Source organism: Neoalteromonas arenosi (assembly GCF_030362855.1).
Lineage (GTDB): Bacteria > Pseudomonadota > Gammaproteobacteria > Enterobacterales > Alteromonadaceae > Alteromonas_E > Alteromonas_E arenosi.
Map to the genome: position 1 here is coordinate 1 of NZ_JAUCBP010000001.1, position 57,671 is coordinate 57,671.

General features: G+C 46.8%; 54 protein-coding genes and 1 tRNA gene (1 of these 55 running past the window's edge). 19 read left to right on the forward strand and 36 right to left on the reverse strand.

Annotation, left to right across the window (positions count from 1 at the left end):
- From QTP81_RS00005 to QTP81_RS00055, 11 genes are all read right to left on the reverse strand, one after another.
- Positions 1 to 182, reverse strand: a 182-nt coding sequence (locus QTP81_RS00005) for a GTP-binding protein (protein ID WP_289362864.1), incomplete at its 3' end; no start/stop codon positions are given.
- A gap of 52 nt (positions 183 to 234) precedes the next feature.
- Complete coding sequence (gene fusA / locus QTP81_RS00010; protein ID WP_289362865.1) at positions 235 to 2,337, reverse strand: elongation factor G; 2,103 nt, start codon at positions 2,335 to 2,337, stop codon at positions 235 to 237.
- Positions 2,338 to 2,361: 24 nt separating this feature from the next.
- A complete protein-coding gene (gene rpsG / locus QTP81_RS00015) occupies positions 2,362 to 2,832 on the reverse strand; it encodes a 30S ribosomal protein S7 (RefSeq protein WP_100643689.1) in 471 nt (156 codons plus the stop codon).
- Positions 2,833 to 2,904: 72 nt separating this feature from the next.
- On the reverse strand, positions 2,905 to 3,279 hold the full coding sequence (gene rpsL / locus QTP81_RS00020; RefSeq protein WP_289362866.1) for a 30S ribosomal protein S12: 375 nt from the start codon (positions 3,277 to 3,279) through the stop codon (positions 2,905 to 2,907).
- A 166-nt stretch (positions 3,280 to 3,445) separates the two neighbouring features.
- Positions 3,446 to 7,627 (reverse strand): DNA-directed RNA polymerase subunit beta', encoded by a 4,182-nt coding sequence (rpoC, locus tag QTP81_RS00025; protein ID WP_289362867.1) that lies wholly within the window; start codon positions 7,625 to 7,627, stop codon positions 3,446 to 3,448.
- Between the two features lie 99 nt (positions 7,628 to 7,726).
- Positions 7,727 to 11,752, reverse strand: coding sequence for a DNA-directed RNA polymerase subunit beta (gene rpoB, locus QTP81_RS00030; protein ID WP_289363361.1), 4,026 nt, complete (start codon positions 11,750 to 11,752; stop codon positions 7,727 to 7,729).
- Between the two features lie 285 nt (positions 11,753 to 12,037).
- Entirely contained in the window at positions 12,038 to 12,412 is a 375-nt protein-coding gene (gene rplL / locus QTP81_RS00035) for a 50S ribosomal protein L7/L12 (protein WP_289362869.1), read from the reverse strand.
- 54 nt (positions 12,413 to 12,466) lie between these two features.
- Complete coding sequence (gene rplJ, locus QTP81_RS00040; protein WP_289362870.1) at positions 12,467 to 12,985, reverse strand: 50S ribosomal protein L10; 519 nt, start codon at positions 12,983 to 12,985, stop codon at positions 12,467 to 12,469.
- 271 nt (positions 12,986 to 13,256) lie between these two features.
- Positions 13,257 to 13,949, reverse strand: a complete 693-nt coding sequence (gene rplA, locus QTP81_RS00045) for a 50S ribosomal protein L1 (RefSeq protein WP_289362872.1) — start codon at positions 13,947 to 13,949, stop codon at positions 13,257 to 13,259.
- Positions 13,950 to 13,953: 4 nt separating this feature from the next.
- Complete coding sequence (gene rplK, locus QTP81_RS00050) at positions 13,954 to 14,382, reverse strand: 50S ribosomal protein L11 (protein ID WP_289362873.1); 429 nt, start codon at positions 14,380 to 14,382, stop codon at positions 13,954 to 13,956.
- Between the two features lie 162 nt (positions 14,383 to 14,544).
- Positions 14,545 to 15,807, reverse strand: coding sequence for an MFS transporter (locus QTP81_RS00055; RefSeq protein WP_289362875.1), 1,263 nt, complete (start codon positions 15,805 to 15,807; stop codon positions 14,545 to 14,547).
- Between the two features lie 139 nt (positions 15,808 to 15,946).
- Between QTP81_RS00055 and QTP81_RS00060 the strand changes: the two genes are divergently transcribed.
- The gene (locus QTP81_RS00060; protein ID WP_289362877.1) at positions 15,947 to 16,576 is read left to right on the forward strand and encodes a glutathione S-transferase family protein; all 630 of its coding nucleotides are present in this window, start codon (positions 15,947 to 15,949) and stop codon (positions 16,574 to 16,576) included.
- Here the strand turns inward: QTP81_RS00060 and upp are convergent.
- From upp to pyrC, 11 genes are all read right to left on the reverse strand, one after another.
- Positions 16,573 to 17,202, reverse strand: a complete 630-nt coding sequence (gene upp / locus QTP81_RS00065; RefSeq protein WP_289362879.1) for a uracil phosphoribosyltransferase — start codon at positions 17,200 to 17,202, stop codon at positions 16,573 to 16,575. The two genes, QTP81_RS00060 and upp, sit on opposite strands and share 4 nt — an antisense overlap.
- Positions 17,203 to 17,266: 64 nt before the next feature.
- On the reverse strand, positions 17,267 to 17,527 hold the full coding sequence (locus QTP81_RS00070) for a hypothetical protein (protein WP_289362881.1): 261 nt from the start codon (positions 17,525 to 17,527) through the stop codon (positions 17,267 to 17,269).
- A gap of 136 nt (positions 17,528 to 17,663) precedes the next feature.
- Positions 17,664 to 18,200, reverse strand: a complete 537-nt coding sequence (nusG, locus tag QTP81_RS00075) for a transcription termination/antitermination protein NusG (protein ID WP_289362882.1) — start codon at positions 18,198 to 18,200, stop codon at positions 17,664 to 17,666.
- A gap of 2 nt (positions 18,201 to 18,202) precedes the next feature.
- On the reverse strand, positions 18,203 to 18,583 hold the full coding sequence (secE, locus tag QTP81_RS00080) for a preprotein translocase subunit SecE (RefSeq protein WP_289362883.1): 381 nt from the start codon (positions 18,581 to 18,583) through the stop codon (positions 18,203 to 18,205).
- 60 nt (positions 18,584 to 18,643) lie between these two features.
- Positions 18,644 to 18,720 (reverse strand) — tRNA-Trp (locus tag QTP81_RS00085).
- Positions 18,721 to 18,867: 147 nt separating this feature from the next.
- Positions 18,868 to 20,718 carry an ABC transporter ATP-binding protein gene (locus tag QTP81_RS00090; protein WP_289362884.1) on the reverse strand — a complete coding sequence of 617 codons (1,851 nt, stop codon included), beginning with the start codon at positions 20,716 to 20,718 and terminating at the stop codon, positions 18,868 to 18,870.
- A 76-nt stretch (positions 20,719 to 20,794) separates the two neighbouring features.
- The gene (locus tag QTP81_RS00095) at positions 20,795 to 21,412 is read right to left on the reverse strand and encodes an RraA family protein (RefSeq protein WP_289362885.1); all 618 of its coding nucleotides are present in this window, start codon (positions 21,410 to 21,412) and stop codon (positions 20,795 to 20,797) included.
- Between the two features lie 12 nt (positions 21,413 to 21,424).
- The gene (locus tag QTP81_RS00100) at positions 21,425 to 21,835 is read right to left on the reverse strand and encodes an MAPEG family protein (RefSeq protein ID WP_289362886.1); all 411 of its coding nucleotides are present in this window, start codon (positions 21,833 to 21,835) and stop codon (positions 21,425 to 21,427) included.
- 21 nt (positions 21,836 to 21,856) lie between these two features.
- On the reverse strand, positions 21,857 to 23,248 hold the full coding sequence (dbpA, locus tag QTP81_RS00105; RefSeq protein WP_289362887.1) for an ATP-dependent RNA helicase DbpA: 1,392 nt from the start codon (positions 23,246 to 23,248) through the stop codon (positions 21,857 to 21,859).
- Entirely contained in the window at positions 23,245 to 24,825 is a 1,581-nt protein-coding gene (locus QTP81_RS00110) for a substrate-binding periplasmic protein (protein WP_289362888.1), read from the reverse strand. Before QTP81_RS00110 ends, dbpA begins: the two co-directional genes overlap by 4 nt.
- 12 nt (positions 24,826 to 24,837) lie before the next feature.
- Positions 24,838 to 25,875, reverse strand: a complete 1,038-nt coding sequence (gene pyrC, locus QTP81_RS00115) for a dihydroorotase (RefSeq protein WP_289362889.1) — start codon at positions 25,873 to 25,875, stop codon at positions 24,838 to 24,840.
- A 161-nt stretch (positions 25,876 to 26,036) separates the two neighbouring features.
- Here pyrC and QTP81_RS00120 point away from each other — a divergent pair, with 161 nt between their 5' ends.
- The gene (locus tag QTP81_RS00120; protein WP_289362891.1) at positions 26,037 to 27,770 is read left to right on the forward strand and encodes a bifunctional lysophospholipid acyltransferase family protein/GNAT family N-acetyltransferase; all 1,734 of its coding nucleotides are present in this window, start codon (positions 26,037 to 26,039) and stop codon (positions 27,768 to 27,770) included.
- Here QTP81_RS00120 and QTP81_RS00125 read toward each other — a convergent pair.
- Both QTP81_RS00125 and QTP81_RS00130 read right to left on the reverse strand, forming a co-directional pair.
- Positions 27,746 to 28,252 (reverse strand): DinB family protein, encoded by a 507-nt coding sequence (locus tag QTP81_RS00125; RefSeq protein WP_289362892.1) that lies wholly within the window; start codon positions 28,250 to 28,252, stop codon positions 27,746 to 27,748. The two genes, QTP81_RS00120 and QTP81_RS00125, sit on opposite strands and share 25 nt — an antisense overlap.
- Positions 28,253 to 28,373: 121 nt before the next feature.
- Positions 28,374 to 28,925 (reverse strand): lipocalin family protein, encoded by a 552-nt coding sequence (locus QTP81_RS00130; RefSeq protein ID WP_289362893.1) that lies wholly within the window; start codon positions 28,923 to 28,925, stop codon positions 28,374 to 28,376.
- A gap of 94 nt (positions 28,926 to 29,019) precedes the next feature.
- Between QTP81_RS00130 and QTP81_RS00135 the strand changes: the two genes are divergently transcribed.
- The 4 genes from QTP81_RS00135 to QTP81_RS00150 all read left to right on the forward strand — a co-directional run bounded on the left by QTP81_RS00135 (position 29,020) and on the right by QTP81_RS00150 (position 32,889).
- On the forward strand, positions 29,020 to 29,994 hold the full coding sequence (locus QTP81_RS00135; RefSeq protein WP_289362895.1) for an aldo/keto reductase: 975 nt from the start codon (positions 29,020 to 29,022) through the stop codon (positions 29,992 to 29,994).
- A gap of 21 nt (positions 29,995 to 30,015) precedes the next feature.
- On the forward strand, positions 30,016 to 32,136 hold the full coding sequence (locus tag QTP81_RS00140) for an alpha-amylase family glycosyl hydrolase (RefSeq protein WP_289362896.1): 2,121 nt from the start codon (positions 30,016 to 30,018) through the stop codon (positions 32,134 to 32,136).
- A gap of 5 nt (positions 32,137 to 32,141) precedes the next feature.
- Positions 32,142 to 32,546, forward strand: coding sequence for an SMU1112c/YaeR family gloxylase I-like metalloprotein (gene gloA2, locus QTP81_RS00145; RefSeq protein WP_289362897.1), 405 nt, complete (start codon positions 32,142 to 32,144; stop codon positions 32,544 to 32,546).
- Positions 32,547 to 32,670: 124 nt separating this feature from the next.
- A complete protein-coding gene (locus QTP81_RS00150; protein ID WP_289362898.1) occupies positions 32,671 to 32,889 on the forward strand; it encodes a hypothetical protein in 219 nt (72 codons plus the stop codon).
- An 11-nt stretch (positions 32,890 to 32,900) separates the two neighbouring features.
- Here the strand turns inward: QTP81_RS00150 and QTP81_RS00155 are convergent, their stop codons facing one another.
- Positions 32,901 to 34,073: a hypothetical protein gene (locus QTP81_RS00155; RefSeq protein ID WP_289362900.1), complete on the reverse strand. Its 1,173-nt coding sequence runs from the start codon at positions 34,071 to 34,073 to the stop codon at positions 32,901 to 32,903.
- Positions 34,074 to 34,150: 77 nt separating this feature from the next.
- Complete coding sequence (gene folE, locus QTP81_RS00160; protein WP_289362901.1) at positions 34,151 to 34,834, reverse strand: GTP cyclohydrolase I FolE; 684 nt, start codon at positions 34,832 to 34,834, stop codon at positions 34,151 to 34,153.
- 155 nt (positions 34,835 to 34,989) lie between these two features.
- Between folE and folM the strand changes: the two genes are divergently transcribed.
- From folM to QTP81_RS00175, 3 genes are read left to right on the forward strand one after another with little or no spacing between them, the layout of a single operon-like run.
- Positions 34,990 to 35,697, forward strand: a complete 708-nt coding sequence (gene folM, locus QTP81_RS00165) for a dihydromonapterin reductase (RefSeq protein ID WP_289362902.1) — start codon at positions 34,990 to 34,992, stop codon at positions 35,695 to 35,697.
- Between the two features lie 42 nt (positions 35,698 to 35,739).
- Entirely contained in the window at positions 35,740 to 36,792 is a 1,053-nt protein-coding gene (locus tag QTP81_RS00170; RefSeq protein ID WP_289362903.1) for an agmatine deiminase family protein, read from the forward strand.
- On the forward strand, positions 36,782 to 37,693 hold the full coding sequence (locus QTP81_RS00175; protein ID WP_289362904.1) for a carbon-nitrogen hydrolase: 912 nt from the start codon (positions 36,782 to 36,784) through the stop codon (positions 37,691 to 37,693). The genes QTP81_RS00170 and QTP81_RS00175 overlap by 11 nt, the downstream gene beginning before the upstream one ends.
- On the opposite strand, the gene QTP81_RS00180 is transcribed toward QTP81_RS00175, so the two are convergent.
- Complete coding sequence (locus QTP81_RS00180) at positions 37,674 to 38,192, reverse strand: GNAT family N-acetyltransferase (RefSeq protein ID WP_289362905.1); 519 nt, start codon at positions 38,190 to 38,192, stop codon at positions 37,674 to 37,676. The two genes, QTP81_RS00175 and QTP81_RS00180, sit on opposite strands and share 20 nt — an antisense overlap.
- A 295-nt stretch (positions 38,193 to 38,487) precedes the next feature.
- Between QTP81_RS00180 and QTP81_RS00185 the strand changes: the two genes are divergently transcribed.
- Positions 38,488 to 39,165 carry a type 2 periplasmic-binding domain-containing protein gene (locus QTP81_RS00185; RefSeq protein ID WP_289362908.1) on the forward strand — a complete coding sequence of 226 codons (678 nt, stop codon included), beginning with the start codon at positions 38,488 to 38,490 and terminating at the stop codon, positions 39,163 to 39,165.
- An 84-nt stretch (positions 39,166 to 39,249) separates the two neighbouring features.
- On the forward strand, positions 39,250 to 39,972 hold the full coding sequence (locus QTP81_RS00190; protein ID WP_289362909.1) for a nitroreductase: 723 nt from the start codon (positions 39,250 to 39,252) through the stop codon (positions 39,970 to 39,972).
- Positions 39,973 to 39,978: 6 nt separating this feature from the next.
- Here the strand turns inward: QTP81_RS00190 and pdeM are convergent, their stop codons facing one another.
- Genes pdeM through QTP81_RS00205 form a run of 3 tightly spaced genes read right to left on the reverse strand, consistent with a single transcriptional unit; the run spans position 39,979 to position 43,688 of the window.
- Complete coding sequence (gene pdeM, locus QTP81_RS00195) at positions 39,979 to 40,683, reverse strand: ligase-associated DNA damage response endonuclease PdeM (RefSeq protein ID WP_289362910.1); 705 nt, start codon at positions 40,681 to 40,683, stop codon at positions 39,979 to 39,981.
- A 9-nt stretch (positions 40,684 to 40,692) separates the two neighbouring features.
- Positions 40,693 to 43,152 carry a ligase-associated DNA damage response DEXH box helicase gene (locus tag QTP81_RS00200; protein WP_289362911.1) on the reverse strand — a complete coding sequence of 820 codons (2,460 nt, stop codon included), beginning with the start codon at positions 43,150 to 43,152 and terminating at the stop codon, positions 40,693 to 40,695.
- 35 nt (positions 43,153 to 43,187) lie between these two features.
- Complete coding sequence (locus QTP81_RS00205) at positions 43,188 to 43,688, reverse strand: GNAT family N-acetyltransferase (RefSeq protein ID WP_289362912.1); 501 nt, start codon at positions 43,686 to 43,688, stop codon at positions 43,188 to 43,190.
- A 114-nt stretch (positions 43,689 to 43,802) separates the two neighbouring features.
- On the opposite strand from QTP81_RS00205, the gene QTP81_RS00210 reads away from it, so the two are divergent.
- Positions 43,803 to 44,861 (forward strand): ligase-associated DNA damage response exonuclease, encoded by a 1,059-nt coding sequence (locus tag QTP81_RS00210; protein WP_434532956.1) that lies wholly within the window; start codon positions 43,803 to 43,805, stop codon positions 44,859 to 44,861.
- Complete coding sequence (locus tag QTP81_RS00215) at positions 44,861 to 46,465, forward strand: cisplatin damage response ATP-dependent DNA ligase (protein ID WP_289362913.1); 1,605 nt, start codon at positions 44,861 to 44,863, stop codon at positions 46,463 to 46,465. Before QTP81_RS00210 ends, QTP81_RS00215 begins: the two co-directional genes overlap by 1 nt.
- Here QTP81_RS00215 and QTP81_RS00220 read toward each other — a convergent pair.
- The gene (locus QTP81_RS00220) at positions 46,456 to 47,064 is read right to left on the reverse strand and encodes a glutathione S-transferase family protein (protein WP_289362914.1); all 609 of its coding nucleotides are present in this window, start codon (positions 47,062 to 47,064) and stop codon (positions 46,456 to 46,458) included. The two genes, QTP81_RS00215 and QTP81_RS00220, sit on opposite strands and share 10 nt — an antisense overlap.
- A gap of 165 nt (positions 47,065 to 47,229) precedes the next feature.
- On the opposite strand from QTP81_RS00220, the gene QTP81_RS00225 reads away from it, so the two are divergent.
- Positions 47,230 to 48,021 (forward strand): hypothetical protein, encoded by a 792-nt coding sequence (locus QTP81_RS00225; protein ID WP_289362915.1) that lies wholly within the window; start codon positions 47,230 to 47,232, stop codon positions 48,019 to 48,021.
- Between the two features lie 62 nt (positions 48,022 to 48,083).
- Here the strand turns inward: QTP81_RS00225 and QTP81_RS00230 are convergent, their stop codons facing one another.
- Positions 48,084 to 49,913 carry a S8 family serine peptidase gene (locus QTP81_RS00230; RefSeq protein ID WP_289362916.1) on the reverse strand — a complete coding sequence of 610 codons (1,830 nt, stop codon included), beginning with the start codon at positions 49,911 to 49,913 and terminating at the stop codon, positions 48,084 to 48,086.
- A gap of 352 nt (positions 49,914 to 50,265) precedes the next feature.
- On the opposite strand from QTP81_RS00230, the gene QTP81_RS00235 reads away from it, so the two are divergent.
- A complete protein-coding gene (locus QTP81_RS00235) occupies positions 50,266 to 51,714 on the forward strand; it encodes a YfcC family protein (protein WP_289362917.1) in 1,449 nt (482 codons plus the stop codon).
- Here QTP81_RS00235 and QTP81_RS00240 read toward each other — a convergent pair.
- Positions 51,711 to 52,649: a LytR/AlgR family response regulator transcription factor gene (locus tag QTP81_RS00240; RefSeq protein WP_289362919.1), complete on the reverse strand. Its 939-nt coding sequence runs from the start codon at positions 52,647 to 52,649 to the stop codon at positions 51,711 to 51,713. The two genes, QTP81_RS00235 and QTP81_RS00240, sit on opposite strands and share 4 nt — an antisense overlap.
- A gap of 52 nt (positions 52,650 to 52,701) precedes the next feature.
- On the opposite strand from QTP81_RS00240, the gene QTP81_RS00245 reads away from it, so the two are divergent.
- The gene (locus tag QTP81_RS00245) at positions 52,702 to 53,850 is read left to right on the forward strand and encodes an acyltransferase family protein (protein WP_289362920.1); all 1,149 of its coding nucleotides are present in this window, start codon (positions 52,702 to 52,704) and stop codon (positions 53,848 to 53,850) included.
- A 41-nt stretch (positions 53,851 to 53,891) separates the two neighbouring features.
- Here the strand turns inward: QTP81_RS00245 and ubiG are convergent, their stop codons facing one another.
- Entirely contained in the window at positions 53,892 to 54,656 is a 765-nt protein-coding gene (ubiG, locus tag QTP81_RS00250) for a bifunctional 2-polyprenyl-6-hydroxyphenol methylase/3-demethylubiquinol 3-O-methyltransferase UbiG (protein WP_289362922.1), read from the reverse strand.
- Positions 54,657 to 54,726: 70 nt separating this feature from the next.
- Between ubiG and QTP81_RS00255 the strand changes: the two genes are divergently transcribed.
- From QTP81_RS00255 to QTP81_RS00265, 3 genes are all read left to right on the forward strand, one after another.
- Complete coding sequence (locus tag QTP81_RS00255; protein WP_289362923.1) at positions 54,727 to 55,086, forward strand: DUF2237 family protein; 360 nt, start codon at positions 54,727 to 54,729, stop codon at positions 55,084 to 55,086.
- A gap of 106 nt (positions 55,087 to 55,192) precedes the next feature.
- Positions 55,193 to 55,576 carry a VOC family protein gene (locus QTP81_RS00260; protein ID WP_289362924.1) on the forward strand — a complete coding sequence of 128 codons (384 nt, stop codon included), beginning with the start codon at positions 55,193 to 55,195 and terminating at the stop codon, positions 55,574 to 55,576.
- Positions 55,577 to 55,623: 47 nt separating this feature from the next.
- Positions 55,624 to 56,031, forward strand: a complete 408-nt coding sequence (locus QTP81_RS00265) for a YqaA family protein (RefSeq protein ID WP_289362926.1) — start codon at positions 55,624 to 55,626, stop codon at positions 56,029 to 56,031.
- 45 nt (positions 56,032 to 56,076) lie between these two features.
- Here the strand turns inward: QTP81_RS00265 and QTP81_RS00270 are convergent, their stop codons facing one another.
- A complete protein-coding gene (locus QTP81_RS00270; protein ID WP_289362928.1) occupies positions 56,077 to 57,069 on the reverse strand; it encodes a toll/interleukin-1 receptor domain-containing protein in 993 nt (330 codons plus the stop codon).
- A gap of 15 nt (positions 57,070 to 57,084) precedes the next feature.
- Positions 57,085 to 57,671, reverse strand: partial view of a hypothetical protein gene (locus tag QTP81_RS00275; protein ID WP_289362930.1) — the 3' portion only. Its footprint extends 61 nt past the window's final position; only the last 587 of its 648 coding nucleotides appear in the window; its start codon lies beyond the right edge, outside the window; it ends in the stop codon at positions 57,085 to 57,087.

Consider the following 57,671-nt stretch of genomic DNA (forward strand, 5'->3'; position numbering starts at 1 on the left):
ATACCACGCTCACGCTCTTCTGGTGCGTTATCGATTTGATCGAATGCTTGTGCGCTACCGCCGTAAGTCTTTGCTAGAACAGTAGTGATCGCTGCTGTTAGAGTAGTCTTACCGTGGTCAACGTGGCCGATTGTACCAACGTTAACGTGCGGTTTCGTACGTTCAAACTTTTCTTTTGCCATTTTTCTCGTTTCCTAAATTAAAGTCCGACCCAACATAGACCGGACCGAACTTTTACAGTCTCGCCTCAATAATCGCTTTGGCCACGTTATTTGGCGCCTCTGCGTAATTGAAAAACTCCATTGAATACGACGCTCGCCCTTGCGTAGCAGAACGTAAATCTGTCGCATAACCAAACATTTCCGACAGTGGTACTTTCGCGCGAACGATCTTAACGCCCGCGACACCGTCCTCCATGCCTTCGATAATGCCGCGACGACGGTTTAAGTCACCTACAACATCACCCATCCAGTCTTCCGGTGTAGTTACCTCAACCTTCATTACAGGTTCAAGTAAGACCGGATCTGCTTGTTCAGCTCCATTCTTGAAGCCCATTGAACCCGCAATCTTAAACGCCATTTCTGAAGAGTCAACATCATGGTAGGAACCATCGAATAATGTGACCTTCACATCTAGCACCGGATAGCCTGCAACCACACCGTTGCGCATCTGTTCTTCGATGCCTTTATCAACAGCAGGTATAAATTCTTTTGGTACAACACCACCTACAATTTCGTTTACGAATTCGTAGCCTGAGCCCTCTTCTTGCGGCTCAATACGCAACCATACGTGACCAAACTGACCACGACCGCCTGACTGGCGCACAAACTTACCTTCGACTTCCACTGACTTACGCAGCGTTTCACGGTAAGACACTTGTGGGTTACCCACGCTACATGCAACACCGAATTCACGCTTCATGCGATCAACGATGATGTCTAAGTGTAGCTCGCCCATACCAGAAATGATCGTTTGACCCGTTTCTTCATCGGTATGTACGCGGAACGATGGGTCTTCTGCGGCGAGTTTGCTCAAGGCAATACCCATTTTCTCTTGGTCAGCGGTAGATTTTGGCTCTACTGCGATTGAGATAACCGGCTCAGGGAACTCCATGCGCTCCAGCGTAATCACATGACCCGGGTCACATAAGGTGTCACCCGTGGTTACGTCTTTCATGCCAATTGCAGCGGCAATATCACCGGCACGAACTTCTTTTAATTCTTCTCGATCTTTTGAGTGCATTTGCACAATACGGCCAAAGCGCTCACGCTTGCCTTTAACCGGGTTAAACACAGTATCGCCGGTTTTTATTACACCTGAATAACAACGGAAGAACGTTAGCGTACCCACAAACGGGTCAGTGGCAATTTTAAATGCCAACGCAGAAAATGGTTCGTTGTCATCAGCATGACGCTCAGCCGGTGTTTCATTACCGTCTTCGAGTACGCCATTAATTGCTGGGATATCGATAGGTGCTGGGAGGAATTCAATTACAGCGTCGAGTACTGCTTGAACACCTTTGTTTTTGAATGCAGAGCCACAGGTCGCCAGTACAATCTCATTGTTGAGAGTGCGAATGCGCAGACCTTGTTTGATCTCTTGCTCGGTAAGCTCCTCACCTTCGAGGTACTTATCCATTAATTCTTCAGACGCTTCCGCAGCTGCTTCAATCATCTCTGTGCGCAGTAGCTCTGCTTGCTCGAGACAATCAGCGGGGATATCGCCATACGAAAACGTCATACCTAAGTCAGATTCATTCCAATTAATGGCTTTCATCTTGAATAGGTCAATCACGCCTTCAAAATTCTCTTCGGCACCGATGTTCATTTGAATCGGTACACAATTTGCGCCGAGGCGGTTGCGAATTTGCTCCACCACGCGCATAAAGTCTGCACCGGCACGGTCCATCTTATTGACGAAGACCATACGCGGTACAGAATATTTATTGGCTTGACGCCAAACGGTTTCAGACTGAGGCTCTACGCCTGACGAACCGCAAAACACTACGACTGCACCATCGAGTACCCGCAACGAACGTTCAACTTCAATAGTGAAGTCAACGTGCCCAGGAGTGTCGATGATATTGATTCGATGTTGATCAAATTGCTGTTGCATACCTGACCAGAAACAAGTCGTCGCAGCAGAGGTGATTGTAATCCCTCGCTCCTGCTCTTGTTCCATCCAATCCATTGTTGCTGCACCGTCGTGCACCTCACCAATTTTGTGAGACAGACCGGTGTAGAACAATACGCGCTCAGTCGTCGTGGTTTTACCCGCGTCGACGTGAGCGACGATACCAATATTGCGATACCGCTCAATAGGTGTTTTACGCGCCATGAATCGCTCTCAGTTAGACCGTGATTACCAGCGGTAGTGAGCGAATGCTTTGTTCGCTTCAGCCATGCGGTGAACATCTTCACGTTTCTTCACTGCAGAGCCTTTATTCTCTGATGCATCAAGCATTTCAGCTGCTAGACGCGCCGCCATCGATTTCTCACCACGCTTACGTGCAGCTTCTACCATCCAACGCATGCCTAGTGCATTGCGACGAACTGGACGAACTTCTACCGGTACCTGGTAAGTTGAACCACCAACACGGCGTGATTTAACTTCCACAGTAGGGCGAATGTTATCTAGTGCATCTTCAAATACATCTAAGTGTGCTTTGCCGGTTTTTTCAGCAACAATATCAAGTGCACCGTAAACGATTTTTTCAGCGGTTGATTTCTTGCCGTCGAGCATAACGACATTCATGAACTTAGCTAGTAATTGTGATCCGAACTTAGGATCAGGTAGGATTTTACGTTGACCTACGACTCTTCTTCTTGGCATCTTAATTCTCCGTGGAATTCAGGGATTACCCAAAACTCAAATTTACAGTTTGGCCTTACTAACGGAGTACCGTTAAGACTTAGGCTTCTTCGCGCCGTATTTAGAACGGGCTTGTTTACGATCGTTTACACCTGCGCAGTCCAAAGTACCGCGAACAGTGTGATAACGAACACCTGGTAGATCTTTAACACGACCACCGCGAATCAAAACAACGCTGTGCTCTTGTAGATTGTGACCTTCACCACCGATGTATGAAGAAACTTCAAAACCGTTGGTTAAACGAACACGGCATACTTTACGCAATGCAGAGTTCGGCTTCTTAGGCGTAGTTGTATATACGCGAGTACATACACCACGACGTTGTGGGCAAGCTTGCAAAGCCGCTACGTTGCTCTTGGCAGCGGGCTTTTGACGTGGCTTACGCACTAACTGGTTAACTGTTGCCATTAACTAGCTCCTGATTAAAAAACAAAAAACCTTGAACCACTGTTTAAGGTAGCTCGCGGTCATACAAAAAAACCGCGCCCAATTTTTGGGACGCGGAATAATAAAGATCAATTATTGAACTGTCAAGCCAACGAAGCGTATTCGTTGGCTTGCAGACTACTGAGAATTACTCTTCAGCAGAACCTTGATCTGTAGTCTCAGCATTTAGTGCTTCGCTCAATGCCGCTTCAGCTTCAGACGCTGAAACCGATGGCTCTTCAACTACGCCAGCCATTTTGCTTGCTGCGCGTTTTTGATGGTATGCGAAACCAGTACCTGCTGGGATTAGGCGACCAACGATAACGTTCTCTTTCAAGCCACGTAAATCGTCTTCTTTACCTTGAACCGCCGCTTCAGTCAGTACGCGAGTTGTTTCCTGGAACGATGCCGCAGAAATGAATGACTCGGTAGATAGTGAAGCTTTAGTAATACCTAGTAATTGCGTCTCGAATAGAGCTGGCAATTTACCCTGGCGCTCAAGTTCACGGTTAGCAATCTTCACTTGTGATACTTCTAGCTGTTCACCTTCTAGGAACTGGCTATCACCTGGTGCTGTAATGATACATTTACGTAGCATTTGGCGGATCACAACTTCGATGTGCTTATCGTTAATTTTTACACCCTGGAGGCGGTAAACTTCTTGCACTTCGTTAACGATGTAGTTAGCTACAGCGCTGATACCACGTAGACGTAAAATATCATGTGGAGACTCAGGACCGTCAGCAATAACTTCACCTTTCTCAACTGACTCACCTTCGAACACGTTAAGCTGACGCCATTTTGGAATCATCTCTTCGTAGTGCTCGCCTTGTGGGCCAGTGATAACTAGGCGCTTCTTACCTTTAGTTTCTTTACCGAAACCAATGGTACCGCTTGTTTCTGCAAGGATTGCTGGCTCTTTCGGCTTACGCGCTTCGAACAAGTCAGCAACACGCGGCAGACCACCGGTGATGTCACGAGTTTTCGAAGACTCTTGCGGGATACGTGCTAGCACGTCACCGGCATTAGCCACTTTACCTTCCGATGCTTCGATCGTGGTAAAGCTTGGCAAGCGAATCTCTTGTAGGCCAGTCTCGTCTGACTCAAGGATTAGCTTAGGCTCTTTGGCGTTAACCTTAGCAAGGTCTTTAACTACGATACGCGTTAGACCAGTAAGCTCATCCTGTTGCATTTCAGTGTTTGAGTCATCGATGTCAGCAAATGTGATTTTCGACGCACGCTCAACGATAATTGGGTGACTATGCGGATCCCAGTTAGCAACGATATCGCCAGCATTAACGCTCGCACCATCATCAACTGACAAGATTGCACCGTAAGGCACTTTATAGCGCTCTTTCTCACGACCTTGGTCATCGATCATAGTGATTTCAGTTGAGCGCGATACGATAACCACTTTGTCATCTGTATTGCGAACATACTTCGCGTTGTGTAGCTTCAAGCTACCGCTAGTCTTAACTTGTACGCTGTTTTCAGCAGACGCTCGAGATGCTGCACCACCGATGTGGAAGGTACGCATCGTTAACTGTGTACCTGGCTCACCGATTGATTGTGCTGCAATAACACCAACAGCTTCACCGTGACCAACCATGTGACCACGTGCAAGGTCACGACCGTAACACTTAGCACAAACACCGAAGTCGTTGTCACACGTGATTACTGAACGAACCATAACTTGGTCAACACTGTTAGCTTCTAACATGTCTACCAATTGCTCATCGAGCATTACGTTACGCTCAACCAATACTTCGTCAGTACCTGGCTTGTATACATCTTCCGCAACAACACGACCCAATACGCGCTCGCGCAATGGTTCAACAACGTCACCACCTTCGATAAGTGGTGTCATCATAACACCCTCGAAAGTGCCACAATCGTCGTTGGTAATTACCAAGTCTTGCGCTACGTCAACCAAACGACGGGTTAGATAACCCGAGTTAGCCGTCTTCAATGCGGTATCGGCTAGACCTTTACGCGCACCGTGCGTCGAGATGAAGTACTGAAGTACGTTCAGACCTTCGCGGAAGTTAGCGGTAATTGGCGTCTCGATGATTGAGCCATCTGGCTTAGCCATCAGACCACGCATACCCGCTAGCTGACGAATCTGTGCAGCACTACCACGAGCACCTGAGTCGGCCATCATGTAAACAGAGTTAAATGATTGCTGCTCTTCGTCTTCGCCATCGCGATTTTTAACGGTTTCAGTTTTCAAGTTATCCATCATCGCCTTAGCCACTTTTTCGTTGGCGTTTGACCAGATATCGATAACTTTGTTGTAACGCTCACCAGCGGTTACAAGACCCGATTGGAACTGCTCCTGGATCTCAATAACTTCCGCTTCAGCCGCGTCGATAATGTCTTTCTTAGCATCTGGGATAACCATGTCATCAATACCTACTGACGCACCCGCAATCATTGCGTAGTGGAAACCGGTATACATGATTTGGTCAGCAGCGATAACTGTATCTTTCAAACCCAGTGAACGGTAACACGCGTTCAGTAGTTTTGAGATCTGCTTTTTGCCCATAGGCTGGTTGATTAGATCGAACGGCAATCCCTTAGGCAAAATGCCAGAGAACAAAGCACGACCAACAGTGGTATCTGTTAGGGTAACTTTTTCAACTTTAGAGCCGTCTTCAGCAACATCGTATTCAGTAATACGTACTTTTACGCGAGCGTGTAGCTCAGCGTTACCTGTACGGTACGCTTTTTCTGCTTCAGCTGGTGATTTAAACACCATGCCTTCGCCCAAGCCGTTTACTTTGTCGCGCGTTAGGTAGTACAAGCCCAATACAACGTCCTGTGAAGGTACGATAATTGGCTCACCATTCGCAGGTGACAAGATGTTGTTAGTTGACATCATTAGCGCACGCGCTTCTAGCTGTGCTTCGATAGTCAAAGGTACGTGAACCGCCATTTGGTCACCGTCGAAGTCAGCGTTGTACGCCGCACACACCAATGGGTGCAACTGAATCGCTTTACCTTCGATTAGGGTAGGTTCAAACGCTTGAATACCCAAACGGTGAAGTGTTGGTGCACGGTTAAGCAACACTGGGTGTTCGCGGATTACGTCATCAAGAACGTCCCAAACTTCAGGTGCTTCGCGCTCAACTAATTTCTTAGCCGCTTTGATCGTAGTTGCAAGACCACGACCTTCTAATTTGCCGTAAATGAATGGCTTGAACAATTCCAATGCCATTTTCTTCGGAAGACCACACTGGTGTAGACGCAATGTAGGACCAACCGTGATTACAGAACGGCCAGAATAGTCAACACGCTTACCAAGGAGGTTCTGACGGAAACGACCTTGCTTACCTTTGATCATATCTGCCAAAGACTTCAGAGGACGCTTGTTAGAGCCGGTAATCGCACGACCGCGACGGCCGTTATCAAGTAGCGCATCAACCGCTTCTTGTAACATACGTTTTTCGTTGCGCACGATGATATCGGGTGCAGCGAGGTCCAAAAGACGCTTCAAACGGTTGTTACGGTTGATAACACGACGGTATAAGTCGTTCAAATCAGACGTTGCGAAACGACCGCCATCTAGCGGTACTAGAGGACGCAAATCAGGTGGCAATACAGGTAGTACTGTCATGATCATCCACTCAGGCTTGTTGCCTGATTGCTGGAATGATTCAAGTAGTTTCAAACGCTTAGTAATTTTCTTACGCTTGGTTTCCGAGTTAATGCTCGGCAACTCTTCACGCATTGCCGTAACGTCAGCATCAACATCTAGGTGCTTGAGCAATTCAAAAACTGCTTCTGCGCCCATCTTCGCTTCGAACTCGTCACCGTGCTCTTCCAAAGAGTCTAAGTACTCTTCTTCACCTAGCAGCTGTCCGCGCTCAAGCGTAGTCATGCCTGGCTCAGTAACTACATAGCTTTCGAAGTAAAGTACGCGCTCGATGTCACGCAATGTCATGTCTAGCATCAAGCCGATACGTGACGGCAATGACTTCAAGAACCAGATGTGTGCAACTGGGCTAGCTAGTTCAATGTGACCCATGCGCTCACGACGCACTTTAGTCAAAGTAACTTCAACACCACACTTCTCACAGATAACACCACGGTGCTTAAGGCGCTTGTACTTACCACACAAGCACTCGTAGTCTTTTACTGGACCAAAGATACGGGCACAGAAAAGGCCGTCGCGCTCTGGTTTAAAAGTACGGTAATTAATGGTTTCTGGCTTTTTCACCTCACCAAATGACCAGCTGCGGATCATATCAGGTGACGCAAGACCGATACGAATGTTATCGAATTCTTCTGTCTTATTCTGTTGCTTCAGAAACTTAAGTAAATCTTTCACATTTTTCTCCCGACGGAGTCAGTCCTAACAGACCCGGCTCGAAAACCGGGCCTCACTCAAACAATTGCCTGTCAGAAACAGGCCAGGTCGTGACCTGTTTTAGTTCTCTTCTAGCTCGATATTGATACCGAGTGAACGGATTTCCTTCAACAGTACGTTGAACGACTCAGGCATACCTGGCTCCATTCTGTGATCACCATCAACGATGTTCTTATACATCTTCGTACGACCATTAACGTCATCCGATTTGACAGTAAGCATTTCTTGCAAGGTGTAAGCAGCACCATAAGCTTCAAGTGCCCACACTTCCATCTCACCGAAACGCTGACCACCGAACTGTGCTTTACCACCCAACGGCTGCTGAGTAACCAAGCTGTAAGAACCGGTTGAACGAGCGTGCATCTTGTCATCAACCAAGTGGTTGAGTTTCAACATGTACATGTAACCAACAGTAACTGGACGCTCAAATGCGCGACCGGTACGACCGTCAAACAAGGTAATCTGACCGCTCTCAGGAATATCTGCCAACTTCAGCAAGTCTTTGATCTCGTCTTCACGAGCACCATCGAATACTGGCGTAGCTACAGGTAAACCTTTGCGTAAGTTGTCAGCTAGGCGCTTAATTTCGTCATCAGTAAAGCTGTCAATATCAACTTCCTGGTGCGAATCACCGAGCTCGTACACTTCTTTGATGAAGGCACGTAACTTAGCCATTTCTTCATGCTCTTTGAGCATGCGATCAATCTTCGCACCGATGCCGTGTGCAGCCATACCCAAGTGAGTTTCAAGGATCTGACCGATGTTCATACGCGATGGTACACCTAGCGGGTTAAGCACGATATCTACCGGCGTACCCTGCTCGTCATACGGCATGTCTTCTACTGGTTGGATAGTCGAGATAACACCTTTGTTACCGTGACGACCGGCCATCTTGTCACCCGGTTGGATGTGACGTTTAACCGCAAGATAAACTTTAACGATCTTCAATACACCTGGTGCTAGGTCATCGCCTTGAGTGATCTTGCGACGCTTAGCTTCAAATTTCTTATCGAAATCTTCTTTAGTGTTAGTGTACTGTTCAGCTGTTTGGTCTAGCTCGTTTTGCGCATCTTCGTCTTTCAGTGGTAAATCAAACCACTTCTCACGCGGAACGCTGTCTAGCTTAGCTTGGTCGATACCATTCTTAAGCAATAGGTTTTGTGCACGAGCAAAAATACCGTCAGCAAGGATGTTAAATTCGTCAGACAAGTCTTTCTTCACCTGACGCAACTGCATGTCTTCGATTTCAAGCGCACGCTTGTCTTTCTCAACACCGTCGCGGGTGAATACTTGTACGTCGATTACGGTACCGTGAACACTGTTAGGTACGCGTAGTGACGTGTCTTTAACGTCTGACGCTTTCTCACCGAAGATAGCTCTCAAGAGCTTTTCTTCTGGCGTTAATTGTGTTTCGCCTTTCGGTGTTACTTTACCGACTAGGATATCGCCGCCTTTAACTTCAGCACCGATGTAAACAACACCTGACTCATCCAATTTACCTAGCGCTGATTCACCGACGTTCGGGATATCAGAACTGATTTCTTCAGGCCCTAGCTTAGTATCACGAGCGATACAGCTAAGTTCTTGAATGTGGATAGTCGTGAAACGGTCTTCTTGCGCTACGCGCTCAGAGATAAGGATTGAATCCTCAAAGTTGTAGCCGTTCCAAGGCATGAATGCGATACGCATATTCTGACCAAGTGCCAATTCACCAAGGTCTGTTGAAGGACCATCGGCAAGCACATCACCAGCTACAATTGGGTCACCGACGTTACACGTTGGCTTCTGGTTGATACAGGTGTTTTGGTTAGAACGCGTGTATTTAGTCAAGTTGTAGATATCAATACCTGCTTCACCAGCAACCATCTCTTCTTCGTTAACTTTAACTACGATACGACTCGCATCGACGTAATCGATAGTACCACCACGCTTAGCAACAACAGTTACACCAGAGTCAACGGCTACCGTTTTCTCCATACCCGTTCCAACTAGCGGCTTATCAGCACGCAAAGTAGGAACTGCTTGACGTTGCATGTTCGATCCCATCAATGCACGGTTGGCGTCATCGTGCTCTAGGAATGGGATGATGCTAGCTGCGATTGAAACGATCTGCTGTGGAGAAACGTCCATGTACTTGATGTCTTCTTTCGACATCAACGTCGTTTCACCACGGTGACGACAAGGGATCAAATCATCCGCTAGCTTACCGTCTTTCAATTCAACGTTTGCCTGTGCAATCGCGAACTGGCCTTCTTCAATCGCTGATAAGTAATCAATCTCGTCAGTCACAACACCGTCAACAATGCGGCGATACGGGGTTTCTAGGAAACCAAAATCGTTAGTGCGCGCAAAGCTCGACAATGAGTTGATCAAACCGATATTTGGACCTTCCGGCGTTTCGATAGGACATACACGACCGTAGTGAGTAGGGTGTACGTCACGTACTTCGAAGCCTGCACGCTCACGCGTTAGACCGCCTGGACCAAGGGCAGAAATACGACGCTTGTGCGTAACTTCTGACAATGGGTTGTTTTGATCCATGAACTGTGACAACTGGCTTGAACCAAAGAACTCTTTAACCGCTGCCGAGATAGGCTTAGCGTTGATCAAGTCTTGTGGCATAACCGCATCAAGGTCGCCCAAGCTCAAACGTTCTTTAACAGCACGCTCAACACGAACAAGACCTACGCGGAATTGGTTTTCTGCCATTTCACCCACAGAACGGATACGACGGTTACCTAAGTGATCGATATCATCCACATCATCTTTACCATCACGGATAGTGATAAGCTGCTTCATTACAGCGATGATGTCTTCGTTTTGTAGTGTGCCAGAACCGGTTAGCTCTTCACGACCCAAACGACGGTTGAACTTCATTCGACCGACAGAAGAAAGGTCATAACGGTCGTCTGAGAAGAACAAGTTCTCAAATAAGGTTTCTGCAGCGTCTTTTGTTGGCGGCTCACCAGGACGCATCATGCGGTAGATTTCAACTAACGCGTCTAAACGCGATTCGGCTGAGTCAATACGCAAGGTATCTGAGATATAAGAACCGTGGTCAAGTTCATTGATGTACAAGGTTTGTACTTCAGTAATACCAGCTTCTTTAAGCGCCGTCATGTTTTCCAACGTCGCCTCGTCATTGGCATTAACAATGACTTCACCGGTTGACTCGTCAACATAGGTCTTTGCGAACACTTTACCGACCAAGTACTCCATAGGTACTTCAAGTTCAGTGATCTTGGCTTTCTCAAGAGCGCGAGTGTGACGCGCTGAGATACGACGGCCAGTTTCAACTAAAACATTGCCATCGTTGTCGATAATATCAAACTGAGCAGTTTCACCACGCAAGCGGTCTGGCACAACTTCCATCATCGTACGCTCGTCTTCAAAGCGAACTTGTGCTGACTCGAAGAATTCTTCAAGGATCTGCTCGGTGCTCATATCTAGTGCACGCAGAATGATAGACGCTGGTAACTTACGACGACGGTCAATACGCACGAACAAGTTATCTTTCGGATCGAATTCGAAGTCTAACCACGAACCGCGATATGGGATAACGCGTGCGTTGTATAATACTTTACCTGAGCTGTGTGTTTTGCCTTTATCGTGGTCGAAGAACACACCCGGAGAACGGTGTAATTGCGATACGATTACACGCTCGGTACCGTTGATAACGAAAGTACCATTCTCAGTCATCAACGGGATTTCACCCATGTAGACTTCTTGTTCTTTGATATCTTTTACCGTGCCCGGAGCTGCTTCTTTATCGAACAACACTAACCGTAGCTTAACTCTTAGCGGTGCAGAAAAGGTTACGCCGCGAATTTGACATTCTTTAACATCAAATACGGGTTCACCTAAACGGTAACTCACATACTGTAGTTCTGAGTTACCCGAATAACTTTTTATTGGGAATACGGAACGAAATGCTGCTTCCAAGCCATATTGACCATCTGGATCGATATCAATAAACTTTTTAAAGGAATCAAGCTGGATTGAAAGAAGGTATGGAATTTCCAATACCTGTGGGCGTTTGCCAAAATCCTTACGGATACGTTTCTTTTCGCTATAAGAGTAAACCATTGGTCCCTCAGCCTGCTGATTTTTGACCCGACCTGCTACATCAGTGCGCACTGTTGTAACAAACTTCCAGTACCCTAATTCAGGGCAATCCTACAAGCTTACACCAAAAACTGTGCCAAATGACAGTTAACATCTTGGTTTTTTTAAACTATTTTTAGGATCCCATGGCGCTTAAACAGTAGAGACATTAGGGTAATAAAACTGCAATCTCTACAGCGCAAAAAGGCTGGTGATCAAATAATCACCAGCCCAAGCCTTTCAGCCAAGTAAAATGGTTAGACCAAATTACTTGATTTCAACTTCTGCACCAGCTTCTTCAAGCTCTTTCTTCAGTGCTTCAGCTTCTTCTTTCGAAACGCCTTCTTTGATAGCTTTAGGAGCAGACTCAACTACTTCTTTAGCTTCTTTAAGGCCTAGGCCTGTAGCGCCACGAACAGCTTTGATTACTGCAACCTTGTTGCCACCGAATGAAGTCATAACAACGTCGAATTCAGTCTTTTCTTCTACAGCTTCAGCAGCTGCAGCAGGACCAGCAGCTACTGCAACAGCAGCAGATGCGTCAACGCCGAATTTTTCTTCAGCTGCTTCGATTAGCTCAACCAGTTCCATAACTGGCATTTCAGCAATCGCGTTTAAGATATCTTCTTTGGTTAGAGCCATGTCTCTAAACTCCTGGGTTTAATGTTAAAAAAATTACTATGCCAAAAACGGGAATTACTTCTCGTCTTTGATCGCCGCCAATACGCGCACAAATTTGGATGGTACTTCGTTGATAGTGCGAACGAATTTGCCAACCGGTGCTTTGAAGGTTGCAAGAAGTTTTGCAAGCGCTTCGTCGCGAGTAGGTAGTGAAGCCACAGAATCCAATTTTTCAGGACCCAATAGACCGCTACCTAAAGAAAGAGCTGTGACCTTTAACTTGTCATTCGACTTCGCGTAGTCTTTAAACAAACGCGCTGCACCACCTGGTGCCTCGATTGAGAAGCCATAGATTAGCGGGCCTGTTAAGGCGCTATCTAGGTCTGCAAACTTACTGTCTGCTAGAGCACGCTTTGCAAGAGTGTTACGTACAACACGCAAGTACACACCTTGTTCACGAGCTTTAACACGCAGGTCAGTCAGTTCAGCAACTTCCATCCCACGGTATTCAGCGACGGCAACGGATAGAGCTCGAGATGCAACGTCATTAATTTCCGCTACGATCTCTTTTTTTGCTGCTAAGCCTAGTGCCACTGAGTTCACCTCTTTGTATCTGATAAACGCACTTACGTTTGTTTATCAGGGTTCACAGATTGATACCTAGATAATTGCTTATCGTCGGTACCGCTCTACGGTGTTCGTTACCCCAGAGAGTCTGAGTCGAAACCACCGTCTGCGCAGGCAATTAATTAAGTGGGCGTTAATGTAGAAGTTCTCTTACCTCTTCTACCGCACCGCACCTGCGGTCTTGGACGGGAGCCACAATTTTAGCTGCGGCTCCAACCCATATTTTTTACAGAGAAATTTAGCTTAGTGTTGACTGGTCAAGCTGAACGCCTGCACCCATTGTCGTGCTTAAGCTAACTTTTTTGATGTATGTACCTTTAGCTGAAGAAGGCTTAGCTTTCTTCAATGCTTCAAGCAATGCTTCAAGGTTTTCTTTGATCTGGTTTTCTTCAAACGCAATCTTACCGATTGACGCGTGAATGATACCGTTCTTATCGTTACGGTAACGAACCTGACCAGCCTTGGCATTTTTAACAGCCGTTGCAACATCTGGTGTTACTGTGCCAGTTTTAGGGTTGGGCATTAGGCCGCGTGGACCTAAGATTTGACCTAATTGACCAACAACGCGCATCGCGTCTGGGCTAGCAACTACAACGTCAAAGTTCATTTCGCCTTTTTTAACTTGCTCTGCCAAGTCGTCCATACCAACGATGTCTGCACCTGCTTCTTTAGCAGCTTCAGCGTTAGCGCCTTGAGTGAACACTGCAACGCGTACATCTTTACCAGTACCGTTAGGTAGTACAGTTGCACCACGTACGTTTTGGTCAGATTTCTTTGCGTCGATACCAAGGTTAACAGCAACGTCAACACTTTCAGCGAACTTAGCAGTCGCTAGTTCTTTTAACAAAGCAACAGCTTCAGTAATTGGGTATTCTTTAGTTGCGTCTACTTTTTCTGCGATTAGACGAGCGCGCTTAGATAACTTTGCCATTCTCTTAGCCCTCTACGTTCAAACCCATGCTGCGAGCAGAACCCGCAATGGTGTTTACTGCTGCGTCTAAGTCAGCCGCTGTTAAGTCAGGCTCTTTAGTTTTCGCAATTTCTTCTAGCTGTGCACGTGTAACAGTACCCACTTTTTCAGTGTTAGGACGGCCAGAACCGCTCTTGATACCTGCCGCTTTCTTCAATAGGAAAGACGCTGGTGGAGTACGTGTTTCGAACGTGAATGAACGATCTTCGTAAACAGTGATAACGACTGGAACTGGAGCGCCTTTTTCGATGCTCTCTGTCTTCGCGTTAAACGCTTTACAGAATTCCATGATGTTTACGCCGTGTTGACCCAACGCAGGACCAACTGGAGGACTTGGGTTTGCAGCACCTGCACCCACTTGTAGCTTGATATAGCCAGTTACTTTTTTAGCCATTTGTATTTACTCTCAGTTTGGGTAAAACGCCTCGCAAGTATTGAGATTACCTGCTCAATCGGCTCCCCGATAAAATTTAGGGTCGCGAAGTATAGGTGATGATTACTAATTGTGCAAGATTAAATGTAGGGTAAATGTTCAAAAAACTGACTTTTTACTTCGTCACTTCTTCTTTTTCTGTGCTTCCACTGTTTGGCGCTCAGCAATCGTTTCATCAATACGCGGATCAAGTGAGGCGACCATCGGTGATTGTGTGATGTCTGAACCCGCTAGTGCGTAGTCAGTCGATTCGATTTTTTCGGCTTTTTGTTTCGAGTTTATTACGGATAGCAAAACAAACATGAGTGCCGTTAATGCGCTAATAGTTGCGTATAACGCGGTATGTCCGAACCATGCCATCAACATAGCAAGTGACGCAGTGCCAATACTCGCGCCAGCGCCAAACGCAAATAAAAGCGCTGCAGATAAACCCACACGCATTTCGTCAGTAACGCGGGAATTAGCCAATGCTGAGCAAAGTGGATAGAGAGTAAAAGCAAAAAGCCCGAAAATAAACGTTAACCCCAAGGTTATGTCATATCGATTCGGAAGCATCGCCATCAAGAGGCTAGTAACGCCAATAATCAGCGCGCTAATGCGGATGAGCAAACTCCGTCTTACCCGATCGGATGCAATCCCCATTGGCCATTGAGCCAGGAGACCAGCGATAATAGTTACAGCCATAAAGGTCGCAATTTCCTTTTTAACAAAACCGACTTCACTTGCATATAGCGGTGCTAAACCGTAAAAACTACCGCTGATAATGCCAGCAAAGAAAATTGCCGTGAGTGATTGTGGCGCTGTTCTTAAAAAATTAGTAAAGCTAATCGAAATGAGTTTCAGCGGCTTAGGGTGAATTCGGCGCGTTGTGCTAATCGGAATAATGCCAATGGCTACCGCAATACAAACAAGAAACATCGGTGCGTAGTCCAGTGTTGTAAAAAGCCCCAACGCAAACTGCCCTGCGATCATACCGATGTATGAAGTGATCATATAAAAGGAAAAAATACGGCCTCTATTCTCTGGTGCCGCTTGCTCATTTAACCAGCTTTCAAGCACCATATAATTTGACATCATTGCCATACCAACAATGAAACGCAGGACTAACCACAAATGTAAGTTGTCACTTAAACCGTGAAACGCGACACACACGAGCACTAAGGCTGTGCTTGCCGCAAATGTGCGTATGTGACCAACAGACTTGATCCAGAAATAGCCTAATCTCGATCCCATCAGCAGGCCAAAATAATAGCAGGAGGTGAGGAAACCGACCCAAAAAGTAGACTCGCCTCTTTGCCCCATATATAAGGCAACATACGTCGTTAACAAGCCTGTTCCCGCCACGAGGAAGAGATTGGTTGTGTATAACGATAGAAACGCATTCATACAATCACTTTACCACTCGGTTGAAGAGGCTCTTGAACAATGCAGCAAGATACACATTGGCGATACTAATCGCAATTGAAAAGCCGGTAGTTTTGTGTCACAACTGGGCTGATTGAGTTAAACATAGGCCAATATATCGATGATCTCCATATACAGTTTCCCGGGCACTCGAGGCGTTCGAGTTACATGGGCCGCAGAGGAATTGGGCACAGCTTACGAATACAAAATTATCAATTTGTATCAAGGCGAACATAAGCAACCGGAATATTTAGCCATATCGCCGACGGCAAAAGTCCCTGTGATTAAAGACGGTAACACGGTAATAGCCGAGTCGGGAGCGATTTTGACCTACTTGGCTGATTGTGCTGGCAAATTGATCCCACCAACAGCGACTCCGGAGCGCGCATGTTACGAACAAATGATGTATTTCGTAATGACAGAGTTAGAGCAACCGCTATGGACCATGGGTAAGCACAAGTTTGCGCTTCCCGAAGTTAAGCGCATTGCTGCCAACCTCGAATTGGGTGCTTGGGAATTCCAACAAGCGCTTGCGATCTTTGCCCAGCTACTTGGTGATCGTCAATATGTGTTAGGCGACGAGTTTTCTGTTGCCGATATCGCCGCAGGGCACACTTTATCTTGGGCGCAGGGTTTTAAACAGCCACTGACTCATGACAATGTAATTGCCTATGCTGATCGAGTACTGGCACGGCCAGCTTTGGCCAAAGCCCGCGAAGTTGAAGCACAAGCCAAGGCGTCGTTGGCTTAGCGAGTACCGAAAATTTTATCGCCTGCGTCACCCAAGCCTGGCAAAATATAGCCCTTGTCGTTGAGACAACGGTCGACGCCGGCGACATAGATATCTATCTCAGGATGTTTAGCAGCTACCGCGGCTATGCCCTCGGGTGCCGCAACTAAACACAACGCCATGATGTGTTTGCAGCCTTTTTGCTTGAGCAAATCAATGGTAGCAACCAAGGTGCCGCCAGTCGCAAGCATCGGGTCGATGATAAGAGCTGTGCGTTTATCAACATCTTTAACCACTTTGTCAAAATATGCGACAGGCTGTAAAGTCTCTTCATCGCGATACAAACCTACCACACTGATTTTAGCGTTAGGGATCAAGTTCATGACACCATCGAGCATCCCAAGGCCGGCACGCAGAATGGGCACAACCGTCATTTTTTTGCCTTTGATGCGTTGAACTTCAATCGGCTCTCCGGCCCACCCCTCAATCATGGTTGACTCTGTGGCCATAGCCCGGGTCGCTTCGTAGGTGAGAAGAGTACCCAGTTCATTGGTCAATTCGCGAAATTGCTTACTACTCACGCCTTCTTTGCGCATTAAACCTAGTTTGTGCTGAATGAGCGGATGTTGAATGTGTTGGACTGGCACGACGAACTCGCTGAAAAAATTGAAGTTTATTCAGTATAATTCGAGGCTTACAGATTAAAAGCCTTTATTGTACGCGATCCGACTTTTGCAGTTCGGCGATTTCACTGTCAAGCTGATAGCGCTTGTCAGTCACAATGGCTTCCAACACTTCCAAACGCTTTTTTATCGAAGCAATTTCGTTCTCGTAGTTGGCTTTCTCAGAAGTTGATAACTGGCCATTCAGCTTCAGCATATCCCTTTTATGACTGGTCCATATACCGACAAATGTAATCGGTAAAACAAACAAAAATAGAATGGTTAAGACGAAAATCATACCTTCATCCATAGCAGCGCTCCTTTTTACATTGCTGTAACGTTAGCCTACGCCGCTTTGCAGAAACTGCAAATTAGAGATGTAACAAAAACTATCAGGCATAAAAAACCCGACGTTTTGTGTCGGGTTTTTGTGGGTTATTTTAAGCTTAGCCTTTTTCGACCTGACTGAACTCCAAATCGACCGGAGTAGAGCGGCCGAAAATAAGGACCGATACTTTGACGCGGTTCTTTTCGTAATCGACTTCTTCGACCACACCATTGAAGTCGGCAAACGGCCCATCGGTAACGCGTACCACTTCGCCCGGCTCGAACAATGTCTTTGGTTTTGGCTTATCAACCGACTCTTCAAGGCGGTTGAGAATGTTGTCGGCTTCACGCTGTGTAATTGGCATTGGACGATCAGATGTGCCACCAATAAAGCCCAACACGCGAGGCACGCTTTTCACTAAGTGCCAAGACTTTTCGTTCATATCCATTTCAACTAGTACGTAACCTGGATAAAACTTACGCTCAGACTTGCGCTTTTGACCTGCACGCATTTCAACAACTTCTTCAGTGGGTACAAGGATCTGACCGAAGTAGTCTTCCATGCCGTGCATCTTGATATATTCTTCAAGTGTCTTTTTTACGCGCCCTTCATACTGTGAATAGGCCTGAACAACGTACCATCTTTTCTCTGACATGCTTATAGTCCTATTCCGGTGATGAAACCAACAACGCGAACAATGATGCCGTCAAGGCCCCATAAAAGTAGACCGACGATGACAGTTGCGACTAGCACGATCAAGGTCGTTTGCGTTGCCTCTTGACGCGAAGGCCAAACGACCTTACGCACTTCAATGCGCGATTCTTTTGCATAGTTCAAGAACGTGCTGCCTTTTACGGTAGATGCCGCAATAAATCCAGCAATAACCACACCAGCAACGGCTGCAAGCGCGCGATATAAGACCGACACGTCACCGTAAGCTGAGTTCCCTGCGATGATGCCGGCAAGAATTGCGAACACAACCAACCACTTGATTGTGTCTAATGCACCACCTGATGTATTTTCTACTTTCTCGCTCATTACCCAATTATCCTAAAACGTTGACAACAACTCCAAGTCGCCAACTAGCATTTATCAGTTTGGCAGGGGTGGAGGGACTCGAACCCCCAACCATCGGTTTTGGAGACCGCTGTTCTACCAATTCGAACTACACCCCTATCTATGGGGACTGCACGTGCAATCTCCAAGTAATAGTTACACTTACCTTGTGAAGTCTCTGGTTTAGGGAATCAGGGGCATCGCAAGGAAGGGACACGCATTATACTTATTCCCAAATGGGTTACAAGCAAGATTTCGATCCCTTTTTACTCCAAGCCAATGAATCCGCCTGTTTGATGAGCCCATAATTTGGCATAAATACCATTCTGCTCAAGCAGTTCCGCATGAGTCCCTGACTCAACAATTTGCCCTTTGTCCAAGACCAATAAACGATCCATTTGGGCAATAGTTGAAAGGCGGTGAGCAATGGCTAACACGGTTTTGTTTTCCATCATCTGATTAAGGCAGCCTTGAATCGCCACTTCAACCTCAGAATCCAATGCTGAAGTCGCTTCATCCAAAATTAAAATGGGTGCGTCCTTTAGCATCACCCGTGCAATAGCTATGCGCTGACGCTGACCACCCGAAAGCTTAACCCCGCGCTCACCGACGTGTGCATCATAGCCGCGACGGTTGCTGGCATCCGACAGTAATTGAATAAAGTCGTGCGCCTCAGCTTGTTGTGCAGCGTTGATCATAGCCTCTTCAGTTGCGTCCTCTCGGCCATAGACAATATTGTCGCGCACAGACCGATGCAGAAGTGATGTATCCTGAGTGACCATACTGATTTGCGCACGTAAGCTCTCTTGGCTGACTTGCTGTATATTTTGACCATCAATTTGTACGCTGCCACCTTGGATGTCATAAAAGCGCAGCAATAAATTGACCAGGGTAGATTTACCCGCACCACTGCGCCCCACAAGCCCAATTTTTTCTCCGGGTTTGATGGTCAAGTTGAGTTTTTCAAATACCGGGATTTTCGGCACATCGGGTTGCGCGGTGTCTTGATATGAAAAGTCCACATCTTTGAAAGTAATTCCGCCACCTCTAACAGCAAGCGGCTCCGCCTGCTTAACATCCGTGACACTTACCGGGCGCGACAGCGTATTAATCCCATCTTGCACGGTACCGATGTTTTCAAACAGCGATGACACCTCCCACATTATCCAATGTGAAATACCGTTTAGGCGCAAGCACAGCGCAATAGCAATAGCGATATCACCCGGTGTGGCGATTTGTTCCAACCATAAATAAACCGATAGTGCCCCCATCACAAATATCAACGAGCCATTAAGGAATTCGATACAGGCTTCTAATACCGTAACCAAACGCATCTGTGGATAAACAGTATGCAAAAAGCCGTGCATAGCTTCTTTGGCATAATCCGATTCCCGCTGACTATGGGAGAACAGTTTTACCGTCATCATATTGGTATAACTATCAACAATTCGACCGGTCATCATTGAACGGGCATCAGCTTGGCGCTCTGATATGGCTTTCAACTTCGGCACTAATACACGCAAAATTACGATATACACAACCAGCCACACCAGCAGCGGGATACTCAAGCGCCAATCCGTCGTGAATACCAGCGCAACTACGCTGAAAAAATACACAGCGACATAGACCATTAAGTCGAGTAATTTCATCACCGTCTCACGCACAGCCAACGCCGTTTGCATAACTTTAGTCGCTACTCGGCCAGCAAACTCATTTTGGAAAAAACTCAAACTTTGACCAATTAAATAGCGATGCGCCAACCAGCGGATCCGCATGGGATAGTTGCCCATTAGCGATTGATGCTTGAGCATTGAATGACAGAATATCAAGCCTGGGATCAACAATAGAACGACTACGCCATAGATGATAAGCGTATCGCCTTCCTCAGCCATGAATGTCTCTGGATCGCGCTGTGAAAACCAGTCGACTAGCTGCCCCATAAAACCGAATAGCGCAACTTCCAATACGGCAATCGCTGCGCTCAATACCGAAACCAGCAGAATAACTGGCCACATGCCTTGAGTGTAATAGCGGCAAAATGCCCAAATAGTCTTAGGCGGTTGAGCCGGAGCCTCTTTCGGAAACGCCTCGGTCAAACGTTCAAAAAACGAAAACATGATGTGTAAAACCTAAAAATTGAATTGTCGCCCGAGACTTCGTCTGCGATTTAGTCTGGGACTTCGTTGGTTTACCTTAATAACCTAGCTTTTCTAGCGCCGTTTTTACTGTAGCAATATGTTGCTCGCGCCATTGCTCAATGGGCGTACTGGCATCTTTTTGCGCTCGCGCGGTAGCTTTTTCTAGCGCTTGTTCAACGGTGTTTTGCGGGATCACTGCTATGCCTTCCTCGTCAGCGATAATATAGTCACCTTGCACAACTGTGACACCACCACAGACTATTGGCCCGCGCAGCGTTCCCAACTGCTTTTTTGCGCCTGGTTTTGGTATCACGCCACGGGCGAATACCGGAAACTGCATCTCACGAATTTCGGCTAGGTCGCGGACCCGCCCATCAATAACGCAACCAGCAATACCATTCTGTTGCGCAATCGCACACACATTCCCACCGGCTAAGGCAAACTTGGGATCGCCTTGCGCAACAATCACATCACCGGGTTGAGCTTCGTAAATTGCAGCATGAAACATCAAATGGTCACCGGGCGGACAAAACACGGTAAAAGCACGCCCAACGAGTTTTGGCGTGGGCAACCACAGTGACTGGATGGCGGGGTCGACAAACTGTTCGATCGACAACGCGTCGGCGAAATCACAGGGGGATAAGGATTTTATTTGTGCAACTAGGCTATCCATAACGGCTCACACTTAGCTGGTAAACTTAACAAATAACATAAATAACCAGTACCCGCATAGGCCAAACTGAACCAAAAAGAGTACGAAACGAATTTGAATAGCCAGATTACTGGTCGAAATCATATGCACAATTGATTGCGCTAACCGAGCTGCCAGCAAAACGTAAGCAAGGCCATCCGTGATTGCTGTGCTACTTGTCGCAATGGCTAACAATAATGTACCGCCAATAATCGCAAAGCTCTCACTACAGTTTGCCTGAGCCCGAGTGATCCTGTGGCCAACATCAGGCACATCAGAGCCATCTGCTGCGAATTTCAACGTCTTCATTTGCTTTGATAACACGGTTCGATACCCCGCGAGTACCAGTAATAGCAACATAGTCCAACCAATATAACCGATCAGCGTGATGTAAGTTGCAGACATAAATGTCTCCTTTTGCAGTTATTATTTTGCCGAAATGGTAGCGACTTTCTTTGCTCTTAAACGCTTGCCTTTAACGCGCCCATCGCGAAAGAATTGCAACGCCCGTTTTACACTGCGCAATTTAATCGCTACATGACTGTGCGTCGCCGTAATCTTTATCTTACCTATATCTTCGTTGGGTAAGCCAGCATCTTGTGTGAGACTGCCGAGAATATCGCCCGGACGCAATTTGTCGCGTTTGCCACCGCTTAATACCAGCATTGTGTAGCTAGGTAAGACGATGCGATTGCGATGAAAACGCAAATTTTGCGCGCCTTTTTTCGGCAGCGTTTGATTCATCACCTCTTCAATGCGCGCGATAAAGATTTCCTCGTCCGGCGCCATTAAGGTAATTGCCACGCCGGTATTCCCTGCTCGGCCAGTGCGGCCAATCCGATGAATATGCGTATCGGCATCTTCGCTAACTTGATAATTGATCACTAATGGCACGTCATCAATATCTAATCCGCGTGCTGCTACATCAGTTGCCACTAAGACGCGCGCGCAGTTAGCACTGAACATCGCTAGCATGTCGTTGCGCTCGCGCTGCTCTAAATCACCGTGAAGTGCAACCACTGCAAAGCCATCACTAGCGAGTGATTGCGCAACCTGCTGAGTCGCCTTTTTGGTGGTGCAAAAGACAATACAGCGCTCGGGCTGAATGTCAGTGATTAGGCCTTTCAGTGCATTCTCGCGCGTATGTGATTCAATCTTATAGACCTGTTGAGTAATATTTAGTGCAACCGTCTCATCAGCACCTTTTACCCTGCTAGGTGAGCGAGTCACATCGCTAACCACCTGCTCAACTGAGTCAGGGAACGTTGCCGAAAACAGTAAGGTTTGGGCCGCATCAGGCAAGCGTTCAAATACAGCATTTAATTCATCGGCAAATCCCATATCAAGCATGCGATCCGCTTCATCTAAAACAAAATGCATGACCTGACTTAAATCGAGTCGTCGTTTGAGCAGATGATCCATTACCCGACCGGGTGTACCGACAATAATATTTGCGCCGTGACTCAATGAAGCAATTTGCGGTGGCATGGGTGTACCACCGCACAACGTCAGTACTTTAACATTACTGATGTATTGTGCTGCGCTGCGGATTTGTTCGGCCACCTGTTCAGCTAGCTCGCGCGTAGGACATAACACTAAGGCTTTTGGTTTGCGCTCACTGGCATCAAGCTGATTTAGAATGGGCAGCGCAAATGCCAATGTTTTACCTGACCCTGTTTTCGCTTGAGCGACAACATCACCACCCGCTAACGCGACCGGAATTGCTGCAGCTTGGATTGGGGTTAATTGCGTGAAACCCAAAACGCTGAGTGCTTTTTGGGTTTCCGGACGCAAGTATTTACTAATGTCATTACTCATTGCAATGAGTCCTTACTGTCACTCCATAAGCGGATCACGCCTTCGTGTTCATGCATATTGAGTGCTGATTTTTGTCGATAATCCGCCAGCCAATAATCAACTAATCGCTGGTATTGAGCAGATGCTTTAAATGTTTTTGCAGCGTCTGTCAGGCGTTCGATTAAGGTATCTGTCGTACCTTGCTTTGATATTGCCAAATAGGTAGTTCCCAATTGGTAGGTAAATGACTTCACAACACCCGAGCAATCGAGTTCCGAGGAACTACAAAGTACCTCGATACCGCCATCGGAAAGAAACAAATAGTCGCCGTCCCTATCGATAAACCGTTGCATAACATCTGCCCAGCTCTCGCCCGCCACTAACGTATGACCGGCTTGCTCTATCAAATCTGCTCGAAAATCGCCTTTGAGAGTAACGATCTTTGATTTATCTGGAAGCTCACTGAGATTACTCGCTTCAGTCTGAACATCCCCATGCTGAAAAACCGAATACGCATTTTGCGTAATCGGGGTCAACCAATGGAAGTTGTCTTCGCGTTCAGCCGTGCGCGCTAGGGAAAACACTAAAACGTCCGATTTCATTTCACTCTCGACCAATATCCGCTGCCAAGGAGCACTCAATATTTCAGTTTGCATGCCCGCTTCAAGTAAAATTGAACGAACTAACTCCACCGCATATCCGGTCAGTTGGCCACGTTCATCGCGCACACTGAACAAGGGCTCTAAATTTGTGATCACCCACAACGGGTTACTCGCACGCAATGCCGTACCTATTTTACCTAAAACAACAACACCTTCCGTCACTTGGACTTCAGATGAAATCAGCTGTAATTGGGGAACCCAACGATTTGCTACTCGCAAAAAATCTCGACTTTTAACAAACTCAGCAGCAGCTTTGGACAAACGATTTGCAACGTCGCGATTGCTATCGGTTTTCAGCATTGCCATATAGCTAATCAGTACATCGTGGGTATAAATCTTTTCCAGCGCTGAGCAATCAAAATTATTATTCTTGCAGGTAATGGCAATGCCAAGGTCAGAAAAGAAAATCGCATCAACGCGATCTTTAAGCACTGCACCGAGAGCCTGCTCCCAAGTGTTAAACTCAGCAAGATTGACCATTTCATTGCCACTGAGTAGTTCCGAACGGTAGTCTCCACGCAAAACCGCAACTGATATCGGTTGAGTCAGTTCATCAAAACTGATAATTGTGCGACGCTGCTTCGAGTACAGGCCAATTACATTAGCAGTCATCGGTGCTAACCAATAGAACTTGTCTTCGCGCTCTGGTGTGCGTCCCACGCCCGTCGCGACCGCTAGCTCACCTTCTTCCATGCGGCGCATCAAGCGCGCAAAGGGCAATGGTGTTATATCGGGCTGAAAACCGGCAATCGCCAACACCTCGCGGGCATACTCAACCGAATAGCCCGTCATTCGGCCATTGTCTCGCTCTTCACTGAATACCGGTAAAGGGCTGGTTAGCACAGGTAAGACTGCTTGTTCTTGCGCTGCTGCACTGAGATGCAGCAACCCATAGATACTGAGTCCGAACCACACCCACCGACGAAATACTCTCAACCTACACTACCTTTATTTTGCTAGTCGCCAATTAACCTGGCTGCCTGCCATGAAAGGCACGATTGAATCACCCGTTGGCAATGCAATTACTTCTGGAATGCGCCACGGTTCGCGCTTCAATGTGATGTGACCAGTGTTGCGCGGCAAACCGTAAAAATCAGGGCCGTGGAAACTCGCGAAGCCTTCGAACTTGTCTAAAGCGTCAAGTTCCTCGAATACTTGGGCGTACAATTCAATCGCGCTCCAAGCACTGTAACAACCAGCACAGCCGCATGCTGACTCCTTCTTATGCTTTTCATGAGGCGCTGAATCTGTACCTAAGAAGAATTTGGAGGACCCCGATTGCACTACCTTACGCAAGGCCTGCTGATGGGTATTGCGCTTTAACACAGGCAGGCAATAGTTGTGCGGGCGTACACCACCGACTAATAAATCGTTGCGATTAAGCATCAAATGCTGGGGAGTTATTGTGGCTGCCACGTTGTCTGAACTAGCCAATACAAAATCCGCCGCATCTGCTGTGGTGATATGTTCAAATACCACTTTGAGCTCTGGAAAGTCGCTGACGATATTATTCAAATGACGGTCAATGAACTCTTTCTCGCGGTCAAAAATATCGATGTGGTTATCCGTCACTTCACCGTGGATCAATAACAACATGCCTTCTTTTTGCATGGCTTCGAATACTGGATAAAGTGACTGAATACCTTTAACAGCGGCATCGGAGTTAGTAGTAGCGCCCGCTGGATACAGTTTACTAGCGACTATACCCGCCGCTCTAGCTGAGCGAATATCGTCAGCTGTGGTATCGTTGGTTAAGTAGAGCGTTACCAAAGGTTCGAAATCAGTAAACTCACCGCGAGCGGCCATAATGCGCTCTTTATACGCCATCGCCATTTGGGTATTAACGACTGGAGGCACTAAATTAGGCATGGCTATAGCACGACGAAAACAGCGTGCTGTAGCAGGAACTGTCTCCTGTAGCATCGCATCGTCACGAAAATGTAAATGCCAATCATCAGGCGTGGTAATGGTTATTGACTGGGTCATAAACGTTAGATCTTCCAAGCTGTGTCATTGCGCATATTATGCCTTAAAGGCAATGTCGAAGCAGCAAATCTTCGCCCGGAGCGGAAATTTTCGCTGACGTAAGAAATTAAATCTGCTCTACTAAGGTCGATTTAGCCAGTAGTCAAAACTCTAAACCGTGCATGCAGAAACGAATTAGTCTTCACAACCTCATTGAGCCAAACCGCCTTAACTTCTTCGTCAAAGGGCTTGTCAGCGCGATTGATATTGTACTTGGCATTCGCAAAATGAACCGGCTTTATCAACAGCACAAAATGCAAGGACTGACAAAAGAAGCCTTCGCTGATCGCCTGCTCGAAATCTTAAATATTCGCATTGAGGGCGAAGATGAGCTGCTGGCTAAAATTCCCCGCCAAGGACCTGTCGTCATTGCCAGTAATCATCCTTTTGGAGGTATAGAAGGTGTAATTTTAGCGCGAGTAGTCAGCAAAGTCCGACCGGACCTCAAGGTGCTGGCCAATCAAGGGTTGCGCATTTTCAGCGAACTCCAAGATTATTTTATTTTTACCAACCCGCTATCTGAGAAAGACCCGCGCAATGCGCCTTCGTTACGTCATTGCTTAGGTCACGTCAAAGCAGGTAGTGCCCTTTTGATGTTTCCTGCGGGACGCGTGAGTTATTACCGCAAAGACAAACAACGCATCGCAGAACACGAGTGGAATCGCATTGTTGCGCGCCTGTGCAAGACGGAAGGTTGCCACTATTTACCGGTATTTGTTAGCGGTACTAATAGCAAATGGTTTTATCGATTAGGACGCGTTTATTATCGCTTGCGCATGTTAATGCTCGCGCGCGAGTTGCTGAATAAGCAAAATGCGATAGTAAGACTGGATGCTGGTTATCCAGTGCCCGGCAAGTTGATTGAGTCACCTGCGCAATGCCGCATTTTGAGCTACGCACAAAGCCAAGCATGGCAGGAAAGATGGCCACCTGACACGGTGACCGAAATGAAGCCATTGGCTGCACCTGTTGCTCCAGCACTTGTCACAGCAGAGCTTAATGCACTGCCTGCTGAGCAACACCTGTTGGCGCATAAGCAATACGATATCTATTTCGGCTTCCAAGCGCAGATGCCGAATGTGGTTATGGAAATAGCGCGTCTGCGCGAGTTAGTATTTCGCGAACACAACGAAGGTAGCGGCGAGCCAATTGATACCGACGGCTTTGATGCAACCTACACGCATTTGCTCGTATTTGATCGTGAAAATAATGAAATTGTCGGTGCCTACAGGATGGGACAAACTGATAGGTTAATCGCTGAGTCGGGAATCGATGGGCTATACTTGCACCGGATGTTTGACTTTAAACCGGGGTTTATTAATCGCACAGAACCCTGTTTAGAGATGGGGCGCTCGTTTTTGGTGCCCCGGATGCAGCGCTCGCACGTCGGCTTGTTTTTGCTATGGCGCGGCATCGGTGCTTTTGTGTGTAAACATCCTCAATACCGAACGTTATACGGTACCGTATCGATCAGTAAACTTTACGATCCGCGCAGCGTGCAGTTAATCCAACAGGCGTATGTGACCCCCACCGAGCACGTGACCGCGCGTTTGCCCTTTACCAAGCTGCCACACCCTGAAATCACTGATTTTGCCGACGGGATGAAACTACAGCCGCAGATTAAAGCGCTTTTGGCAAGCCTTGAGCACGACAGTAAAGATATTCCAATTCTGATGAAGCAATATCACAAACTCGGCGCAAAGTTTCACTGTTTGGGCATTGACGGAAGCTTTAACCACACGCCAGGTCTGCTGTTAAGCGTCGATTTGCCTGCCGCGCCTGAAAAGCTTTTAAAGCTATATCTCAGTGACGGCGCTGCAGACTACTTAGCTTACTCGTCGCGACCACTTAAATAAGTGATAGTTGCGGGTGCGTAACCAAAGAACTCTGGCACTGATGCCCCCTGAAGTGAGCGGATAATGCCGATTAAGGAAAAGTGATGGATGGCATGGCTAGAAGCAAAGACGATTTCTCTGGCGAGTGTGGAACTGCAGTCTACACTCATCGTTTGCGATATAGACACTTCACTGTGCACCTCTACCGGTTTGGCCAAATCTGCCTCTGTTAGCGTGGCAAGCCACTTTTGAATAGCCGCAATAGTGTCACGCGCGGCACCAACAGAAACTTCAATATTGGCTTCGCGATTGCGCTGATTATAGTCAACCACACCGCTGGCAAATCCTTGCTCTAATGCCAAATAATGATCGATAACGTGACGCAGATGTTGACCGATGGAACCCGAGAGATGTGGGCGAATAACGTCACAAAACTCTTCGTTGGTCATTGGTTCGAGTAACTCGACCGCTTGTTGCAATACATCGATCTGGCATTGAAGCATAAAAAAGGCTTTCCTTTAGCACCGGAGTGGCGGACAAATTTTCACCACATGAATTAGACTATCAGAAATTGTTGACCAGCCAAACCTAAGTTTTATTTCGTTTTCTTGGCACAATTTAGCATTAGCGTTCTTGGGTGTGTTCGACCCAAATGAATTTCTCGGTGTCGTAGCCACTCTGTTGCGCAAAGTCGAGTAACGCATCCAAGGTCTGTTGGGGCACATTGGGCTGACGGGCTAGGATCCACAAGTAATCGCGGTCTGGTCCAGTAACTAAAGAGTATTGATAATCTTCATCATCAAGCGCAATAACTACATAGCTGGCATAGAAAGGGCCAAAAAATGATACTTTCAAATGCCCTGTAGTCGGTTCATTCACGAAATATGCCTTACCTTCAGCTTGTTCCCACTCTTGCTCTGCGGTGTTATAACCGCGGTTGAGTACCGCAATACCGCCATCCTCTCGCAGCGCGTAAGTTGCAGTAACATTGTTTAAACCGCGCTCAAAGCTGTGATCAAATCGTGCGATTTCATACCAAGTCCCTAAATATTTTTGCACATCGAAGTTAGTCACTGGATCTAAGCCTTCGGGTACACTGGTGCACCCTTGCAGAACCATCGCTGCAAAAGCAATCCCAAGGTAACGCAACTTTATCGTTACTTTCCGTGCAATCATCAGAATATCCTCATTATTGGCGGTAAAATGTGTCAAGCTAAACTACAAACGTATTCATTACGCATCAACTGTCAAATTTGATTAAGCTCAGCATATGCAAAAAAACAACATACCATTAACATCTCAATACTCGCAGGCCAGCCAACTCGTCTATGGTTGCATGGGCTTGGGTGGTAGCTGGAATGCCAATCCAATCAGCGCAGCAGATATTGCTCAAGCGCAAGACGTAACAGAAACCGCGTTAGAATGCGGTATCACGGTGTTTGATCACGCTGATATCTATACCTTAAACAAAGCCGAACAAGTGTTTGGTGAAGTGCTAAAAAATCAACCGCAGCTGCGCGAGCGCATGGTTATCCAGTCGAAATGTGCGATTCGTTTTGCCGATGAATATGGCCCTAAGCGTTATGATTTTTCTGCCGCTTGGATTGGAGAGTCGGTAGAAAATATTCTTCGGCGTTTGCATATCGAACAACTGGACATTCTATTACTTCATCGTCCCGACCCATTGATGGAATTAGACGAGACCTCAACAGTTTTAAATCAACTAACAGCCAGCGGTAAAGTAGCGGAAATTGGCGTATCTAACATGCACAGTGGTCAAATAGCACTACTACAAAGTCAACTGGATAAACCCATAGTAGCTAATCAGATTGAAATGAGTTTAGTGCAATTTGATTGGCTTGAAGAAGGTATGACAACAGGCAGTTCGTTAGCACGGGAAAATAGCTTCGATAGTCATTTGCTTAGCTATTGCCAGTTAAACAATGTTCAACTTCAGGCATGGGGTAGCCTTGCGCAGGGCAAGGTTACCGACCTTAGCCGCGCGCAGACGCCACAAGAACAACGTATTGCTGCTGCGGTTGCAGCTATGGCAGCGGAATATCAAACGTCTGCGGAAGCGATTGCTTTGGCGTGGTTAATGCGCCTTCCTATGGGTATTCAACCCATTATTGGTACGACCAACCCCGACAGAATTCGCGCATGTGCGCAAGCCTCTTCATTAACTTTAAGCCGCGAGCATTGGTATACATTACTCGAAGCTGCACGTGGCGCTGATGTGCCCTAATCAAATACACAGGAACTTGTTATGCGATTTGTTCGTTCTTCTCTCACTCTAGCTCTATTAGCATCTCTTTCGCTAACTGGCTGCGCGCCGCAGCCAGAGTCTGCTGACACGAAGCAAACCAGTGCTCCAGCAGAAGTGGCTAAGGTCGTAGACCCAATTGTCTATGCCACTCACGAGCACGATGTACGAGATGACGTATTTTACTTTGTGCTGCCTGATCGCTTTAACAATGCTGATCCCGCCAATGACAATGGCTCAACAGAACTCGAAATTTCTCAAGGCGGTTTGGATGTAACCTCTAAGTGGGCGTTTCACGGTGGTGACATGCAAGGCATCGAAGAGAAGCTCGATTACTTGCAAAATCTCGGCGTTACGGCCATTTGGATGACGCCAATCTTGCGCAATCAAGCGATTCAAAACACCGGTTTTGCCCACCACGGCTACTGGATCCTGGATTTCACTCAAATTGACCCACACTTCGGTAGTAACGACGATTTACGTAGCCTAATTGATGCTGCGCATAAGCGCGGAATGAAAATCTTCTTTGATATCATCACCAATCACACAGCTGACGTAATTCGCTTCGAAGAATGCCACAATCCAGATGGCAGTTTTAAAGAGGGCTTAAATGGCTGTGAGTACAAAAGTACCGAACAGCTTGTAGCGGGTGATACCTACTCAACTTTTATCCCAGATGGTCTAGAAAACGTTAAAACCCCAGCGTGGTTGAATGACCCAAAGTACTATCACAATCAAGGCGACAGCTTTTGGCAAGGTGAAAGTGCTCTAAACGGCGATTTTGTGGGCCTCGATGATTTGCGCACCTCTGACCCATTTGTCGTGCAAGGTATGATTGATATTTACCGCGATATCATTACTGAATTCAAGCCTGACGGTTTTCGAATCGATACGGTAAAGCACGTTGATCTGTCGTTTTGGGAGGCTTTTTCACCTGCCATAGTGAAGCATGCAAAGTCATTAGGCATTGAACACTTCCACATCTTTGGTGAAGTCTATGACGGTAATCCTGCCGTATTAAGCCGCTATACAACCCTTGGTCAAATGCCCTCAGTATTAGATTTCGGTATCCAATATGCAACGGCTGACTTTTTCTTCAAGGACCAAGCATCCGATAGTTTGGCTCGTCTGATTCAAAATGACGACTACTACAACGATGCCGACAGTGATCCAACCCTGTTAATGAACTTCCTCGGCAACCACGATATGGGTCGTGTAGGCATGTTTATTCAGCAAGCCCAGCCAGAGGCGAGTGAGTCTGAACAACTGGCGAGAAATGTATTGGCTCACAGTTTTATGTACTTATCGCGTGGGATCCCCGTTATTTACTATGGCGACGAGCAGGGCTTTACGGGTGACGCAGGTGATGTTGACGCGCGCGAAAATATGTTTGCTTCGCAGGTGGCAAGCTATAACGACAATGACTTGATCGGTACTGACGCCACCACTGCAGATAACAACTTCGATCGCCAGCACCCTTTGTATATGAGTTTTGCCGAGTTAAGTAAGTTGCGACTGGAACACCCCACGTTGCGTTACGGCTTCCAACAATTACGCAACGCAGAGTCGATGACGACTGAGATTAGCAACGATCGAGTACTGGCGTTTTCTCGGGTTAACCCAGCAGATATGCAGGAATACTTGGCCGTGTTCAACCCAAATGACACTGCGGTAACCGTAGCGGTGCAATCCTATGGCACCTATCAACCAGTTTTTGCCGCAAGCGGGTTTGCTCAAACAGCCGATACAGTTACATTGGATATTGCGCCATTCGGCTATGCGTTGTATCGCACTGAAGCCCCAATCCTTGCTGCGCAGCCAACGGCCATAGCCCTCGCGTCTCAGTACGCCGACAATCAACGGATTAAGTTTGTATACGATGTTAAGTTGGCCCAGATGGCAGATTTACCCGCTTTAAAAGTATCGACGTATCTTGTCGATGAACGCGGCAATAAGTCGCTGGCAGCAGAAGATTACACATCGACTTATCAAGCTATTGTTCCACCGCGTTTATTGCTTAACACAGCAGCGCTGGAAGTAGTTGTTGAGAGCCCGTCAGGCACTCTGTTAACCGAACAGTTCGAGTTTGACCGCACGCTTCTCGATGCCATTGAAGTAGAGTAACTATAATGCTTGCTGGTATTCATCATGTGGCAATCATTGCGAGTGACTACCAGCGCTCCAAACGTTTCTATACCCATGTGCTTGGCTGTCAGATTGTCGATGAAAACTATCGGCCCGAGCGTGATTCCTACAAGCTTGATTTGGCTATCCCCGGCGGTGGTCAAATCGAATTGTTTTCGTTTCCGGATGCGCCCGAGAGGCCATCGCGGCCTGAAGCACAAGGCTTACGGCACTTATCGTTCAAAGTTGAAAACCTCGAAACCGCAATTTCGCAGCTCAAAAGCCATCATATTGAAGTCGAGCCTATTCGCATAGATCCCTACACCCAGTGCCGCTTTACTTTCTTTCAAGACCCCGACGGTTTGCCGCTTGAGCTTTATGAAATAGGCAAATCCGACACCTCCGCATAGAGCATCACCTAAAATTCACCAAACTTTAGCTAATCATTCAGCAGTTAAATAGCAGCCCACCCAAAGTTGACTATAATTTAACCAATCTAGGGGATTTTTAACACAAGCATTCATGGAGAAGCTTATGCAAATGAAACACGATCCAAGGCCAGCGGAGTATCTGTGCCCAGATTGCGGGCACATAAATATAGTGTCTTCACATTTACTGCGCGATAAATACTGCGAGCACGAAACCCACTGTGCACGCTGTAATCACTTACTTGAGATTGTGGTCACCGATGGGTTAGGTGATTCAATGAATATTATTGCCAGTAGTCTCAACTACGAGGATCCCGCTGCGTAAGTTCGCCTTATTTATTCGACTAAGGCTAACACTCTGCGCTTGGCTTCGTACAAGCGCTCTGTGTCTGGCAAATAAGCGAGCTCTGAGGCTTTCCGCAGGGCTTTATCCGCTTGCTCGATATCTTGTGTTAAGTAATAGCTTTGCGCCAAGGCGAAGTATGCCTCATGCATGTAGGGCGCTCGCTCTAAGGTTTTTTCTAACATGGTCCGCGCAAGGAAGTGTTTGTTTTCGCGAATGGCGCGGTGGGCATTGTCTAGCCATTGATATGGGTTGTCATCGTTTGAATAACGCATTTGCTTTTTAATCATTTCTGACTTTTCTAGCTCTCCATTATCAGACAGTAGCTGGGCATAATTGCCAATCAAATTAAGCGATGCTTCGGTTTGTTCGATGCCGTAGCTGTACAACGCTAGTGCACGGTCTGTTAATCCCATATTACGTAAAACAACCGCCATGGTATTGATATTTTCTGGATCATCTGGCGCTTGCTCAATGGCCATTCGCATTGCTGCGTAAGCAAACTCAAACTGCCCCAAAATAATCGCATCGCTGGCTAGATTCCGATAATACATGGCAAAAAACTCACCGTCAGTGAGCATGTCGCCTTTGATATTGCTGCGTTGTGGATAATAATCGATGATTAAACGTGACCTTATTACCGTTATCTCATTTGGATTGTCCTCAGCCTCTGCGTACAAATGAGTGCGCACATGCGTCGAAAGGGTCATTACGTTATTAAAGCGTTGATAAATTGGCGCGACATTCACGCGTTGGTAGTCCACCTCAAGACCGGCAAGTTGGGCTAATGCCGATGTCAAAATAGCCAACGACATGCAATTGCCTTTTTTCTCTCGAAATGCCGTTTCAGCATTTAGTGTTTCGCCGAGATAATCAAAATCAACATATAAATTATCGATGTAACGATACAGTCTTCGGTGCTTAGCTATGTTGGCGCGGACGGGGGCATTGAAAAAGTCTAGGAATTGCTGCTTTTGATTATTGGTTAGGGCTAAGATCTGCGAAGGACTTTGCAGGGTATATTCATTGCTCTGCAACTCCAGTGCGATTAATTGTGTCAGCTCATTATTGACTAACGGCGCTTGGTTATCGACTTGCTTCGCCGTTGACTGACAACCTACAACGAGTAAACACCCCAAACCCAACAATACCGATCGCAACTGCATAAACTTCCTTGGCAATAAAAAACCCTTTGAGCAGCTTACGCACAAAGGGTTTATCTTGCAATCTTGGACAAGCTGATTTAGCGGAAGAATTCGTCGCGTAATGTCTTATCAGTCAAGAACTTGCCACCTAAAGAACTGGTTTTTGTGTATGAGTTACTGTCGCGAATACCACGAGCTTTTACGCAATAATGAGTCGCATTAATCGTAACCGCCACATCATCTGTGCCCGTCAATGCTTGCAGAGCTACCATGACTTGTTGAGTAAGTCGCTCTTGCACTTGCGGACGCTGCGCAAAAAAACCGACTAAACGGTTGATTTTAGATAAGCCAATCACAGTGTCCTTAGGAATATAAGCAACCGTGGCTGTACCGTCGATCGTTACAAAGTGATGTTCGCAAGTACTTGTAACGCTGATGTCACTCACCTGGACTGGCTGGTCAATCTGCATTTTGTTTTCGATCTGGGTGATCTTAGGAAACTTGCGATAATCTAAGCCCGCGAAAATTTCATCCACATACATTTTAGCGATTCGCTTTGGCGTGTCGCACAAACTGTCGTCGGTTAAATCCAGACCAAGGGTCTCCATAACCGTTCGCATTGCATCTTGAATCGCTTCGCGTTTCTGTTCATCAGTTAACCGATTTGCCGTCATCGGCGTTTCCAATCCTTTGGCTTCGAGTGCCTTTCTGACTAGCGAGGCTTCTCGGGATATTCTTGGCTCCAATGCATCACGCACGACCACTGCTTCGTTTGTTAACATAGTGTTTTCCAATACTTAAGTTGACCTCTTATACGCACTCAAATACCAATAAGGTTTAGTTGACCGGTAAAAAAACCAATGTCACCCTTTTAAACGTAGAACGATTATTACGAGTTAATCGCACTAACGGTTTTCACTCAAATAAGGATACCCATTTGCAATCACCTATTTTAATTACCGGCGGCGCACAACGCCTTGGCCTGGCAATCGCAGAACACTTACTCGAGCAACATCATTCGGTGATTATAACATACCGCAGCCAAAAGCCAGCAATAGAAAGCTTAGTCGCAAAAGGTGCTGTTGCAATTCATGCCGATTTTGCCACACAAGAGGGTATTGACGCTGCAATTCAAGCCATACAAGTGAGCACCACTAGTTTGCGCGCGATTATCCATAACGCTTCCGACTGGGATAGCGAAAAAAGTAACGAGAACTATGGACAACTGATGCATAAGATGATGCAAGTCCATGCTTCAGCCCCTTACCAACTTAACTTACAGTTGGCCGCTTTACTCGCCGCATGTGAAGGTGTGACAGATATAATCCACATGACGGATTACGTGCAGGGTAAAGGCAGTGACAAGCACATTGCTTATGCTGCGAGTAAAGCGGCTTTGCATAATCTGACACTATCATTTGCGAAAAAACTCGCCCCCGATGTCAAGGTCAACAGTATTGCCCCGGCACTGGTCATGTTTAACGACCATGATTCTGCTGAATATCGCGCTCAAGCACTGAAAAAGTCAGTACTTGAGATTTGTCCAGGTCCACAGGAAGCCGTACATGCGGTGAACTACTTGCTTAACAGCCGTTTTGTCACTGGACAGACTTTACACCTTGATGGCGGACGGCATTTGAAATAATGTGCGCTATATTTTATTGACCAATCGCTACGTAAAAATATTGTGACGACTCGATTATTACCTGAATGGCACCCCGCTGAAGCCATCGTGCTGGCTTGGCCTGCCGCCCATACGGATTGGGCGCCATGGCTTGATGATGCACAAAACACCTATGTTAATCTCATCACCGCTATTAATAACGCGGGGGCCGGTGTATTGCTGCTATGCCGCCATCAAGATATCAGCGCTGTAAAGCAGCGGATACCAGCCGACGCGAGAGTTCTTCTGATACCAGCTCAATACAACGATACTTGGGCGCGAGATTATGCATTTTTGACCTGTTCTGACGGCCAGAAACATTACCCTGTGGAATTTGTTTTTAATGGCTGGGGACAAAAATTCGATGCCAGCTTGGATAATCAGGTTAATCAAACCTACTTAGCCAACTTGTGCCGCGAGAAACTGACCAGCATTGATTGTGTGTGCGAAGGCGGAGCACTCGAAATTGACGCTGCCGGGCACTTACTCTCTACAACGTTATGTTTGACTAACCCACTGCGCAATGGCGAACTATCTAAAGCTGATTATGCGACTTTGTTTATCGATAGCCTTGGCGTGAGTAAAACCACGCTGTTGGATGAAGGCCATCTAGAAGGTGACGATACTGATGGGCACATTGATACCCTAGCGCGTTTTACGCCCACTAACGGATTGGTTGTACAGTCTGCATACAATCGCCCAGAAGACAGTCACTTTGCAGGCTTGTCAGCATTAGTTGAAGAGTGTCGCAAGTGTTTACCAGAGCATGAAATATTTGAACTACCGTTACCGGCTATGTTCAACACAGACCAAGAGCGACTGCCCGCTTCATATGCCAATTTCTTAATTTGTAATGATACCGTGTTGTGCCCTGTTTATGGCCAGCCGGAAGACGATATTGCTATTGCTATCATTACCAGTGCTTATCCACGCTATCAGATTGTTGCTGTAGATTGTGCGGTATTAGTTCAGCAGTTTGGTAGCTTGCATTGTGTTACTATGCAAATCCCCAAAGGCACCTTACGAGATGCTGTGATCGACCAACTTAATCGCGGAGTTTCAGAATATGCAAGATAAACCCAATCAATTAAAAGTGGGTCTTGTGCAACAGGCAGTGAGCTCAAACAACAAAGCCGAAAATTGGCAAAAAAGTGCGGACTTTGTGCGCCAATTGGCGGCCCAAGGCTGTGAATGCGTTCTACTGCAAGAACTGCATAGCACTCTGTATTTTTGTCAAAACGAAGATACTAATGCGTTTGATTTAGCTGAGACGATACCTGGGCCTGCAACGGAGTATTTTGGCCAGCTTGCTGCCGAACTCAACATTGTGCTGATTACTTCATTATTTGAAAAGCGCGCCTCTGGGCTTTATCACAACACCGCCGTGGTGTTCGATCGCAGCGCAGATATTGCCGGGCAGTATCGAAAAATGCATATCCCAGATGATCCAGGTTTTTATGAGAAGTTTTATTTTACCCCTGGCGATATGGGTTTTAACCCGATTGAAACTTCGGTAGGTAAGCTCGGCGTTTTGGTATGTTGGGATCAGTGGTATCCAGAGGCCGCCCGCCTGATGGCAATGGCTGGTGCCGACATTCTATTTTACCCAACGGCAATTGGGTGGGATTTACATGATGATAACGCTGAACAGCAACGCCAACACGATGCTTGGCATACCATTCAACGCGCTCATGCGGTGGCCAACTCAGTGCCCGTAATCGTAGCTAATCGCACCGGTTACGAAGCTTCACCAGATGCCTCCGAAAGTGATGACAAACACGGCATTCAGTTTTGGGGACAAAGCTTTATCGCTGGGCCACAGGGTGAAGTTTTGGCTCATGCTGAGGTCGATAAAGAGCAAACGTTAATGGTCGCATTAGATATGTCGCGCACTGAGTCGGTAAAGCGTATTTGGCCGTACTTTAGAGACCGCCGTATCGATGCTTACGACGAACTGACTAAACGCTGGCGCAGCTAATTATATAGCGCGCCACAACCTGTTTGCCGGCGTTTACCAGTGAGTCTAACTGGCCGCCGCAGGCCTCAATCATCGCCTTTGAAGCAGCGTTATCGTTGTAGCAATGCACGCTAACCTTTTGCAAGCCTTGCTCTGCCGCTATACCTAATAAAGCGGTAAGCAACATTTTACTGCAGCCTCGCCCTCGCGCTGACGGTCTTACACCTATGCCAATATGTCCGCCAATATTAGCTATCTCCGGGCTTAACTGAGGACGTAAATTAGCTACTGCGAGTAACTCATCGTCTTCAACTAACCAATAAGTTTGATTAGCAACTGCGCCCTCGGGTACATCAATACCCTCTGCCAAATCTTCAAGCCGAGTTAACAACTGAGTGAATGGCTGATGAGCAAAATCCATCACAAAAGGATAGCGCTCTTCAGTGCCTAATTCTTCGATATAGGCACAGTAGCTGCTCTCATATTGGGCGCTGGGGGTAATTACTTTGCGGTCAATCATCAGAGCTGTTTACTCAACTTTTCAATTGTGTTTCAGGTATCTAAAGACTCAACGTTATCACGATGCATTCACACAAACGACACAGATAGACTAAAATTGATATCGAAGGTCAAGGCTGACAACAAAAGCGTTATTGCCGTGTCGGAAATTTCAATTTGCTGAATAAGTCCCGAAAGCCCGCTATAAACCATCAGTTTATTCAACAAGCTAATGTCGAAATTCGCGAATGGCTTGCGGCGATCAAATAACATACAATTTTACAAGGAAAGCTTAATCCCTTCAGTGGAGATAACGAGTGAAAATCAAATTTACGCTTTGCGGTTTCTGGCTGATTTACTTAGGGTTAGGCTCATTTGTGTACGCCAGTGAGCGCTACACTATCGCTGTGTCAGAAATTGCGAATACACTGACTAAACCACCGGCACCTCCTGGTCGGTACAACCGCTTTTTGGCTACACTGGACAATATCGACTTGGTATTTATGCCGCCCGGCAGAGTAGAAGTTGAGTTTACCAAAGACTATCTGAACTGTATTTTCCCCGCCAGCACAGAAACGATGTCAAATAGGCATCAATTGTTAGAAAGCTATCCTCTCGAAGTGACTTACGCATATATTTTCACTCGCGATGAACAAACGTTTGCAGCGCTTAATGCTGGCTCAAATATCGCGATTCGCCGTGGTTTTACCTATGGGGGCGTTCGTCAAACACTGCCGGCAAGATATGTAGAGCTCGACGATGATGAGACCGTTTTGCAGTTTCTTCATTTAGGACGTGTCGATGCGATCATCAGTTATCTAGTCGATACTCAGGGTGCCGCAGAAAGTTTGCAACTGCCAGTACCGCACTTTCAACAAGACACACCGATTCACACCGCTCGTGAAACCTTTGTTTGTCAGAAGAGCACTCAAAACCAAGCATTTATCCGGCAAGTGAATGACTCCATCAAACAATGGCTGAAAAGCACTGACTAAAGAAATCGCTATCCGTTAAATTCAGTTGAATTCTGTATCACAGGTATGAAACCATCGAGGTTTTGAATCAGGGCTTTACCCAATATGGACTTTTCTGACGTTTTGCATTCTCGGCGTAGTATTCGCGCATTTGCCGATAAACCCGTACCACAAGCTATCATTGATAGTATTTTAACCGACGCAATAGAATCGCCGTCGAGCTCAAACACTCAGCCCTACAAAGTCGCCGTAGCTACAGGTAAAACCTGTCAACAACTGGGTCAGGAACTGTTAGAGAAATACCGTAAAATCAACGTTATTCAGCGCCAACCTTTGCCACTCAAGCTGTTTAATGCAGCCACGAGCAACGCTATGCCTGACGGTGACTACAAGCCGATTTTGGGTAAGTACCCAGGTATATTTCAAGACCGTCGCATGCACACAGGTAAAGGTTTGTACGAAATCATGGGGATCCAGCGTGGCGATAAGAAAGCGCGTGATGCAGCAATGGCTCGCAACTTCACCTTCTTTGATGCACCCGTTGCAATATTTGTTTTTATTCACCCCGGTATGAAATTTACCGCCTTAGTTGATGCCGGCATAATGATGCAGTCGCTTATGTTATCAGCAACTGACAAAGGCCTTGGCACATGCCCACAAGGCGCGTTGGGTATGTGGCGCTCACCACTTGAAAAACACTTTGATATTCCCAAGGGTTACAACTTGGTGTGTGGCCTAGCACTGGGCTACCCCAAAGAAGATGAAGAAGTCAATAGTTATCGCCCCAGAAAAATCTCCCTAGACGAGTTACTGATCCCAACCAAATAAGCGCGCTTAAAACGCAAATATTTTGCCTTGATAGAGCAGATGTTTGCGTGCAGTTTTGTGCTTGAATAGCGATGAAAATGCATCGTCTTCGATGCTTAAACCACCGGTATAAGCACCGAATGATGGCATCACTAACTGCTTGGTGTCATGCATAAAACAGCGGCCAGTCATTTGTTGACGGGCCACACGCTTGCGCATTTTGGGGTGGAAGTGCCCGTAAACCTGCGCTTGCATCTCGTCAATGCTTTCTGGCTCGTGCACAAATACGATATCGTCGATGACAAAACGCGCAGCTTGCTCACCGGGCAACTCATTGGGTAGCTCAGGATCGTGGTTACCGAGCACCCAAATCCACTGTGGCACTTGCTGAACCAGAGTGGTTAAGTCTTGTGCTGCTTGCTGAGGAAGTCGGTGCCAAGCGTTGCAGTCGTGGAAGCTATCCCCCAATGCAATAACGGTTTGGGGTTGATAGTCATCGATCAAGATAGCCAAGGCGTCTAAATTACACAGTGAGTCATATTGGGGCAGTAAACTTCCTTGCTGCGCGAAAAAGCTACCTTTTTCAAAGTGTAAGTCAGACACAACCATGAGTTTGTGCTTGGGCCAAAGTAGAGCGCCGCGCGCATCAAATATCCATTGATGTCCCGCAAATTCACTCAGTACTGCGGTTTTCACTTGGATCTTAGCAACTAATAAATCGGGCTTTATCATAGTGTGTAGTTATTGCTCAGCTAATAGTGCTCTTACGTCATCCATCATTTGTTCCGCTTCAGCGTAAAGACTAGCTTGTTCGAGTAATGCCTCACGGCCAGCCCCTTTAACAGCTTCACTGCGTACATCTAATACAATGGGTATTGCCATGGGTGATACTTTTTCCAAAGCGACAAATTGGGTGCGCCCCACATAGCGGATCAATAAATCGCCTAAACGACTGAGATCCAACAGCTCTCGCTCTGCATCTTCGCGAGTTACTTTTAGTAAAATATGGTCAGGGTCGTATTCACGTAAGGTGTCGTAAATTAAATCGGTTGAAAAGGTGACTTGGCGCATACTTTTTCGCTGGCCGTGGTATTGCTGTTCGATTAAACCACTGACCATTGCAACACGGCGAAAAGAGCGTTTTAGCATTGGCGATTCCAACATCCAGTTTTCCAATTCGTCGCCGAGAATGTCCGGGCTAAATAGCTGGTCAATATGTGCGGCAGTAACCGGTTCAACTGAGCAAATCGACAAACCATAATCGGTGATACTAAAGCTCAGTGGCTTAAGCTTTAGCTTTTCCATCCGGCGCGTAAGCAGCATGCCCAATGTTTGATGGGCCTTGCGGCCATCAAAAGTATAGAACAGCGTAAACTGCGTTTGGCGATGTGGAAATTGCTCTATCAGTATCGTGTCGCGACTTGGGATATGGGAAAACTGTGCTTGCAGCGACAACCACTCCTGCACATCAGTCGGTAAACGAGGCCAGTCTTGCGGATTGTCTAATAAGCGCTTTACGCCTTCAGCCAAAAAGGTCGACAATGGCATTTGCCCGCCCACATAACTAGGGATCTTGGGCTCGCCCGCTTTGCTCGGTCGGGCTTCAAGAAACATATCGCGGATACATTCGAACTGCAGCATTTCGCCGGCAAACAAGAAAGTATCGCCTTTGACTAATTGCTGGGCGAAGTACTCCTCGACTTCACCGATTACCTTGCCTTGGTGCGCGCGGCGCAGTCGCTTTACTTTTAATCTCCCCGCCTCAACTATGGTGCCGACATTCTGTCGATGGCGCTGGATAATGCGTTTTGACGCCGGCCGGTAGAGGCCATCTTCACCCAGCTCCAGCCGCCGGTAGCGCTCATAAGCTTGCAGAGCATAGCCACCGTCTTCGGTGAATTGCCACAAGGCTTTGAACAGTTCCTCTTCCAAGTCAGCATAAGGTGGTGCGGTGCGTACCATCTTGTATATAGTTTCAGGCCGTGATGCTTGGCTGCACAAACAGTTGACGATAAATTGTGGGATAACGTCGAGCGCGCCACTGTAAAAAGGCTCACCATCCAGTTGTTGCTCGGCGATAGCCTTGATCGCTGAGTCACATTCCAACGCTTCAAATCGATTGGCTGGCACTAATAAGGCTTCTGATGGCTCATCCATTCGGTGATTACTGCGACCAATGCGTTGCAGCAGGCGGCTCACGCCTTTGGGGGCACCGACTTGAATTACCAGCTGAATATCGCCCCAGTCAATCCCGAGCTCTAATGCCGATGTAGAAACCACGGCACGGATCTTACCCGCCGCCATCAGTGATTCGGTTTTACGACGTTGTTCTTTGGAGAGCGAACCGTGATATATCGCAATAGGTAGTGCTTTGTCATTCGCTTCCCACAGAAATTGAAACAGCAATTCCGCTTGAGCGCGTGTATTGACGAATACCAGCGCTGTTTTGACCGTTTGGATGGCAGCATAAATCTCAGGCACTGCGTACTTTGCCATAAATCCACCAAAAGGAATTCGGTTTTTACTGTCTAAGATCCGTACGTTTGGCAACACATGAGATTTTACCTGTTGAATGGCCACCGGCTGCTCAGTTGGACCTAGCCAGCGCGCCAGTTTATCCGGCTCAGCCACTGTCGCTGACAGACCAAAGGTTAATAACTGCGGTGAAAGCTGGCGTAACTGTGCGATCGCCAAAGCGGTGAAATCGCCGCGCTTTCCCGCGGCAAATGCGTGAACTTCGTCAACTACAATGGTTTTTAACTTGCCAAAAATCCGTTCGGCGTCCGCATAGGACAGCATCAACATCAGCGATTCTGGTGTGGTTAAAAAGATATTCGGTGGTTTCTTGCGCTGCCTTTGACGTTTGTGACTTGGGGTGTCACCCGTGCGCGTTTCAATCGTAATGTCCAACCCCATTTCTGCAACCGGTTGGAGTAAATTGCGCTCGATATCGTGGGTCAATGCTTTCAACGGTGAGATATATAAGGTATGCATCCCAGATTGCGGATTAGCGCTCAAATCTACCAATGATGGTAACAGACCGCTTAAGGTTTTACCTGCACCAGTAGGTGCAATTAGTAGTGTCGATTGACGCTGTTCAAACGCGTCCAACATTGCCTGTTGGTATTCGCGCAGCTGCCAGCCACGGCTATCAAACCATTGTTGAAATTGAGTCGGTAAATTGGGCGATTTTTGCTTCATCTGACAAAAACGCACTTACCAGACAGTCGGATCAACTACTTAAGCGCTTTTTCCCAAAACATTGCATGGCCTGAATTATCATCCAGGGCATAACCTGAAAAGCCAAATTTTTCGTAGGCATTTTGCGCGCGCTTATTGCCTTCCAAAACTTCGAGCGTAATTTTGCAACAGCCGTGTTGGCGAGCAAACGACTCTATCGCCTGCAATAATTGTTGCCCGACGTGTTGTCCACGTAGGCCGTCAGCGACGTAGCAATCGTGAATATTCAACAAGGGACGCGCTTTAAACGTCGAGAAGCCCATAAAACAGTTAGCGAGCGCTACCGGTTTCTTTTGACCATCACCTTCGCATTGATAGCCAATAAACGAATAAGCGTAAGGTAAAACGCGCAGGCGCTCAATTAATCGTTGCTTCACCTCTTGGTCAAGCCCTTGATTGCCCCCCATAGGGTCAGACGCGTAGGCGTCTAGTAACATGACAACATCATTGGCGTGGATAGGATTATTGTAATCGGCAAGACAAAATTCGATGGTCATAGCGCAGGTCTTATTAAAACTAAAAGTGCAATATGCCATAACTATCCTTGATTTCGAACCCACAATTAACGAGTGCATCCAAAAGTGGGTTGTAGTCGTAGCAGAGATAATCTTTTGCAATTTATAAGTAGCGTGCTGAACACCCAACATCCTCGCGATTGGATTGAAACGCGTCCGCAAGGCCTATATTGCCGACCTGCGGGCTGTTTTATTGATCCACACAAACCCGTTGCGCGTGCAATTATCACCCATGGTCACGCCGACCATGCGCGGCCGGGTAATCAATGGGTTGTTGCCACACCGGCGACGTTGGATATTATGCAGCTACGCTACGCTGAACAAGCCTGGCAAGACCACGTCGCGTTAGCGTACGCCCAGCCACTGTGTTTAAACCCTGAGGCGGTAGAGGCAGAGCAAGTTACGCTAACTTTTCAACCCGCAGGGCATATTCTTGGCTCTGCACAAGCCCTGCTCGAATACGCCGGCAGTCGGCTGGTGATCTCCGGTGATTACAAGCGCCGCCACGACCCAACCTGTGAAGCTTTCGAGGTAACGCCTTGCGATGTTTTTATCACTGAAGCCACCTTCGGTCTGCCGGTGTTTAAACACCCTCCAATTGATCAAGAAATCGAAAAATTGCTCGAGTCCATGCGGGTATTCCCCGATCGCTGCCACTTAGTCGGCGTTTATGCGTTAGGTAAATGTCAGCGCGTGATTCTAGCGCTGCGCGAGCTAGGTTATGACGAGCCCATTTTCATGCATGGTGCGTTAATAAAGATGTGTGAGCTGTATCAATCCCATGGTATCGAGCTTGGGTCATTAATAGCAGTCAATGATGTGAAAGATAAACGTTCACTGGCAGGCAAAATTGTGCTTGCACCGCCGTCAGCGCTAAATGATCGCTGGAGCCGCAAATTACCGAATGTGCGCACCGCGATGGCGTCAGGCTGGATGCAGATACGAGCCCGCAGTAAGCAGCGCAACGCTGAGTTGCCCTTGGTGATATCAGACCATTGTGATTGGCCTGAATTGCTGCAAACCCTCACCGACGTTAACGCACCGGACGTATGGGTTACTCACGGACGTGAAGAAGCACTGGTCTATCAAGCGACGAATATGGGCTTTCGGGCACAAGCTCTGTCGCTACTTGGTTACGAAGAGGAAGACGACTAGTGGAAGCCTTCGCCAAGTTACTGGAGCTGCTGTACTTTACCAATAGTAAGTTGACTAAAACTGCCGTTATTCACGATTATTTGCGCAATACGCCTGATCCCGATCGTGGCTGGGCGATTGCAGCCATTGCTGGCACCCTCAAGTTTGATATGTTCAAGCGCGCTCTGATTAAGAAGCTTATTTTGGAACGCGTTGATGAAACACTGTTCGCACTGAGTTACGACTACGTGGGTGAAATGAGTGAAACGGTCGCCCATTTATGGCCGAATAGTGCCGACAAAACAGCGATTCAATTACCTTCTCTAAGCGAGGTTGTAGAACATTTTCAACAGGCTAAAAAAGCCGATGTTGAACACTACTTAGTTGAGCTCCTTGATAACATGACGCCGGCCCAGCGCTGGGCTTTGGTTAAGCTCGGCACCCGCGGGTTGCGCGTCGGAGTTTCTGCGCGCTTGCTGAAGCGAATCCTCGCGGAATATGGCAATACCAATATAGATGAAATCGAAGCACTTTGGCATGGGTTAGAGCCGCCGTATCTTGACCTTCTGGGCTGGCTTGAGGGTAAAGAAGAAAAACCGGATGTCAGCCAACGAGTTACCTTCAATCCCGTCATGCTTGCCCATCCCCTGGATGAAGAAAAGCTGCAAGGCCATCAAGCAGACTATATCAATCTGTGTGACTGGCAAACAGAGTGGAAATACGACGGCATTCGCGTGCAGTTAGTCAGTACACCCAATGGTAAAGCGCTGTTTAGTCGCACCGGTGACGACATTAGCCATAGCTTTCCGGATCTCCTGGCAAAAATCGATTTTGAAGCGGTCTTAGATGGTGAATTGCTGGTGATCCGCGACGGTCAGATTGGTAGTTTTAATCAGCTCCAGCAACGCCTCAACAAGAAGAAGCCCTCCAAGAAACTACAGGCCGAGACACCGGTTGGCATAGTGGTCTATGATGCGCTGAACATAAATGGGGAATCTGTGACAGCGCAACCATTGCAACAACGCCGCGCGCTTTTAGAGCAGTGGTATGCCGACCTTAACGTCGAAAGCTTGTTACTTTCCAGCGTATTGTCCCCAACCGATATTGCTGACTTAACTGCGCTGCGCCAGCAAGCGACCGATACACAACACAATGCAGTTGAAGGATTAATGCTCAAGCGCTTGGATTCAACTTACGTATCAGGTAGGCCTGCCAATCAGTGGCTGAAATGGAAGCGCGATCCTATGCAGTTGGACGCTGTGATGATGTATGCCCAGCGCGGCAGCGGGAAACGCTCATCATTTTACTCAGACTATACATTTGGCGTGTGGGATGATGGTCAGCTTGTACCGATTGGCAAGGCATACTCGGGGTTTACCGATGCGGAACTGAAGGAGCTCGACCGCTGGGTAAGGCGCAATACCATTGCCCGTTTTGGTCCAGTCAAAGAAGTAAAAAAGGCGCTAGTGTTAGAAGTTGCATTTGACTCCGCCCACCATTCAAATCGCCATAAATCTGGTATTGCATTGCGTTTCCCGCGGATCCACAGGATCCGCTGGGATAAACCGGCTAACGAGGCTGATATTTTAGCAACAGTGAAAAAACTAATTCCAGATCAAGCGTGAGCACTCGGCCGGGTGCTAACAGCCTCATACCAACGCTTTAAGTTAGTTTGTTCGTCTTGCATACGCACATCAATAACACGAGCAAAGTCGATAGCACAAAGTGCAGTGATATCCGGCAAGGTAAACGTGTCACCTGCGATAAACTCGGTTTCGCCTAAGCGGCGGTCTAACAAACGCAGAAACTTAGTGGCGTTTTTACCTGCTTCAACGCCAAACTCAGGGACCGGCGTCATGCGATCTTTGAAATAACCGGTGGAATGCTGAAAACACAAACCAACTTGCATGAACAAACCGAATTCAACTTGTCTTGCCCATTGCATGACTATGCCTTTTTCCACCGCTCCAGTTCCCATTAATGGCGGCTCTGGGTGCAAGGTTTCAAAGTAGGTACAAATAGCATCTGATTCACTGATACAAGTGCCATCATCGAGTTCCAACACCGGAATTTTGCCCAGCGGATTTTTTGCCCGCATCTCTTTTGATAAATTCTCACCCGCTTGCAAATCAATTTGCTTGGTAGGCACCTCAATGCCCTTTTCGGCGAGGAAAATTCTTACTCGACGTGGCGTTGGCGCAGTTTTCGTATCGTACAGCAACATAATTAAAGCCTCTTGGTAATTGCAATTATTAGCCTATAAAGCAGCGGCTTAAAAAACCAATTATGAACACTAGGGCGTGTTGATCTTTGCGGCACGCCCTAATATCCGTTTATAAGTAAACGGTGTTAAGCTAACAAGATTAGTTCAATAAGGAAATCTACACCAATGCAATTCAAGCACTTAGCCTTGCTCGTCCTGCTGTTCATTGGCACCTCAATCAGCGCTTGTGCCGTTGATAATAAAACAGCCGTTTTACCTCAGTACGAATACCAATACAGCGACGAACTCGCAGACACAGTGACACAAACTACTGAGCGAGCGATTGCGAATGACAAACTGTTGTTACTCGTATTAGGTGCCCATTGGTGTCATGACAGTCGGGGACTAGCAAGCTCAATGTCGACCCCCGAGGTGAATGAAGTTGTCCAAACTCGCTTTGAAACCTTGTTTATTGATGTGGCGTACTATCGCGATGTGCGTTGGTTGACTGAGCAATACCGCTATCCCGGTTATTTTGCCACGCCGAGTGTGATGGTGATTGATCCGAAGACGAATCAACTACTCAACATGCAAACTATGCCGATGTGGAATACCGCACACGACGTTGCCGTAGAGGATGTTGAAGCGTACTTCGCTACTATCGGCGATAATCCTGTTAATGCGCAGCGCGATGCTAAAAAGGACCACTTGTACCAGCAAGTGGAAGCTTTTGCTAAACGCGAAACTGATCGTTTATTTGCCGCATTTCGGATCATTGGTCCGTTGATGCAGCAAGCTATTGAAGACGAACTTGAAGACGAGACATATTTAGTCGAAGTCGCCGAAGCTGCCTATGACTTTAGGATGCAGCTGCAAAAAGATATTCATGCACTTTATGCGCAAGTCGATCAGAATGACGAAGATGTTGAATTAAGCTTTCCACAATACCCTGCAATGGTGTGGGAATCGGCAGATTAGTCCGTTTTCTGGGCAAAAAAAAGCGAGCTTAAGAGCTCGCTTTTTTGTTCATTCTGGCTAGTTTAGAAAACTACCTGAACCATTGCCGAACAAGTGCTTGAAGCTTCTTCACACACTTGATACAGATACGCACCACCGCCCTTGCGGTTAAGTGCATCGGTGTAAGCACCGTCATTTGCCGTAGTCGCAATTAACTGACCGTCGCGATAGATATCAACATTAGTAGATGTTGCACCTTCCCAAGTCAAGTTAGTGTACTGTAAGCCCTTGCTCTTGAAACCGTTAGCCGAAAGCGTTAGGTCACCTGACGGCGGTGGTGGTGGAGGTGGCTCAACGCTGCCACATGAATTAGCCGTTAAGTATGCATCTGCTGCTGCAGCTTGAACCATACCGTAACCGAAATACACGTCTTTACCCGGAGCACCACTATCTAGAGCTGTCGCTTTAAGGGCTGAACGGATATCTTCACCTGAACAGCTTGGGTGATTTGACCATACCAATGCAGCGACACCAGCAACTGTTGGTGTAGCCATTGATGTACCGCTTAAGAAGCCGTAATCGCTCGCGCCAATAGTGATATCCATTGTGCTAGCTGTTAATAGCGCGCTGCGGTCTTCTAAAGCTGCACCTACTGCTGGAATGCTAGTAGTATTGGTGTCGCCCAGCGTACCGTAAAGCACACCCGGTTCGTTGTTGATGATAACCGCACCAACACCGCCTGATTGCTCACAGTTGTTCACTTTGTCGAAGAAAGAGATAACACCACGGTCTATCACACACACTTTACCATTTGCACCGCTATCAACAGCTTCTGCAGTACCCATGAAATAAGTACTACCCGACGCATTGCCAACGTTTTCCATTGCTGCAGAAACGTAAGCACTGCCGTCAGCATTTAAACCTGAAGAAGTCGCAAGACCCGCTGGGAAAGTTGAAAGTGTATCAACACCACCTGCCGTTACTTCCACACAGATAGTTTCGTCTGTAGAAGTGCGCTTACCGCGACCTGTTGTACAGCTAGGGAATTGTGAGAATGTAGCAATGTCGTTATTGGCATCGTTAGCACCAATCATCATTACGGCTGGGTAACCAGCAGGGTATGAACGTACAGAGTTTCCGTCGTTACCAGCTGCAGCTACGATTAAACCACCGTCAGCTACGAATGAATTGAATGCATTTTCTTCAGTGCTGTTGGCACCGCCGCCACCGAGGCTCATATTAATGATGTTAGCGCCAGCTGCTGAACACAACTGAGTCGCTTTGGCTAGGTCAGATGAATAACCCCAACCTTCTGCGTTAAACACTTTGATGATGTGCATATCAACACCCGGTGCCATACCAATAACACCAAATGTGTTATCCGCTGCACCTACAGTGCCCGCTACGTGAGTACCGTGCTCCCCACCAGCGTCAAACCAGTTTCCTGTGCCTGGATCGTTGTCACCCGTGATTCTGTCCCAAAGGAAATCTGGGTTAGATGAATCTAAGCCTGAGTCGATAACACAAACTTTCATGCCTGCATTAGGGTCAAAAGTCACTTGGTCAGACTGTGACTGGTAGTAACCGTATGGCGTAATTTGTTGTGCCATTGGATCGCCGAGATCGTCGCTGAATGACATCAAGCGACGAACTTGGTCAACTTCTACCAATTTTACGTGAGGGTTATTGAGTAGACCTTTAATTTGGTCAAGATTCTTACCGGCAAACTCAAGTGCGATAAAGCCATCACCTTCAACTTTAAGCTCACCGCCTGCTTGGCGGGCTAAGTTTTTAACAATGCCTTTTCCTGGATTATCAACTTGAACGATAACACGCTCAGACGCTTGCGCTGCAGTGGCTGTTAAAGCCAAGAGCGTAGCCGTTACGAGCGGCTTTAATTTTAAATTTTTCATAGGATGAGGTCCTAACTACTTGTTGTTGTTTTGAGTATTTACGCTGCTTAGGCAACAAACTCTTATTGTTATAATTATCGTTTATAAAGACTCATTCAAAGGATGAATCGCTTGGCACCATACGACAAGCGCGACGAATTAACAATATGAAGCGATAAACTGCATTAACTCATTTTTTACAAACCAATGTTTTTAAAGGTGATTTTTTTCAGAAGAATATTCGGCTATACGTCTTTTGGTTGAATTTTAAACATTTATCGACGAAGAAATAGTCGATGCTTTGCTCCCTCGCCCATTATTGGTTAATCTGCCCGCACACTTTTAATCACTCACAGCTGTGCTACAAACACCAATGACAGAAAAATTTCGCGTTCCGCATACGTTAATCTTATTACTTGGCATGATGTTGGTTGCCTACATCGCCACCTGGCTTGTACCACAAGGCTTTTTCGATACTGTCACATTAGACAATGGTCGTCAGGCCGTAGTTGCAGGCACTTATAGCCTATCCGATGAGCAAGTTCGTTTATCACCAATGGACTTCTTAGTCGCAATACCTCGTGCGCTCGCTGCTGCACAAGACGTGATCTTCTTTGTGTTTATTGTTGGTGGAGTGCTTTCTATTGCGCGTGCAACGGGCACCATTGACGCCCTTATCGGTCGATTACTTGAGCGCTTTGGCAAAAATCCTCACCTGCTAATATTTATGGTAATTTTTTGTTTCGCACTTGCATCTGGTGCGATAGGGACAGCAGGAGAATACATACCTTTTGTTCTGATCCTAGTTGGACTGTGCAAGGCGATGCGGCTAGACGCCATGACTGCGGTGGGCATGGTTGTGGTTGGATACGGTATTGGATACGGTGTATCGGCATTTAGTCCATTTACCGTGATGGTTGCCCAACAAGTCGCTGATGTGCCTTTATATTCGGGCATTGAGCTGCGCTTAGCGATTTTTGTGCCGTTTGTACTGATTGGCTTTCATCATGTGTGGCGCTATGCCAAGTCTGTCCAAGCTGACCCCAACAATTCAATGACGGCATCACTACCTTGCCCATTAGGCGGTAATGACAACACTGACTACCCTGCTCTAAACTTGCGTCACAAGATCATTTTGTTTGGCCTCGTAACTGCCATTGCTGCCGCAGTGTGGGGCATTTCCCAGCGCGGTTGGTATTTGTATGAGCTCGGCGCGATCTTTATCCTCTGGGGAGCAGTTACAGCAATCGTTGGCCAGCTTGGGGCCGATGAAGCTGCTGAGCGCTTCATTGATGGTGTCAAAGATTTAGCCACTACCGCAATACTCATTGGTATCGCACGGGGTATTGCTCTGATAATGGAAGACGGCCAAATATTGCATACCCTAGTGCACGCGATGTCGATGCCACTTTCTCACTTAGGTGCAGAATTGGCAGCCGTCGGCATGTTTATTATGCAAACCATCCTAAATCTATTCATTCCTTCAGGCAGTGGCCAGGCTTATGTGACCATGCCGTTAATGGCTCCCGTAGGTGACTTAATCGGCGTAAACCGTCAAATAGCTGTCTTGGCCTATCAGTTTGGAGACGGTTTCTCGAACATGATTATCCCAACCAATGCGGTATTGATGGGGATTATTGGCATGGCAGGCGTTCCCTATCACCTTTGGTTTAAGTTCTGCTTTCCGCTAATCCTTAAACTAATGTTCGCTGCGTCCATTGTTTTAGTATTAGCTGTTGTGTTTGATTACGGTGCAGATGTTCAGCCACAAATATCAGCGCTTCATGGGTTAACGCAGGTGGTTACAAGTCAGCTGAGTTAAACCGACAGCTTGTGTTTTAGCTGGTCTTTATAGCGGCGTGATACCGGTAGTGTCACGCCACTTTTTAATGTCACTTCACCATCGCCACTAGAGCTATATTGAATATGCTCAATCGCTTTGTGGTTAACTGCATGAGAACGATGGATTCGGGTAAACTGACTATTCAACTTAGTGGTTAATTGACTCAAGGTACTGCGCAGTGGATAGATACGCTCGCCCACGTATAAATTGACATAATTGCCCGACGCTTCTAACCAATCAACCTCATTGATTTTAACTAAAAACTCCTTGTCGAGTTTCTTAACCAGTAAATGCTCTGGTAACGCACTAGGCGCAGTTACTTCTTCGGCTTCGCTATTGGCAATAATATTGGCTTCACCGGCAATCCTGCTCAAGACCCGATGATAAATATTAAATACTAGTAGAAAGAAGACATATCCCCACACATCCTTACGGTACTCGTAAAAAAACTCGCGTAATACCGGCCCGAAATCATAATTGCCACCCGCCAATGAATAAACCCCTTCACGCATTGCGACCATTAGTGATACATGGCCGATGGCATATAACAGACTAACGCCTGCATGCATTAACAACTGTCGATAGGGGTATGAAAAGCGCAAGGGATACCGTTGCCATACCCAGAATATCAGTGGCAATAACAAAAAATTAGCGAGGAGGCTGGAATATTCCCAAACAAACAACTCCCACAAGGCAAATTCGGGTTGGCCATCGCGCGTGATCTCCATCCACACCGACGTTGCATTAATGGTGTTGTTGATCACCATGTAGATCAGCAGAGCTAGCAACAGGAAACGATTCGGCGCGGCGGTAATTTTTTTCAACCAACGCTGTAAGCGTGGTGAATTTTCATCCCTGCTATCCACCGCTTGTCCCTGAACACCATCAACACCGCTATTTTGAGCTGTTTTCATGTGCATGAATCATCCATTGTCAATGGCCTAAAAGTAAAGGAGATCGACTTTAATGACAACACAACAGCGACGTTACGATATCGATTGGTTACGCACCTTGGCTTTTTTTATCTTAATCGCTTACCACATTGGTATGTATTACGTGTTCGAATGGGGCTGGCATATTAAGAGCGAGCATCAGAGTATTTGGCTGCAAGATGTGATGATATTAAGTAATCAGTGGCGTATGTCATTGCTGTTTTTTATTTCTGCAATGGCTCTGAGCTTGTACCAGCTGCACAATCCCCACCAAGGCGTTATTGGCTTGCGCAGTAAACGCTTACTGATACCGCTAGTCTTAGGGATGCTGGTCATTGTTCCACCGCAACTTTATGTTGAGCTGCATGAGATTTCTGACTACAGCGCCAGCTACCGGTCTTTTTTAAGCGATTATTACAATCTCAACACAACGTTAGCACCTGAGCGTCACTCACCGCTGGGATTACTCACGTGGAACCATTTGTGGTTTCTTCCCTATGTATTTGTGTATTCAGTTATCACCGTTGCGTTGCGTCCTTTACTTGTGAAAATATGCCAACTGGCATTACTGCAAGGCGCTTCGTTATGGTCATTTATCGCTGTATTAGTAGGGGTGATGTCAATTATTTGGTTAAACCTGCGTCGCGAGTTTCCGGTGACTCATGATTTAGTCAATGACTGGTATAGCCATGCTAAATATTTTTGGGTATTTATCGTAGGCTACTGTTTACCCCATTTGAATGGTGTGTGGCGCGCCCTTATTCGGCGCCGTTGGTATTTACTGGCTATTGCCATTGCCTGCTACGCCTTCTTGATTGCAGATAGACACGGGGCTTGGTCACTGCTTGCCGATCAGTTTGAACATAACTTAGCCGTGCGTAGCTTCTACGCAATCGTTGTAACTTTAAATCATTGGGCCTGGATAATCTGCCTGGTTGGGTTAGCGGGTGCTTACTTGCGGTTTTCTAATGCCTTTTTAGTCTACGCTAATCGGGCCTTGTTGCCGTGGTACATCATGCATCAAACGCTAATTGTAGTGGCGGCCGCGTGGTTAAAACCGCAATCAATCCCTGTAGGTATCGAGTTTGGGATGATCGTGGCATTTACTCTAGTGGGTTGCACGCTAACTTACGAAATAGTGAAGCGCTTTACGATCGGGCGTTGGTTATTCGGGTTGAAATAGTTACGGGTACGTACCTAGGCAGTTAACGGTGTCTGGCTGCCTTAGGCTTTCATGTACGCCTGAATGTAATTGACTGCTTCACTGCTTACGCAGCGCCATTGCTGAGAGAAAGGGTTGTATTGCATACCTGTGCTATCAACAAAATCTAATCCATGCTGAGCAGTCCATTGGCGCAACTCGGAGGGTTTGACAAATAAGCGCCAATCATGAGTCCCTTTGGGCAGGTAACGCATGACATATTCAGCACCTAGAATCGCAATGATGTAGCTTTTTATCGACCGGTTCAGTGTGGCTAACAACAATTGACCACCGGGCGCGACTAGCTGACAACACTCTTTAATCAATTGTGGTTGGTCGGGTACGTGCTCCACAACTTCGGCATTAATAACCACGTCGAACTGTTCACCTTGTGCAACCAATTGGTCGCTTAACATGTGTCTATAGTCAACTGCTACACCTGACGACTGAGCATGTCGACGCGCTATTTCGACACTGACGGCACTTGCATCAATACCTGTCACATCAGCGCCCAATATCGCCAGAGATTCGGCAATTAAACCACCACCGGAACCCACATCCAAAATCCGAAGGCCCGACAAGTCTGGTCCATCAACGCTGCGGTTTGCATGGGCAGCAATAGTAGGAACAATCCAGCTTAAACGCTCTTGGTTAAACGCCAAAGCCGTTTTGAATTTACCCTCTGGATCCCACCATTCTTTAGCCATTTCATCAAATTTGGCCACTTCATCAGGCGCAAGAGTTGAATTGTTATTTAACTTCGGACTAAGCTGACTTTTGTCTAACATCGTATAGTGCTCATAGCTATTGTGTGATTGCATCACACATTTATACGTTAAAACAACCAAAGAGATTACCATGCCAAACGCTCGAAATGTTCTAGGTGAACCATTACAGTTATGCTGTGGCAACACAGGATTTACGCGCGAAGGGTTTTGTTATGTTCCTACCAGCGACGTAGGCAATCACAGTGTATGTGCCATAATGACCGACGAGTTTTTGACCTTTTCCCAAAGTCGCGGTAATGATCTTAGTACGCCAAATCCAATGTACGACTTTCCCGGTTTAAAGGCGGGTGATCGTTGGTGTTTATGTGCCGGTCGCTGGCTAGAGGCACACCAAGCCGGGGTTGCACCTAAAGTTATATTAGCCGCTGTTAATGAGGCGGCACTAAGTGTCATACCACTGGAAGTTTTGCAGCAATACGCCTTTGAATAATGACCCGCTATTGGCCAAACCAATAGCCGTTTATCATTAAATTAGATTGGGCAAACGCGCCCAAATCGGTACAGTGAACGTCACTTTATTGAAATAAGGACACGTTATGTTTAGTCACATTATGTTGGGCGCCAACGATATTGAAGAATCGAAACGGTTTTACGATGCGACTTTAGGCGCTTTAGGCTACAAGCCAGGGGTTATCGATCCCAAAGGCCGCTGTTTCTATTACACCGACACGGGTGTCTTTGCGTTAAGCAAACCCATTGATGGCGCCCCCGCGTGTCATGGTAATGGCAGCACCGTAGGTTTCGCTGCAGCAACACCAGAGCTAGCTGATGCGTGGCATGCTGCGGGTTTAGCCAACGGCGGTACAGCTTGTGAAGAGCCTCCGGGAATGCGCGATAATGGCATAATGAAATTATACCTTGCCTATTTACGCGATCCGTCAGGCAACAAAATCTGCGCATTACACCGGCCAAAACAATAATACTTTAATTGTTAGGTTTAGAGCACGCCGGGATTCTCGGCTTAGGTGTGGCTGCCTTTCTCGCAGCCACTCTATTACCCTTAAGTAGTGAAGTTGTTTTAACTGCACTGATCGTTCAAGGCGATCCGGTTGTTACATTGGTCATCGTCGCATCTATAGGCAACGTATTAGGCTCACTCACCAACTATGCACTTGGTTTATACGCCGGCCGACCGCTGGCTCAACGCTGGTTGTCAATCTCAGATAAAACACTCAATGAAGCTGAGGGCCGCTTTAGGCGCTATGGTTTGTGGTCATTAACAATGTGTTGGGTGCCTGTAATTGGTGACCCACTCACTGTGGTTGCCGGGCTTATACGCGTTCCCGTAATCTGGTTTGTATTCATTGTCAGTATCGCCAAAACCACCCGGTATATAATCCTTAGTCAGATGGTATTGGCAACTTTGTCAGCCTGAAAAGCGCGCTTAACAGCGATTTAGGTGCTTCCTCAATGCCCTGTACTAATCCCCAGCAACAGCGACGCCGTGACGCTCCAACAATTTGTAAGTTTCATCGATTAAGCCTTGCATCCGCTCGCGTTCATCGCTAAACGAGGCTTTTATGTCGTCGCTAGCACATTCGTCCAGCCGCAAATATTCTGATATTAAATAACTGATCATTGGCGACATATCGTTGGCTTCTGTTCCATCGGTGCGCAATTCTGCAGTCATCCTCGATAGATATTTGGTAGTCGTATTAACCTGCTCTTGGTATTTAACCTCTGTAATTGAAAATACTTGACAGCTTGAATCCGTGCTAACTTGTGATTCAGCATCTTGATCATCAACCATCATCGCAATTATTTGCGTAATAGCTTCAAGGGTAGAGACATCTTCTACGTCTTTATAACCCGAAATCATCTCTTTCAGGTTGAATAAAATTGAAGTAGATACTGCAACCCAAAACAAAATAAACAATAACAACCCGATACTTAAAATACCGGTAAAGACTTTTAATAAAGACCCAATGCGAAGATGGCGCTTAAGTCGAGCTTGACTGTGACCTGTCATAATCGATGCAATTTCGATTTTTAGATCATTCATACCGCTTGCAGTATGCTCGTATTTTAATGTCGTCGACTGCTGGATTAACCGTGTAATAATATGATTGCGGTGCTCTTGGTGCTGATATGCATCGTCTAACGTTACAAAGATCAGTTTATCTTGGGGATTGTGAACCGAAAAAAATTCGACCTCTTTTGCTACCCAAGATGAAGCCAAAGACTTTTCGCTGACAATAACAATGAGATAGGTTGAGTTTGCCAATGCCAGATTTAATGAGTCAGCTAGATTTGCCGAAGTAGGCAACTCATCTGCGTCGCGAAAAATTGGAAACAAGCGCTTTTGGCTGTTACCAAACAGAGGCACTCGCATGTTCTCGAGCACATGATGCAGCTTATCGACGAGCTTTACATCGGCATGTGCATAACTGATAAATGCTTGATAAATAGCCATCTTGTAACCATTCCTTTAGTTGCCCTGGATACGAAATTGTTCGTAAAATTTATCCATTGAACTTGATGTGTCGCTCACGCACTGCAGAGTTGAAAGGCTAAGTACTATCAGCACGACTAGAATAACCGCGTTTTTTACTTTATTTTGACGTTGCGTTAATTCTCGATAAGGAACATCAAAGATAGCTGCCGTAAACTTCTTCACCGCGATACCGCGACTGTGTGCATCTGGTCCCGCCGCTACTGCAATCGGTTCAGACTTAATCTCAGTTGTGTTGCCCGCCGTATCATAATCAAGCAGCAGCGCTGCTGGAAAGTAGTCGTCAATCTTCTTTTTTTTGTCTTTCTGCTGCTCGTCGCCTACAACGCTCTGCAGGTCTTCACCTAACACCAATGCAAAGACATTCTTACTGCGCATCTTAAACTCAATGAGTAATCGATTAAGCGCGACATCGTTTACACTTGACGCCGAACAAATACACAACAGTAAACTGTCAGCTCGAATTAATGACAAGTCAGTAGCGTCTGTCAGACGTTGAAAATCAACATCTTCAATGGCCAATTTAGTATTTAATGTTTCTGGGAGGGTCTGTTGATAATATG

What these genes read in the sequence shown, in the direction of transcription:
- rpsG (WP_100643689.1), bottom strand. Translation starts at nt 2,832, where the DNA reads ATGCCAAGAAGAAGAGTCGTAGGTCAACGTAAAATCCTACCTGATCCT.
- nusG (WP_289362882.1), bottom strand. Translation starts at nt 18,200, where the DNA reads ATGTCAGAGAAAAGATGGTACGTTGTTCAGGCCTATTCACAGTATGAA.
- gloA2 (WP_289362897.1), top strand. Translation starts at nt 32,142, where the DNA reads ATGCTTGCTGGTATTCATCATGTGGCAATCATTGCGAGTGACTACCAG.
- QTP81_RS00225 (WP_289362915.1), top strand. Translation starts at nt 47,230, where the DNA reads ATGCAATTCAAGCACTTAGCCTTGCTCGTCCTGCTGTTCATTGGCACC.
- pyrC (WP_289362889.1), bottom strand. Translation starts at nt 25,875, where the DNA reads ATGACCCAGTCAATAACCATTACCACGCCTGATGATTGGCATTTACAT.
- fusA (WP_289362865.1), bottom strand. Translation starts at nt 2,337, where the DNA reads ATGGCGCGTAAAACACCTATTGAGCGGTATCGCAATATTGGTATCGTC.
- ubiG (WP_289362922.1), bottom strand. Translation starts at nt 54,656, where the DNA reads ATGTTAGACAAAAGTCAGCTTAGTCCGAAGTTAAATAACAATTCAACT.
- QTP81_RS00095 (WP_289362885.1), bottom strand. Translation starts at nt 21,412, where the DNA reads ATGGATAGCCTAGTTGCACAAATAAAATCCTTATCCCCCTGTGATTTC.
- rplL (WP_289362869.1), bottom strand. Translation starts at nt 12,412, where the DNA reads ATGGCTCTAACCAAAGAAGATATCTTAAACGCGATTGCTGAAATGCCA.
- QTP81_RS00140 (WP_289362896.1), top strand. Translation starts at nt 30,016, where the DNA reads ATGCGATTTGTTCGTTCTTCTCTCACTCTAGCTCTATTAGCATCTCTT.
- QTP81_RS00135 (WP_289362895.1), top strand. Translation starts at nt 29,020, where the DNA reads ATGCAAAAAAACAACATACCATTAACATCTCAATACTCGCAGGCCAGC.
- rplA (WP_289362872.1), bottom strand. Translation starts at nt 13,949, where the DNA reads ATGGCAAAGTTATCTAAGCGCGCTCGTCTAATCGCAGAAAAAGTAGAC.
- QTP81_RS00260 (WP_289362924.1), top strand. Translation starts at nt 55,193, where the DNA reads ATGTTTAGTCACATTATGTTGGGCGCCAACGATATTGAAGAATCGAAA.
- rpsL (WP_289362866.1), bottom strand. Translation starts at nt 3,279, where the DNA reads ATGGCAACAGTTAACCAGTTAGTGCGTAAGCCACGTCAAAAGCCCGCT.
- QTP81_RS00155 (WP_289362900.1), bottom strand. Translation starts at nt 34,073, where the DNA reads ATGCAGTTGCGATCGGTATTGTTGGGTTTGGGGTGTTTACTCGTTGTA.
- QTP81_RS00070 (WP_289362881.1), bottom strand. Translation starts at nt 17,527, where the DNA reads ATGGATGAAGGTATGATTTTCGTCTTAACCATTCTATTTTTGTTTGTT.
- folE (WP_289362901.1), bottom strand. Translation starts at nt 34,834, where the DNA reads ATGTTAACAAACGAAGCAGTGGTCGTGCGTGATGCATTGGAGCCAAGA.
- QTP81_RS00190 (WP_289362909.1), top strand. Translation starts at nt 39,250, where the DNA reads ATGGACTTTTCTGACGTTTTGCATTCTCGGCGTAGTATTCGCGCATTT.
- QTP81_RS00175 (WP_289362904.1), top strand. Translation starts at nt 36,782, where the DNA reads ATGCAAGATAAACCCAATCAATTAAAAGTGGGTCTTGTGCAACAGGCA.
- QTP81_RS00230 (WP_289362916.1), bottom strand. Translation starts at nt 49,913, where the DNA reads ATGAAAAATTTAAAATTAAAGCCGCTCGTAACGGCTACGCTCTTGGCT.
- QTP81_RS00150 (WP_289362898.1), top strand. Translation starts at nt 32,671, where the DNA reads ATGCAAATGAAACACGATCCAAGGCCAGCGGAGTATCTGTGCCCAGAT.
- QTP81_RS00130 (WP_289362893.1), bottom strand. Translation starts at nt 28,925, where the DNA reads ATGATTGCACGGAAAGTAACGATAAAGTTGCGTTACCTTGGGATTGCT.
- QTP81_RS00120 (WP_289362891.1), top strand. Translation starts at nt 26,037, where the DNA reads ATGCAGAAACGAATTAGTCTTCACAACCTCATTGAGCCAAACCGCCTT.
- QTP81_RS00200 (WP_289362911.1), bottom strand. Translation starts at nt 43,152, where the DNA reads ATGAAGCAAAAATCGCCCAATTTACCGACTCAATTTCAACAATGGTTT.
- secE (WP_289362883.1), bottom strand. Translation starts at nt 18,583, where the DNA reads ATGAGCGAGAAAGTAGAAAATACATCAGGTGGTGCATTAGACACAATC.
- QTP81_RS00245 (WP_289362920.1), top strand. Translation starts at nt 52,702, where the DNA reads ATGACAACACAACAGCGACGTTACGATATCGATTGGTTACGCACCTTG.
- QTP81_RS00090 (WP_289362884.1), bottom strand. Translation starts at nt 20,718, where the DNA reads ATGTTTTCGTTTTTTGAACGTTTGACCGAGGCGTTTCCGAAAGAGGCT.
- QTP81_RS00235 (WP_289362917.1), top strand. Translation starts at nt 50,266, where the DNA reads ATGACAGAAAAATTTCGCGTTCCGCATACGTTAATCTTATTACTTGGC.
- QTP81_RS00125 (WP_289362892.1), bottom strand. Translation starts at nt 28,252, where the DNA reads ATGCTTCAATGCCAGATCGATGTATTGCAACAAGCGGTCGAGTTACTC.
- pdeM (WP_289362910.1), bottom strand. Translation starts at nt 40,683, where the DNA reads ATGATAAAGCCCGATTTATTAGTTGCTAAGATCCAAGTGAAAACCGCA.
- rplK (WP_289362873.1), bottom strand. Translation starts at nt 14,382, where the DNA reads ATGGCTAAAAAAGTAACTGGCTATATCAAGCTACAAGTGGGTGCAGGT.
- QTP81_RS00255 (WP_289362923.1), top strand. Translation starts at nt 54,727, where the DNA reads ATGCCAAACGCTCGAAATGTTCTAGGTGAACCATTACAGTTATGCTGT.
- dbpA (WP_289362887.1), bottom strand. Translation starts at nt 23,248, where the DNA reads ATGAGTAATGACATTAGTAAATACTTGCGTCCGGAAACCCAAAAAGCA.
- rpoB (WP_289363361.1), bottom strand. Translation starts at nt 11,752, where the DNA reads ATGGTTTACTCTTATAGCGAAAAGAAACGTATCCGTAAGGATTTTGGC.
- QTP81_RS00100 (WP_289362886.1), bottom strand. Translation starts at nt 21,835, where the DNA reads ATGTCTGCAACTTACATCACGCTGATCGGTTATATTGGTTGGACTATG.
- QTP81_RS00220 (WP_289362914.1), bottom strand. Translation starts at nt 47,064, where the DNA reads ATGTTGCTGTACGATACGAAAACTGCGCCAACGCCACGTCGAGTAAGA.
- QTP81_RS00055 (WP_289362875.1), bottom strand. Translation starts at nt 15,807, where the DNA reads ATGAATGCGTTTCTATCGTTATACACAACCAATCTCTTCCTCGTGGCG.
- QTP81_RS00180 (WP_289362905.1), bottom strand. Translation starts at nt 38,192, where the DNA reads ATGATTGACCGCAAAGTAATTACCCCCAGCGCCCAATATGAGAGCAGC.
- QTP81_RS00270 (WP_289362928.1), bottom strand. Translation starts at nt 57,069, where the DNA reads ATGGCTATTTATCAAGCATTTATCAGTTATGCACATGCCGATGTAAAG.
- QTP81_RS00205 (WP_289362912.1), bottom strand. Translation starts at nt 43,688, where the DNA reads ATGACCATCGAATTTTGTCTTGCCGATTACAATAATCCTATCCACGCC.
- QTP81_RS00060 (WP_289362877.1), top strand. Translation starts at nt 15,947, where the DNA reads ATGATCTCCATATACAGTTTCCCGGGCACTCGAGGCGTTCGAGTTACA.
- QTP81_RS00240 (WP_289362919.1), bottom strand. Translation starts at nt 52,649, where the DNA reads ATGAAAACAGCTCAAAATAGCGGTGTTGATGGTGTTCAGGGACAAGCG.